This window comes from Bradyrhizobium sp. HKCCYLRH2047 (assembly GCF_051168175.1).
Lineage (GTDB): Bacteria > Pseudomonadota > Alphaproteobacteria > Rhizobiales > Xanthobacteraceae > Bradyrhizobium.
Genome location: NZ_JBNPUM010000003.1, coordinates 277,923 through 335,024, shown reverse-complemented (window position 1 = coordinate 335,024; position 57,102 = coordinate 277,923). Strand labels below are relative to the sequence as shown.

At 66.1% G+C, this 57,102-nt stretch carries 50 protein-coding genes (2 of these 50 running past the window's edge); 32 read left to right on the top strand and 18 right to left on the bottom strand.

The features are described from left to right. On the bottom strand, positions 1-811 hold the start of the coding sequence (locus tag ACQR1D_RS08870; protein ID WP_316218685.1) for a TIGR04372 family glycosyltransferase. 1,238 nt of this gene lie to the left of the window's left edge; 811 of the gene's 2,049 nt are visible here — the first part of the coding sequence; it begins with the start codon at positions 809-811; its stop codon lies off the left edge, out of view. 153 nt (positions 812-964) lie between these two features. Further along, positions 965-1,234, bottom strand: coding sequence for a hypothetical protein (locus ACQR1D_RS08865; RefSeq protein ID WP_244440752.1), 270 nt, complete (start codon positions 1,232-1,234; stop codon positions 965-967). A gap of 379 nt (positions 1,235-1,613) precedes the next feature. Between ACQR1D_RS08865 and ACQR1D_RS08860 the strand changes: the two genes are divergently transcribed. The 11 genes from ACQR1D_RS08860 (at position 1,614) to ACQR1D_RS08810 (ending at position 15,794) form a co-directional block, all read left to right on the top strand. Further along, positions 1,614-2,819, top strand: a complete 1,206-nt coding sequence (locus ACQR1D_RS08860) for a methyltransferase domain-containing protein (protein WP_316218684.1) — start codon at positions 1,614-1,616, stop codon at positions 2,817-2,819. Beyond that, positions 2,816-3,352, top strand: coding sequence for a WbuC family cupin fold metalloprotein (locus ACQR1D_RS08855; protein ID WP_315805281.1), 537 nt, complete (start codon positions 2,816-2,818; stop codon positions 3,350-3,352). The genes ACQR1D_RS08860 and ACQR1D_RS08855 overlap by 4 nt, the downstream gene beginning before the upstream one ends. Then, positions 3,349-4,089: an SDR family NAD(P)-dependent oxidoreductase gene (locus ACQR1D_RS08850; protein ID WP_316183373.1), complete on the top strand. Its 741-nt coding sequence runs from the start codon at positions 3,349-3,351 to the stop codon at positions 4,087-4,089. The genes ACQR1D_RS08855 and ACQR1D_RS08850 overlap by 4 nt, the downstream gene beginning before the upstream one ends. 69 nt (positions 4,090-4,158) lie before the next feature. Beyond that, entirely contained in the window at positions 4,159-5,424 is a 1,266-nt protein-coding gene (locus tag ACQR1D_RS08845; protein ID WP_434837815.1) for a methyltransferase domain-containing protein, read from the top strand. A 148-nt stretch (positions 5,425-5,572) separates the two neighbouring features. Then, a complete protein-coding gene (locus ACQR1D_RS08840; RefSeq protein ID WP_315805278.1) occupies positions 5,573-6,415 on the top strand; it encodes an ABC transporter permease in 843 nt (280 codons plus the stop codon). Positions 6,416-6,448: 33 nt separating this feature from the next. After that, positions 6,449-7,198: an ABC transporter ATP-binding protein gene (locus tag ACQR1D_RS08835; protein WP_315805277.1), complete on the top strand. Its 750-nt coding sequence runs from the start codon at positions 6,449-6,451 to the stop codon at positions 7,196-7,198. A 43-nt stretch (positions 7,199-7,241) separates the two neighbouring features. Next, entirely contained in the window at positions 7,242-8,324 is a 1,083-nt protein-coding gene (locus tag ACQR1D_RS08830) for a glycosyltransferase family 2 protein (RefSeq protein WP_434837814.1), read from the top strand. Continuing rightward, the gene (locus ACQR1D_RS08825) at positions 8,321-10,429 is read left to right on the top strand and encodes a TIGR04372 family glycosyltransferase (protein WP_434837813.1); all 2,109 of its coding nucleotides are present in this window, start codon (positions 8,321-8,323) and stop codon (positions 10,427-10,429) included. The genes ACQR1D_RS08830 and ACQR1D_RS08825 overlap by 4 nt, the downstream gene beginning before the upstream one ends. Positions 10,430-10,620: 191 nt before the next feature. After that, entirely contained in the window at positions 10,621-13,494 is a 2,874-nt protein-coding gene (locus ACQR1D_RS08820; RefSeq protein ID WP_434893837.1) for an NF038122 family metalloprotease, read from the top strand. Between the two features lie 144 nt (positions 13,495-13,638). After that, entirely contained in the window at positions 13,639-14,796 is a 1,158-nt protein-coding gene (locus ACQR1D_RS08815) for a glycosyltransferase family 4 protein (protein ID WP_316180153.1), read from the top strand. Continuing rightward, the gene (locus ACQR1D_RS08810) at positions 14,793-15,794 is read left to right on the top strand and encodes a glycosyl transferase (RefSeq protein WP_316180151.1); all 1,002 of its coding nucleotides are present in this window, start codon (positions 14,793-14,795) and stop codon (positions 15,792-15,794) included. The genes ACQR1D_RS08815 and ACQR1D_RS08810 overlap by 4 nt, the downstream gene beginning before the upstream one ends. A 4-nt stretch (positions 15,795-15,798) precedes the next feature. Here the strand turns inward: ACQR1D_RS08810 and ACQR1D_RS08805 are convergent, their stop codons facing one another. The 4 genes from ACQR1D_RS08805 to rfaD are packed head-to-tail and all read right to left on the bottom strand — an operon-like array spanning position 15,799 to position 21,480. Then, positions 15,799-17,712: a polysaccharide biosynthesis protein gene (locus ACQR1D_RS08805; RefSeq protein WP_315803507.1), complete on the bottom strand. Its 1,914-nt coding sequence runs from the start codon at positions 17,710-17,712 to the stop codon at positions 15,799-15,801. Beyond that, complete coding sequence (locus ACQR1D_RS08800; protein ID WP_434837811.1) at positions 17,709-18,992, bottom strand: O-antigen ligase family protein; 1,284 nt, start codon at positions 18,990-18,992, stop codon at positions 17,709-17,711. Before ACQR1D_RS08800 ends, ACQR1D_RS08805 begins: the two co-directional genes overlap by 4 nt. Further along, positions 18,989-20,461, bottom strand: a complete 1,473-nt coding sequence (gene rfaE1 / locus ACQR1D_RS08795; protein ID WP_434837810.1) for a D-glycero-beta-D-manno-heptose-7-phosphate kinase — start codon at positions 20,459-20,461, stop codon at positions 18,989-18,991. The genes ACQR1D_RS08800 and rfaE1 overlap by 4 nt, the downstream gene beginning before the upstream one ends. Before the next feature lie 38 nt (positions 20,462-20,499). Then, entirely contained in the window at positions 20,500-21,480 is a 981-nt protein-coding gene (gene rfaD / locus ACQR1D_RS08790) for an ADP-glyceromanno-heptose 6-epimerase (RefSeq protein WP_315803510.1), read from the bottom strand. Positions 21,481-21,628: 148 nt separating this feature from the next. Here rfaD and waaF point away from each other — a divergent pair, with 148 nt between their 5' ends. From waaF to ACQR1D_RS08775, 3 genes are read left to right on the top strand one after another with little or no spacing between them, the layout of a single operon-like run. Then, positions 21,629-22,693 carry a lipopolysaccharide heptosyltransferase II gene (waaF, locus tag ACQR1D_RS08785; protein ID WP_434837809.1) on the top strand — a complete coding sequence of 355 codons (1,065 nt, stop codon included), beginning with the start codon at positions 21,629-21,631 and terminating at the stop codon, positions 22,691-22,693. Between the two features lie 57 nt (positions 22,694-22,750). Continuing rightward, positions 22,751-23,344, top strand: a complete 594-nt coding sequence (locus ACQR1D_RS08780; RefSeq protein WP_434837808.1) for a D-sedoheptulose 7-phosphate isomerase — start codon at positions 22,751-22,753, stop codon at positions 23,342-23,344. Then, positions 23,345-23,872: a D-glycero-alpha-D-manno-heptose-1,7-bisphosphate 7-phosphatase gene (locus ACQR1D_RS08775; RefSeq protein WP_315803513.1), complete on the top strand. Its 528-nt coding sequence runs from the start codon at positions 23,345-23,347 to the stop codon at positions 23,870-23,872. It abuts the gene before it with no gap. On the opposite strand, the gene ACQR1D_RS08770 is transcribed toward ACQR1D_RS08775, so the two are convergent. After that, positions 23,854-24,900, bottom strand: coding sequence for a glycosyltransferase family 4 protein (locus ACQR1D_RS08770; RefSeq protein ID WP_315803514.1), 1,047 nt, complete (start codon positions 24,898-24,900; stop codon positions 23,854-23,856). The genes ACQR1D_RS08775 and ACQR1D_RS08770 overlap by 19 nt on opposite strands. 130 nt (positions 24,901-25,030) lie before the next feature. Between ACQR1D_RS08770 and galE the strand changes: the two genes are divergently transcribed. The 4 genes from galE to ACQR1D_RS08750 all read left to right on the top strand — a co-directional run bounded on the left by galE (position 25,031) and on the right by ACQR1D_RS08750 (position 30,132). Further along, on the top strand, positions 25,031-26,044 hold the full coding sequence (gene galE, locus ACQR1D_RS08765; protein WP_434837807.1) for a UDP-glucose 4-epimerase GalE: 1,014 nt from the start codon (positions 25,031-25,033) through the stop codon (positions 26,042-26,044). Positions 26,045-26,146: 102 nt separating this feature from the next. Beyond that, the gene (locus tag ACQR1D_RS08760) at positions 26,147-27,952 is read left to right on the top strand and encodes an ABC transporter ATP-binding protein (RefSeq protein WP_434837806.1); all 1,806 of its coding nucleotides are present in this window, start codon (positions 26,147-26,149) and stop codon (positions 27,950-27,952) included. Positions 27,953-27,996: 44 nt separating this feature from the next. Next, on the top strand, positions 27,997-28,698 hold the full coding sequence (locus ACQR1D_RS08755; RefSeq protein ID WP_434837805.1) for a fumarylacetoacetate hydrolase family protein: 702 nt from the start codon (positions 27,997-27,999) through the stop codon (positions 28,696-28,698). Positions 28,699-29,877: 1,179 nt separating this feature from the next. Further along, the gene (locus ACQR1D_RS08750; protein WP_434893838.1) at positions 29,878-30,132 is read left to right on the top strand and encodes a DUF7660 family protein; all 255 of its coding nucleotides are present in this window, start codon (positions 29,878-29,880) and stop codon (positions 30,130-30,132) included. A gap of 104 nt (positions 30,133-30,236) precedes the next feature. Here the strand turns inward: ACQR1D_RS08750 and ACQR1D_RS08745 are convergent, their stop codons facing one another. The 3 genes from ACQR1D_RS08745 to ACQR1D_RS08735 all read right to left on the bottom strand — a co-directional run bounded on the left by ACQR1D_RS08745 (position 30,237) and on the right by ACQR1D_RS08735 (position 32,411). Then, positions 30,237-31,166, bottom strand: coding sequence for an aspartyl/asparaginyl beta-hydroxylase domain-containing protein (locus tag ACQR1D_RS08745; RefSeq protein WP_434893839.1), 930 nt, complete (start codon positions 31,164-31,166; stop codon positions 30,237-30,239). Positions 31,167-31,385: 219 nt separating this feature from the next. After that, positions 31,386-31,541, bottom strand: a complete 156-nt coding sequence (locus ACQR1D_RS08740; RefSeq protein ID WP_316180128.1) for a hypothetical protein — start codon at positions 31,539-31,541, stop codon at positions 31,386-31,388. 177 nt (positions 31,542-31,718) lie between these two features. Beyond that, entirely contained in the window at positions 31,719-32,411 is a 693-nt protein-coding gene (locus ACQR1D_RS08735; RefSeq protein ID WP_434893840.1) for a PilZ domain-containing protein, read from the bottom strand. Between the two features lie 718 nt (positions 32,412-33,129). Between ACQR1D_RS08735 and cpaB the strand changes: the two genes are divergently transcribed. The 4 genes from cpaB to ACQR1D_RS08715 are packed head-to-tail and all read left to right on the top strand — an operon-like array spanning position 33,130 to position 37,468. Beyond that, complete coding sequence (gene cpaB / locus ACQR1D_RS08730) at positions 33,130-33,945, top strand: Flp pilus assembly protein CpaB (protein WP_315712864.1); 816 nt, start codon at positions 33,130-33,132, stop codon at positions 33,943-33,945. Positions 33,946-33,962: 17 nt separating this feature from the next. After that, entirely contained in the window at positions 33,963-35,432 is a 1,470-nt protein-coding gene (locus ACQR1D_RS08725) for a type II and III secretion system protein family protein (protein ID WP_315803524.1), read from the top strand. A gap of 33 nt (positions 35,433-35,465) precedes the next feature. After that, positions 35,466-36,203 (top strand): CpaD family pilus assembly protein, encoded by a 738-nt coding sequence (locus tag ACQR1D_RS08720; protein WP_434893841.1) that lies wholly within the window; start codon positions 35,466-35,468, stop codon positions 36,201-36,203. Next, complete coding sequence (locus tag ACQR1D_RS08715) at positions 36,200-37,468, top strand: AAA family ATPase (protein WP_315803526.1); 1,269 nt, start codon at positions 36,200-36,202, stop codon at positions 37,466-37,468. Before ACQR1D_RS08720 ends, ACQR1D_RS08715 begins: the two co-directional genes overlap by 4 nt. A gap of 4 nt (positions 37,469-37,472) precedes the next feature. On the opposite strand, the gene ACQR1D_RS08710 is transcribed toward ACQR1D_RS08715, so the two are convergent. From ACQR1D_RS08710 to ACQR1D_RS08700, 3 genes are all read right to left on the bottom strand, one after another. Further along, entirely contained in the window at positions 37,473-38,342 is an 870-nt protein-coding gene (locus ACQR1D_RS08710; protein WP_315803527.1) for a tetratricopeptide repeat protein, read from the bottom strand. Between the two features lie 85 nt (positions 38,343-38,427). Next, the gene (locus ACQR1D_RS08705; RefSeq protein WP_315712872.1) at positions 38,428-38,673 is read right to left on the bottom strand and encodes a PilZ domain-containing protein; all 246 of its coding nucleotides are present in this window, start codon (positions 38,671-38,673) and stop codon (positions 38,428-38,430) included. Positions 38,674-38,809: 136 nt separating this feature from the next. Continuing rightward, on the bottom strand, positions 38,810-40,732 hold the full coding sequence (locus ACQR1D_RS08700) for an FAD-binding monooxygenase (RefSeq protein ID WP_434837803.1): 1,923 nt from the start codon (positions 40,730-40,732) through the stop codon (positions 38,810-38,812). A 101-nt stretch (positions 40,733-40,833) separates the two neighbouring features. Between ACQR1D_RS08700 and ACQR1D_RS08695 the strand changes: the two genes are divergently transcribed. Then, positions 40,834-41,289: a MarR family winged helix-turn-helix transcriptional regulator gene (locus ACQR1D_RS08695; RefSeq protein WP_315803789.1), complete on the top strand. Its 456-nt coding sequence runs from the start codon at positions 40,834-40,836 to the stop codon at positions 41,287-41,289. Positions 41,290-41,533: 244 nt separating this feature from the next. Here the strand turns inward: ACQR1D_RS08695 and ACQR1D_RS08690 are convergent, their stop codons facing one another. Then, positions 41,534-42,994: a flavin-containing monooxygenase gene (locus ACQR1D_RS08690; RefSeq protein WP_434837802.1), complete on the bottom strand. Its 1,461-nt coding sequence runs from the start codon at positions 42,992-42,994 to the stop codon at positions 41,534-41,536. Positions 42,995-43,144: 150 nt separating this feature from the next. Between ACQR1D_RS08690 and ACQR1D_RS08685 the strand changes: the two genes are divergently transcribed. The 3 genes from ACQR1D_RS08685 (at position 43,145) to ACQR1D_RS08675 (ending at position 45,674) form a co-directional block, all read left to right on the top strand. After that, on the top strand, positions 43,145-43,870 hold the full coding sequence (locus tag ACQR1D_RS08685) for a hypothetical protein (protein ID WP_434837801.1): 726 nt from the start codon (positions 43,145-43,147) through the stop codon (positions 43,868-43,870). 175 nt (positions 43,871-44,045) lie between these two features. After that, a complete protein-coding gene (locus ACQR1D_RS08680) occupies positions 44,046-44,777 on the top strand; it encodes an alanyl-tRNA editing protein (protein ID WP_434837800.1) in 732 nt (243 codons plus the stop codon). Positions 44,778-44,957: 180 nt separating this feature from the next. After that, positions 44,958-45,674, top strand: coding sequence for a DUF6881 domain-containing protein (locus ACQR1D_RS08675; RefSeq protein WP_434837799.1), 717 nt, complete (start codon positions 44,958-44,960; stop codon positions 45,672-45,674). 112 nt (positions 45,675-45,786) lie between these two features. Here ACQR1D_RS08675 and ACQR1D_RS08670 read toward each other — a convergent pair whose 3' ends face one another. Then, on the bottom strand, positions 45,787-46,272 hold the full coding sequence (locus ACQR1D_RS08670; protein WP_434837798.1) for an AAA family ATPase: 486 nt from the start codon (positions 46,270-46,272) through the stop codon (positions 45,787-45,789). A gap of 464 nt (positions 46,273-46,736) precedes the next feature. Between ACQR1D_RS08670 and ACQR1D_RS08665 the strand changes: the two genes are divergently transcribed. From ACQR1D_RS08665 to ACQR1D_RS08645, 5 genes are all read left to right on the top strand, one after another. Continuing rightward, positions 46,737-47,117 (top strand): hypothetical protein, encoded by a 381-nt coding sequence (locus ACQR1D_RS08665; protein ID WP_316216897.1) that lies wholly within the window; start codon positions 46,737-46,739, stop codon positions 47,115-47,117. 178 nt (positions 47,118-47,295) lie between these two features. Further along, positions 47,296-49,797, top strand: a complete 2,502-nt coding sequence (locus tag ACQR1D_RS08660; RefSeq protein ID WP_434837797.1) for a TonB-dependent receptor — start codon at positions 47,296-47,298, stop codon at positions 49,795-49,797. 270 nt (positions 49,798-50,067) lie between these two features. Further along, positions 50,068-50,346: a PepSY domain-containing protein gene (locus tag ACQR1D_RS08655; protein ID WP_316180108.1), complete on the top strand. Its 279-nt coding sequence runs from the start codon at positions 50,068-50,070 to the stop codon at positions 50,344-50,346. Between the two features lie 47 nt (positions 50,347-50,393). Beyond that, positions 50,394-51,002, top strand: a complete 609-nt coding sequence (locus ACQR1D_RS08650) for a cytochrome b/b6 domain-containing protein (RefSeq protein WP_316180106.1) — start codon at positions 50,394-50,396, stop codon at positions 51,000-51,002. Between the two features lie 173 nt (positions 51,003-51,175). Next, positions 51,176-52,198 (top strand): hypothetical protein, encoded by a 1,023-nt coding sequence (locus ACQR1D_RS08645; protein WP_434837796.1) that lies wholly within the window; start codon positions 51,176-51,178, stop codon positions 52,196-52,198. 223 nt (positions 52,199-52,421) lie between these two features. On the opposite strand, the gene ahcY is transcribed toward ACQR1D_RS08645, so the two are convergent. From ahcY to ACQR1D_RS08630, 3 genes are all read right to left on the bottom strand, one after another. Next, positions 52,422-53,834 carry an adenosylhomocysteinase gene (gene ahcY, locus ACQR1D_RS08640; RefSeq protein ID WP_434837795.1) on the bottom strand — a complete coding sequence of 471 codons (1,413 nt, stop codon included), beginning with the start codon at positions 53,832-53,834 and terminating at the stop codon, positions 52,422-52,424. Positions 53,835-54,061: 227 nt separating this feature from the next. Further along, positions 54,062-55,258, bottom strand: coding sequence for a methionine adenosyltransferase (gene metK / locus ACQR1D_RS08635; protein WP_315803538.1), 1,197 nt, complete (start codon positions 55,256-55,258; stop codon positions 54,062-54,064). Between the two features lie 99 nt (positions 55,259-55,357). Continuing rightward, on the bottom strand, positions 55,358-56,707 hold the full coding sequence (locus ACQR1D_RS08630; protein ID WP_172112675.1) for a hypothetical protein: 1,350 nt from the start codon (positions 56,705-56,707) through the stop codon (positions 55,358-55,360). Between the two features lie 154 nt (positions 56,708-56,861). On the opposite strand from ACQR1D_RS08630, the gene ACQR1D_RS08625 reads away from it, so the two are divergent. Next, positions 56,862-57,102 carry the start of a caspase family protein gene (locus ACQR1D_RS08625; RefSeq protein ID WP_434837794.1) on the top strand. Its footprint extends 1,427 nt past the window's final position, so 241 of the gene's 1,668 nt are visible here — the first part of the coding sequence; the start codon lies at positions 56,862-56,864; the stop codon falls past the right edge of the window.

The window sequence follows — 57,102 nt, the reverse complement described above, 5'->3', positions numbered from 1 at the left end:
GCGCGCGCGTGAACAATCCAATCCCGAGATCGCCCCGACCCACGTGAGTGACTCGCTGGCCGGCGAAATTGCAGAGATCATGGAGCCTGCCCGCCGCACCGCAGGCGAAGTCGAGCGGGTTGGGCTCATAACTCAGCGCCGGGCGCGAAGCCATGTTTTGATGCGGACGCAAGTAGCCGGGGAAGCCGCGGCATGCAATCGACATGCTTTCGATCGCGCCGGCCTCATCTCCCGCGATGATATCGAGCAGCCCCTTGAAGAAAGCGAGATGACACTCCGCTTCCGATCCCGCTCGCAGAGGCCGCTGCGATGCCAGCCAATGCGCCTTGTCGAACTCGCCGAGTTCGAACAGCGACCGGATCATCATGTTGGTCAGCGCGGGCGAATATTGAACGAGCCCATCCTGAACGATGAGATCATAGGCTTCGCGATCAGCACCGATCCGAAGCAGAAGTTCCGCGACCTCGATCGGAAAGTACCACCTGAGCTGTCCGGAGAATTGCTGGCCCGGATTCTTCGCCAGCAATGCAGCCGCATGGACCTGATAGGCCCTTTCGAGCAGACGCCGCCCGCGAAGTTGTCCAATCTCCGAAAACAGCAGGATCAGAAAGGCTAGGCGAGGCGGCAGCCAACCCAGAATCCGGCCTGCTGCTGCGATGAGGGCGCGCGCCGCACGCTGCGGCTGGAGCAAGGTCAATTCTCGAAGGCGTGCAATTCCGGCCAGCAGGTCGCGTTGCCTGGGCGGCGGCTGGAACATACCGGATCTGCGCATCGGACTCAGCACACCTAGTGACGCCTTGAAACGCTGCATCGGCCAACCGCCCTCCGCCCCCTTGAACCCCTCAAACCCGTTCGCGGTTCCGCGGATGCATGGGAACAATCAAGATCGAGGAAGGTCATCGCGTAGGACGTCCAAGACGACCGAATCATAGCTACACGCGTAGGCAACATCTCAGCCGGACCGTCAAGTCAACCCGCGACTGATGATCGCAATGACCCCATGCAGCCATTGGGTGATCGGCAACAACCCCGATTTGTCAACAACGAACAGAATCGTGGACCACAGCGCCAGCTGCTCGAGCACAACCCGTCCCAGTCCGACCGCGAGGAAAACGAAAGCCGTCAGCCCCGCCAGCAAGGAGTAGAGGAATCCGGCGCCGAGCGCGAGAAAAATACAGAAGTAGACCGTGCTCACACAGACGATCCGCAGGATCGTCCGGAGCGTCAGAAACATGTTTTTCACGCACGTGCCCCTTTTTCCAATCCCAAATCGTATGGCGGAAGAACAGCCGCCAAGAGCCCCTGAGCATCGGATGTAGCATCTCGCCGTGACGACCAGGCAAATTGATCAGGAAGGTTCGCAGCTTTCTGACCAGTTCGACGATGAGTACATCCGGGCGCGATTCCGAATCTGGTATCCAGAAAACGACCGCAATAGCAAGCTCCGGCATGGAGTTTGCCAATAGCTAAGCATCCGCGAGCCAGGCATCCGCGACCGTTGGCCCCTCGCGCATCTGTTGCAAGCTGAACATTTTACGTTGTATTGTTCGCAACTGCACTGCTATTGCGGCTCCTTCCGAATGGCAATATCCCTTCGCGGTCCAGCCGAACCAATGCCCACCAGATCCTCGTCCGGCTGCCGGTTATGCGGCCAGCCGATCACGACGCAGCCTCTCACGCTCGGCGTCCTCCCAGTCTGCAACCGCTTCACGCGTGACGGCCGCGTCGATCACTCATGGGCGCTCGACATCGTCGAATGCGAAGCTTGCCGACTTGTTCAGCTCCGTGAGGCTCCGCCTCCCGAGATCGTTGCTCCGGCCGTGCCGTGGATCAGGTACCGCGAACCGGAAGGTCACCTCGATGCGCTGGTCGAACGACTCGTCTCGTTCAGACCGCTTGCGGGGCGCGCGCTGGGCACAGGCCCCTTCGAGCAGCCGCTTCTCACCCGCCTGGCTGGGCGAGGTCTGCAGATCGAGTCGCTCGATCTGCAGGAGAAGGGTTGCGGGGGGCGCCATCCCTATCTTGAAACCTGGCAGGCCCGCCTCAACGCGGCGGATCTCGCGGCCCCTGCCGCCTCGCTCGGAACGTTCGACATCGTCTCCTGCCGCTATCTCATCGAGCACACGTCAGCACCTGTCGACGCCTTGCAAGCTCTCAAGACCCTGCTTTCGCCCCAAGGCCTTCTGCTGATCGAGGTCCCCGACAGCAGCAAATTCCTTGCGGCGCGCGACTACTGTTTCCTATGGGAAGAGCACAGCTGCTATTTCGTCGAGGAAACACTGCGTCGTCTGGCCGAGGAGAGCGGCTATCGCGTTCTGGCCCTGCTGCGCTATCCGGGGGCCCTGGAGGATGCGCTGGCGACCGTCCTGACGCCCGCGGACGGCTCTCCGGCAGCGGCCTCACCGCGGGGATCTTCCAGCCTGTTCCAAGCCTATCGTGACGATTTTGCTCCCACCCGGGCGCGGTTACGCGGGAAGCTGGCGACGCTCGCCGGGCCGGACGGGGATCGAATCGCTCTGTTCGGCATCGGACATCACGCCATCATGTTCGCCAACGCCTTCGGCGTGGCCGACATGTTCGCGCTTGCCGTCGATGACGACCGCGACAAAGCGGGCTTTTTTCCACCGGGTTTCGCCGTCCCCGTGGTAGGGTCGGATCGCCTGCTGGCTGGCGGGCAGATCACCACCTGCCTGTTTGCCGTGGCACCTCACATCGAAGGCAAGGTGCGCGAGAAGCTGGCTCCGCTCGCCGCCAGGGGCGTGGAATTCCGCTCGATCTACGCCGCGCTCGACAATTCGATCATGAGGGATCACGCATGACGCTCGTCCAGAAATCCCCCGAGGTCTTCCTGGCCGAGGGCCCCATTTCATCGGTGGGCGCTGCCGAGATCAACACCCTGAAAGCCGCGGTGAAGGCCAGCCCGAAGCGGCGGGCCCGCATCAACGCCCATCCGGACGGCGATGACAGCCTGCATGAAATGATCATCGCGATCGATTCCAGCTCCTACATCCGTCCGCACAAGCACCCGGGCAAGAGCGAGGCCTTCCACATCATCGAGGGCGAGGTCGATATCGTGGTGTTCGACGACGACGGCCAGATCGAGCGTGTCGTCGAATTGGGGCCGCCGGGCGGTGCGCGGCCGTTCTACTACCGGATGTCGAACGCGTTCTTCCACACCCTGATCATCCGCAGCGACCTCCTGATCGTGCACGAGATCACCAACGGCCCGTTCCGCCCCGGCGCCAGCGTGTTCGCCGACTTCGCGCCCGAGGACAGCGACACCGCCAAGGCCGCAGCCTACCAGGCTGATCTCGTCCGGCGTGTCGCCGCACGGCAAGGCGTCGCGGCATGACCGACCATGCGGTCGTGGTCGGCGGCACCCGCGGCCTCGGCCGCGTGGTCGTCGAACGCTTCCTGGCGCGCGGCTGCGCCGTCAGCGTCGTGTCACGGCAGCGCCCGGCCGATTTTCCCGATCAGCCCGGCCTGAAGCATTTTTCCGCCGATCTCGAGCGCAGCGAGAGCTTTGCCGGGCTCTGGCGCGAGATCGCCGAGGCCTCCGGCCCGGTCCGCTACCTCGTCCTGAGCCAGCGCTTTCGCGGCCAGGGCGATCCCTGGGCCGGCGAGATCCAGGTCGGCCTGACCGCCTCGCGCGACCTGATCGAGGGCTTTTCCGGCCATTTTGCTGGCGATGGCGACCGCGCCATCGGCGTGGTCAGCTCGGTCTACGCCGAATTCGTCGGCAGTTCGCAGCCGGTCGGCTACCACGCCGTGAAGGGCGGCCTCAATGCGATGGTCCGGCATTACGCCGCAACGCTCGGCCGGCGCGGCATCCGCGTGAACGCGATCATGCCGCTGACCTACCTGAAGCGCGAATCGCGCATCTTCTATGAACAGAACGAGAAGCTGATGGAGACCTACCGGAAGCTGGTCCCGCTGGGCCGGCTCGGGACGGCCGAGGAATGCGCCGACGCCCTCGACTTCCTCTGCAGCCCGCGCGCGTCGTTCATCAACGGGCAGAGCCTGTTCCTGGATGGCGGAGTGTCCACAGTCTGGCAAGAAGAGGTCGCCAAGAGCTTCGCCGGCCTGTAAAACCCGCCGCAAATTCCTCTTCGGCCGACCATCCCGCCTGCGGGATCGCCAACCCAGGATCGACACCTCATGCAGCACGTCAAGCACAAGACCGATTGCCGCCTGTGCGGCTCGACCTCGCTCGATCACGTGCTGCCGATCAGGCCTTCGGCGATCGGCGACGCATTCGTGACGGCCGACCGGCTGAGCGAGAAGCAGGATCTCTACCCGCTCGACTGCTATCTCTGCCTCGACTGCGGCCATCTGCAGAATCTCGACGTCGTCGATCCCGACATCCTGTTTCGCGACTACACCTATCGCACCTCGGTCTCGCTCGGCCTCGTCGAGCACTTCAAGCGCTATGCGCAATCGGTGGTGTCCTCGCTCGGCATCCCCAAGGGCAGTCTGATCGCCGAGATGGGCAGCAACGACGGCTCGCTGCTCAAGGCATTCAAGAACGAGGGCATGCGCGTGCAGGGCATCGACCCAGCCCGCGACATCGCGGCGACCGCCACCAAGGAAGGCGTGCCGACGATCCCGGATTTCTTCACCAGCGCGCTGGCGGCCCGCATCAAGGCTGAACAGGGCGAGGCCAAGCTGTTCTGCGCCAACAACGTGTTCGCGCATATCGACAACATGTCCGACGTCGTGAAGGGCATCCGTCTGCTGCTCGCCGACGACGGCGCCTTTGTGTTCGAGGTCTCCTACATCGTCGACATGATCGACAACATGGTGTTCGACACGATCTACCATGAGCACGTCTCGCATCACGCGCTGATCCCGCTCGAGACCTTCCTGAACCGGCACGACATGACGCTGTTCCACGTCGAACGCACCGGCACCAAGGGCGGCTCGATCCGAGCTTTTGCGCAGCCGAAATCGACCGGCAAGCGGCCGCGCTCGGCGGAGCTGTCGAAACTGATCGCCGAGGAGGAGCGACGCGGGGTGACCAAGCCGCAGATCTACCGCGACTGGTTCGTCGCCATCGAAGACTGCAAGCGCCGGGTGCTCGCCACGCTCGATCAGGCCATCGCCGCGGGCAAGCTGGTCGCGGCCTACGGCGCCTCGACCACCACCACCACCCTGCTCTACCATTTCGAGTTGGAGAGCCGGATCAAGTTCATCGTCGACGACAACCAGCTCAAGCACGGCCGCTTCAGCCCGGGCGCCCACATCCCGGTGCTGCCGTCCAGCGAGCTCGCGACGCGCAAGCCCGACATTGTCGTCATCCTCGCCTGGATCTATGCGGAGCCGATCCTGAAGCGCAACCAGGCTTACCTGGACGCCGGCGGCCGCTTCCTGGTGCCGCTGCCGGAGCCGCGGATCGTCGACGCCTCGGGCTCGGTCGCGATCTGAGCCCGCGGCGGCGGCCTCAAGCTGACCGGTTGACAGTGCCCGCGTAACATGGTCCAGCAAGCCCCGGCGATTGGCCCCCGGGCGTGACGGACGTCCAACCGCTTTCGGCTGGTAAGCCAAATACTTACGGCTCTCGCGAGGTAGAAGGATGACCACCCTGACCGATGGACAGGTCGAGCGGTTCGTGGTTGCGGATCGGCGCCGCATCTCCTGGGCGCGCTGCCGCGAGGACATCGCGCCGTTCATCACCCGTCACGTCACCTGGCGTGCGCTCGCGGCCGGTGACATCCGATCGAAATACCGCCGCACCATGCTGGGCCCGTGGTGGATCACGGCCACCAATGCGATCACCGCACTGATCATGGGCACGGTGGCCGGCCGCTTCCTTGGCGCCGACATGAAGACCTACCTGCCCCACTTCATGGTCAGCATGACCATCTGGAGCTTCATCTCGTCCTCGCTCAGCGAAGCCTGCTACACGATGATCAATGCAGGCGGCATGATCAAGGCCGTCGACATGCCGATCCTGATCCATGTCATGCGCATGGTTCAGCGCAACCTGATCATCTTCCTGCACAACATCGCGGTGATCCCGTTCATCTGGCTCGTCTATCCATGGTCGGTCGGATTCGGAATGGTGCTCGCCATCCTCGGCCTGATGATCGTCTACGTCTTCGTCGTCAGCGCCTCGGTGATCGTCTCGATGATCTGCGTGCGCTATCGCGACGTGCCGCCCGTCATGGCGGCGGTGCTGCAGCTCCTGTTCTTCATCTCTCCGATCATCTGGGAGCCGTCGAGCATCCGCGGCGGCGAGTTGATCGTCACGCTCAATCCGATCGCCTATCTGCTGGCGGTCACGCGTGGTCCGCTGATGGGCGACGTTCCCGGCCTTGCGACCTGGGCCGGCGCCATTGGATCGGTCGCGGTCCTGACCGCGGCCATGATCTATATCTACACGCGCTATCGGTCGCGCGTCGTGTATTGGGCCTGACATCATGGCCGGAGACCTCTGGATCCGCCTCGAATGACTCTCATTGAAGCCAAGCAAATCGGTATCGAATTTCCCGTCGCACCCCCGAACGCACGATCATTCCGGCATCTGGCGATCAAGGCGGCCTCACGCGTCGGCGGCCGGGTCTCGAAGAGCGACGGCTCGTTCCAGTTCGTCCAGGCGCTCGATGACATCAGCTTCACCCTGAAGCAGGGCGACCGGCTCGGCCTGCTCGGCCACAACGGCGCCGGCAAGACCACGCTGATCCGCGTGCTCGCCGGCATCTACGAGCCGACGAGCGGATCGCTGCGGACCGTGGGGCGGAACGTTCCGATGTTCGACATCGGTCTCGGCATGGACGAAGAGGCTTCGGGCTACGAGAACATCCGCACCCGCGGCCTCATCCTCGGGCTCTCGCCCGAGGAGATCGAGCAGCGCGTGCCGGAGATCGCCGAATTCGCCGAGCTCGGCGACTATCTGGAGCTGCCGATCCGGACCTATTCCTCCGGCATGCTGCTGCGCCTGGTGTTCTCGATCGCCGCCTCGATTCACGGCGACATCATCCTGATGGACGAGTGGATCGCGGTCGGTGACGCGCAGTTCCGCAAGAAGACCCACGGCCGGCTGCAGGAGATCACGAACCGCTCGGGAATCGTCGTGCTCGCCTCGCATGATCACGGCCTGCTGCGCGACACCTGCAATCTCGGGCTCTATCTTGATGGCGGCCGCGTGAGGGCCTTCGGCGCCCTGGACGACGTTGTCAAGGAACTCCCGAAGCCGTGAGAGACAGGCATCGGGGATGATGTGCCATGACGTTCGCTGAGCCATGACTACGACGACCCGCCCAGCAACCTTGCCGACCGTCACGCTGGTCGTCCCGAACTTCAACCATGCCCGCTACCTGCCCGAGTCGCTCGGCAGCATCGCCAACCAAACCCGCCCGCCAGACCGCGTCGTCATCATCGACGACTGCTCCACGGATGACAGCATCGCGGTCATTTCGCGCTTCGTGGTGGACCGGCCGAACTGGCGCCTGATCCGCCACGAGACCAACCAGGGCGTCGTGCGCGGTCAGAACGAGGCGCTGGCGATCGCGGACACCGAATGGATCGGCTTTCTCGGGGCCGACGACGCGCTGCATCCGACCTATCTCGAAAAGGCGATGGCACAGGCGGCCAGCCACCCCGAAGCCGGTCTGGTCTTCGCCTGCTGCGAGATCATCGGCCCTCGGGGGCCGTCCGCAAGACGGATGCTGCGGCCGATCATGCTGCCCGCATTGGCATCGACGATGCTTGCACCGACCGACCTTCGCCAGGCGCTGCGCTTTGGCGACAACTACTTTTCCGGCACCACCTCGCTCTATCGCCGGACAGCCCTGCAGGCGCTCGGCGGATTCGACGTCAAGCTCGGCTCGTTCTCCGATGCCTTTCTCGCCCGGCGGCTGGCCTTGACCTATGGCTGCTGCTTCATCGCCGAGGCGCTCGGCTACTGGCGCATCCACGGCCAGAACTATTCGACGGCGACGGCGACCGATCCGGCTTCGCTCAACGCCAAGCTCGCCGACATCGGCGCGCTGATTGCGCAGAGCAAACTGTTCCCCGAAGGCTATGGCGATCTATTCGCCCGGCGCAATCGCTTCGGCGCGGCGCGGATGGTGCTCGGCGGTGAAACGATGCCGTCGGCCAAGGCTGCGCGCGTCAAGGCTGAGCGCGTATCCGCCTTGCTGGACGGCAACGCGCTCGACACGCACCTGCTTCGGGTGATGCTGAGCTTCGGGGCCGTCGGCCGCCTGGCCGCGCTGGCCTGGGTCACGCTCCGGACTCGGCCGATGTCGCTGACGCGCCTGCTTGCCCAGACCGCCGCACGACGGGCGATCTTGTCCGCCACCCCTGGCTATCGCGCGCCATGACGGCCCGCGCTCCCTTCGGCTCTCTCCGGCGCCGCCTCGGTGCCAAGACTGTTCCTGCGCCGATTCTCACCGTGCCGGCCGAGCAACCGTCGCCGCAGACGCCGCGAAGCCGCTGGTCGCCGCGGACGTGGCTGACGGCATCCGCGTTTCGCCTCTATGCGTTTCTGAGTGCGCGGCGCCGGCAATTGCTGCCGCTGACCACCCGCGCCGCGAACATCGTCGACAGCAGGCTCATCGTCGCGCCGGCCGGTGCGGCGCTGCTCCTGCTGATGGACCGGCAATTGGCAAAGGGATCGCGCCTCGGCCGTTTGCTGGCGCTGACGGCCTCGACCACGCTGGCCGCGGCAGCGCAGATTCACCTCGCCGCCAGCCGCAAGCCGAGCGCGCTGCGTGCGGTGCGGATCTTGAACCTGATCTTCCGCAGCAATGTGCGCGCCAGAGCCGGTGTGGGCGCGCAGGCCTATTTCACCACCATGGCGCTATGCAGCGCCTATGACCGGATCGTGCGCGAGGTGCCGCGGCCGGAGACGATCGACAGCTTCGCGATCAATTTCGCGGCCGGCGTCGCCCACATGTATCGCGGCAATCTTCCAGTCGCGGCGCATTTCCTGACGGCGGCCGCGGCCTCGGGCGACGGAAACGCGCTGCGCAAGCTCGGCGCCGTCCATGCCCTGGCCGGCGACCACGTCCAGGCCGCCGCGTGCTTCAAGGCGTCGGTCGCGCGCGATCCCCGCTCGGTGATGGCGCACCAGAACTATGCCGGCGGCTACGATCCATCGACCTATACGCCGAGCACCTGGGAGCTGGAGCATGCCGGCGAGCTCCTGATCTACGACAATCTGATCCAGCTCGGCGAGAACTTCTATCACCAGGGGCGCTACGAGGACACGTTCCGCAGCTATCAGGCCGCACTCGACCACCAGGATTCCTTGGCGGCCAAATGGTCGATTCCCGACGCGCTGATCGCGCGCATTGCCGGCGCCGGCAGCATCTTCGATCCCGCGCTCCCGGTCCGGCTGCTCGGCTACGAATGGGTGACGCTGATCGGCCACGTCGGCTTCATCGACTGCCATTTGCGCATGGCCGCGCTCGGCATGCTGCCGCGCGCCAACTACGTGCTGCTTGCCCCGGCAAGCAAGGTTGTCAACCAGCCATTCCTCAGGCTGTTCGATCAGCATGTCACGATCATCGAAGACCCCGCTCTCGTCGACGATCTGCTGCCCTATCAGCGGCTGGTCGGCGACCAGTTCATCGCCGTCCGGGGCAAGGACGGCATCGCCGAGCCATGGGCTCACGCGGCGTCGCGCGCGCAGGTCGCCTGGGCCGAACAGCAGCGGCAGCCGATCGTGAAGGTCCCGCCGGAGCTGATGGACACCGGGGCTGCCCGGCTGCGCGCCGCGGGTGTCACCGCCGACTGGTTCGTCGCGATGCACATCCGCGAGGGCGGCTATCACGGCGACGGACCCGGCACCACGCGCCAGCATCGCTCTGCCAATGTCGGCGACTACCTCGACGCCATCGCCGCGATCACCGCGCGCGGCGGCGCCGTGGTCAGGCTCGGCGATCGCAGCATGACGCCGCTGCGCGGCATGAAAGGCGTCTTCGACTACGCCCACAGCGACATCAAATCGGCGGAGATGGACCTCTATCTTTGCGCCGCCGCCCGCCTGTTCGTCGGCACGACATCGGGCCTGACCACCGCCGTGCAGGCGCTGGGAACGCCGATGCTGCTGGTCAACTGCATCTCCAACGACTGCCAGTTCTGGCATGAGCGCACCGACTTCACCGTGCGCCCGGTCTATGACCGGCGCGCGCGGCGCTACCTCTCGCTGCGCGAGACCTATCGCCAGCCGCTGCAGGCACTGCTGATCGACACCGCCGTGCTGGCGCGCCACGGGCTCGAAATCCACCCGAATACCGCGCAGGACATCACGGCAGCCGTCCGCTACAAGCTCGATTGCCTGGACGGGATCGGCCGGCCCCTGCGTGAGGGCGGGCCACAGCTCGATCGCTATCGCGCCGCGCTCAGCGGCAACCCCTATAATTTCGGTGCTGCACTACCGGTCCCTGCGTTCCTGGACCGCCTGCCTGAGCTGCTGGATTGAACGCGTAAGCGAACCTCGGTTCGATGAACGCCCGCGACAGCCATCGCCGGTCGTTTTCCGGGGCTTCGGAACGCCCATTAACCTCCGAGCAAGATCGTTGCCCTGTAACTTGGGACGGTCACGATTCGACTCGGCAGCGTGTCGATACGGTCGAGCCATGCGCCCTCACGCGATGAGCCGGAACTGAGGCAATGCCTGGAGCATCCAACTTACAGTCGGTCACGACTTCACCTCCATACGACGCGGGGGTACCCCCGCCGTCGAATCCCGTGGAGCTGCCCGACGAGGCGGTCGAGGCACAGCTTGCGCAGGGCGACTTCGGCGGGATTGGCGCAGTCACCGCGGTGAGCGCCGGCGGACTGACGATCAATCTGCTGTTCGACACCGCGGCGATGAATGCCCCCGCGAGCTTCCGGGCCGGCATTCAGCAGGCCGCCGCGATCCTCACCTCGATGATCTCGGACCGCATCACCGTCAACATCAAGATCGACTATAGCGGCGTCGGCGGCGGCGCGGCAGCCGGTCCTGACGGCGGCCAGTGGATGGGCTATTCGAGCGTCAGGTCCAACCTGATCAACTATGCCAGCCCAGGCGACACCACCTTCAATGCCCTGCCGGCGGGATCCAGCATCCAGGGGCAGTCCTACGTCGCGGTGTGGAATTCGCAGCTCAAGCTGTGGGGCGGCCTCGGCGCCAACGATGCGACCACCGACGACGGCAGCGCGACCTTCGCCACCGATATCAATTCAAACCTGCTGGTCGGCGTGGCGCTGCACGAGCTGACGCACGCCTTCGGCCGCGTGCCCTACGGACCGCAGCCCGACATCTTCGATCTTTTCCGCTTCTCCAGCCCCGGCGTGCGGCTGATGACCGGCGGTGCGACGGCGGGGACCGCCTATTTCTCCCTCGATGGCGGCTATACCAAGCTCGCCGATTACGGCCAATCCTCGGACCCCAGCGACTTCCTGAACAGCGGCGTGCAGGGCGGCAACGATCCGTTCAACGAGTTCTACACCTACAGCACGCTGCAGACGCTGACGGCCGTGGACCTCAAGCAGCTCGATGCACTCGGGTTTCACCTGACCGGCTCGTCCGGCACGGTGATCCAGACGAACGGCGACACCAGCCTGACGTTGGTGGGAAACCGCTATTATCTCATCAGCAGGACGACCGGAACCGGCCCTGAAATGAAGTACGGGGGCACGCCCGTCACGGTCGGTGAATTCGGCAGCGTCGCGCCGGTAGGCGCCATCAAGACAGGCTCCGGATACAACATCGCTTGGCAGGTTGCAGGTACTAATCAGTTCACCTTCACGACCGCCGACAATAACGGGAACTATACGTCGAACATTTCCGGCATCGTTTCGGGAAATAGTTTGACTTCTGAACTCCAAGAAGCAACCTTCGGCCAGGATTTCAACCACGACGGGTCCGTCGGGGTTACTGCGTCACTTGTCCACGCCAACGGCGACACGAGTCTGCTCCAGATCGCCGACCAATATTTCATGTACGTGAACGGCTCGGGTCCATCGATCAAGATTGGCGGTGCCCCCGTCGTTGTTGGCCAGTTGGGAAATGCAGCCCCGATCGGCGCGATTCACACCTCGTACGGCTACGACATCGTCTGGAAGGACTCGACCACCGGTCAGTTCACCTTCACTGCTGCTGACGGCAACGGCAACTACACGTCCAATATCAGCGGGTGGGTGTCCGGGAGTAGCGCGACGGCGATGTCGGAAGAAATCATCTTCGGTCAGGATTTCAGCGGCGACGGCACGATCGGGCCGGTCGCGACGGTCATCCAGGTCGACGGATCGACCAGCTTGGTCCAGGTCGGCAACAACTACGGACTCTATACCGCCGGCTCTGGCCCGACGATCAAGATCGGCGGCGCGCCGGTGGTCGTCGGCCAGCTCGGCAACACCACGCCGATCGGCGCGATCCAGGTCGGATCCGGTTACGATATTGCCTGGAAGGATCCGACCACCGGCCAGCTCACCTTCACCGCTGCCGACAGCAACGGCAACTACACATCCAACCTCAGCGGATGGGTCTCCGGAACGAGCGTGACGGCCAAAACATTCGAAACGACCTTTCATCAAGACTTCAACGGCGACGGTGTGATCGGCATATCCGCACCAATCGTCATTCAGACCGATGGATCGACCAGCTTGGTCCAGATCGACAACAACTATGGTCTCTACACCGGTGGGTCCGGCCCGACGATCAAGATCGGCGGCGCGCCGGTGGTCGTCGGCCAATTGGGCAATACGATTCCGATCGGCGCTATTCAGATCGGATCCGACTACGACATTGCCTGGAAAGATCCGACCACAGGTCAGTTCACCTTCACAACCGCGGATAGCAATGGCAACTACAAGGCGAATCTCAGCGGGTGGGTGTCAGGGACTAGTACGACGGCTGAGAGCCTCGAAACGTTGTTCCATCAGGACTTCAACAGCGACGGCACGATCGGTGTCCCGTCCTCCAGCAGCCCGCTGCTGGCAGTTCCACAATCGGCAACGCCTGCCGACGGTCAGAACCTAACGGCGTCGGCGGATTTCACCGGCAATCTCATCGGATTCGGCGGCACGGCCGCTCAGATCGATCTCAAGAGCATCGCCTTCACGTCGCTTCAGATGCATTTCGACGAGACCAGCGGGCTGCTGTCGCTGAGCGACGGGTCCAACAGCGCGTCGCTGCACTTCGTCGGCCCATTGTCGCAGGACAGCTTTCACTTCGCAGCCGACGGCCAGGGCGGCACGCTGATCTCCGGGACCTCGATCTCCGGCGCGGCGTCCTCATCGGTGTCGCTGCAGGGACATGACACCTTCGTGTTCGCCGAGCATTTCGGTCAGGTGACGGTCTCTGACTTCAATCCCGGCACCGACCAGATCGTGTTCAGCCAGAGCATCTTCGCGGAGCAGTCCGCACTGCAGGCCGCCATCCATGACGACGCGGCGGGCAACGCCGTCATCACCGATGCGGCACTCGACACCATCACCATCCAGCACGTTTCGGCGGCCGAGCTGCTGTCCCACCTGTCGAGCTTTCATCTGGTCTGAGACCGGGGCGGCATTCCGAGGGCCGCCCCTCATCGTCGTCGGCACCGGCGGGCGGTTTTCCGCCCGTCGCAGGACAGATAACGGCTCGCGCGAGGGCCGCTCTTGGCCTATACGGCGCTTCGACCGCCCAAGACCGTGAGTTCGATGTCCCTGCCCCGCTCCGCTTCGCCGCGCCGCCTGCTGTACGTGGCCAACGAGGACTACGCCTTCCTGATGCATCGCCTGCCGATGGCGCGCGCGGCGCGCGAGGCCGGCTACGAGGTGCATGTCGCGACCAACGTCAACGCCGGCGCCGCCGCGATCGCCGCCGAGCGGTTCGTGCTGCATCCGATCCCGTTCCGGCGCGGCGGGCTGTCGCCGTCATCAGCCCTGCCCACGATCCGCGCGATCCGCGCCGTCGAGGCTGCGATCAGGCCCGACGTGGTGCATCATTCCGGGCTGCAATCGAGCGTGCTCGGCTCGCTCGCCACGCTCGGACGCACCACGCCCGTCGTCAACGCCATGACCGGGCTCGGCTATGTCTTCACCTCGGCGAGCTGGCGCTCGCGCCTGCTCAAGCAGAGCCTGCTGTGGCTGCTGCCGCGGCTCATGAACCGGACACCGAGCTGCGTGCTGGTGCAGAATCCGGACGATCGCCAGGCACTTCAAGCCATGGGCGTCCGCGGCGACAAGATCACGCTGATCCCGGGGTCAGGCGTCGACACCGACCGCTTCCAGCCGCTGCCGGAACCGGACGGGCCGATCACCTTCGGTTTTGCAGGACGGCTGCTCACCGACAAGGGCGTGCGCGCCCTGGTCACTGCCCACCGCATGCTGCGCCAGCAGGGCCGCAGCGACCAGTTGCTGATCGCCGGCTCCCCCGATCCGGCCAATCCCGCCTCGGTCTCGGCCGAGGAGGTCGAGGCCTGGCGGAACGAACCCGGCATCACCCTGCTCGGCCAGATCAAGGACATCACCGAGCTCTGGCGGCGCTGCCACATCGCCGTGCTGCCATCGCATCGCGAAGGTCTTCCGGTGAGCCTGCTGGAGGCTGCCGCCTGTGGCCGGCCGCTGATCTCCACCGATGCGCCGGGCTGCCGCGAGATCGCGATCCATGGCCAGACCGGGCTCTCGGTGCCGGTCGAGGACGCGGCCGCGCTGGCGCAGGCCATGGCGCAACTGGCGACATCGCCGGAGTTGCGCGCGCGCTACGGCACGGCGGCCCGTCAACTGGTCGAGGACAAGCTCTCGGCCAGGATCATCGGCCGCTCGGTGGTGGCGCTCTATGACCGCCTCACCGCGGCGCCGGACGCGCGCGGATGATCGCCCATCCCACCGCAGTCCTCGCCGCCATCGCCGTGCTCGCGGCCGCGATGTGCGGTGTGCTGATCGTGCTGCTGCGCCCGGTGCTGCAGCGCTACGCACTGGCGCGGCCCAACGCGCGCTCGTCGCACAAGATCCCCACGCCGCAGGGCGCCGGCATAGCCGTGGTCGGCGCAACGCTCGTGGTCGGCGGCGCCTTTGCCTCCGCGATGGGCTTTGCACCGCTGCTGATGCTGTTCATCGCGGTGCCGATGCTGGCGCTGGTCGGCCTGGTCGACGACATCAGGCCAATCCCGGTGCTGCCGCGGTTGCTCCTGCAGGGATTGGCCGTTGGCCTCGTCGTATTCACCGCGCCTGACGATCTCAGGCTGTTTCCGATCCCGCTGGCGGTCGAGCGCACGCTGCTGCTGATCGCGGGCCTGTGGTTCGTCAACCTCGTCAACTTCATGGACGGGCTCGATTTGATGACCGTGGCTGAGGCGGTGCCGATCACGGCGACGCTCGTCCTGTTCGGCCTCTCCGGTGAACTGCCCTGGCCGGCGACCGCCATCGCTGCGGCGCTGGGTGGCGCCATGCTCGGCTTTGCGCCCTTCAACCGTCCCGTCGCAAAGGTCTTTCTCGGCGATGTCGGCAGCCTGCCGATCGGGCTGCTGCTCGGCTGGGGCCTGCTCCATCTGGCCTGGCAGGGCTCCATCGCCGCGGCGCTGCTGCTGCCGCTGTATTATCTGATCGACGCCACCTTCACCCTGTTGCGGCGGATGGCGCGGCGCGAGCCGTTCTGGGCGGCGCACCGCACGCATTTCTATCAACAGGCCACCGATAACGGCTTCACCGTCTCGCGCGTCGTCAGCGAGGTGTTCATCCTCAATGTCGTGCTTGCGACCCTCGCAGCCATCTCGGTCGCGCAGCGTTCCATGACGGTCGACGCCATCCTGCTCGTCTTCGGGCTCGGCGCCGTCACCTGGGTGCTGAGCCGCTTCTCGCGGCGGCGCCACTGAAGACTCAGGCCGCGCTCGAGCCGAATTCCGGCACCGCATCCTTCAGCACCGATTTGATCGTCACCGGATCATTGCGCGCGATCGCCTGATCGAGCGCCGCGATCCAGGCCTTCAGCGTCGGCATCGGCGGCTCGTTCGGGTTGGCGGCCATGATGCCGGCGACGCCGATCTCGACCGGCGGCTCCTCGCTCGCAAACAGGATCTCGTTCAGGCGCTCGCCCGGCCGGATGCCCGTGAACACGATCTCGACGTCGTACCCCGGCTGCAGGCCGGACAGGCGGATCATGCGCTCGGCGAGCTCGACGATGCGGACCGGCTGCCCCATGTTGAGCACGTAGACCGAGACATCCGGACGCTGCGGCGCCAGCGCATGCGAGGCTGCCGTGATCACCAGATCGCAGGCCTCGCGAATGGTCATGAAGTAGCGCACCATGTCCGGGTGCGTCACGGTCACCGGGCCGCCCGCCTCGATCTGCGCCTTGAACTTCGGCACCACCGAGCCGTTCGACGCCAGCACGTTGCCGAACCGCACCGAGATCAGCCGCATCGGCGGCCGTCCCGCCGGCCGGTCGGCGAGCTGGCGGTCCAGCGCCTGGCAGTACATTTCGGCGAAACGCTTGGTGAGACCGAGCATCGACACCGGCTCGATCGCCTTGTCGGTCGAGATCATCACCATCGCCTCGGCGCCCGAGGCCACCGCGGCATCGGCGACGTTGATCGAGCCGAAGATGTTGGTCTTGACGCCCTCGCTCCAGTCGCGCTCGAGGATCGGCACGTGCTTCAAGGCGGCGGCATGGAAGACCAGATCCGGCTTGAAATCGCCGATCAGCGCGAACACCCGGTCGCGATCGCGGATGTCGGCGATGCGCCCCTCGACGGCGACGGCAGCCTCGGGATCGGCCGCGAGCGCCTCGGTGATCGCGTAGAGCGCCGGCTCGGAATTCTCCAGAATGAGCAGCCGCGCCGCGCCGAATGCCACGACGCGCTGGCAGATCTCGGCGCCGATCGAGCCGCCACCGCCGGTCACCACGACGGCTTTGCCGCGCACCAGCGCTTCCAGCCGGCCGTAATCGATCTTCTCACTCGGCCGCAGCAGGAGGTCCTCGACCGCGACCGGCGCGAGCCGTGGCGCATCGCCGCTCTCCAGCGACGGCAGGCGGCTCACGATCAGGCGCAACCGGCGCGCCCGCATCAGGAAGGTCTCCGGATGGCAGTCCGGATCGAACGCCGTCGGCATCATCAGGGCGCGCGCGATCGGCCGGTCCCGCCGGGCAAAGTCGGCCGCGACATCCTCGACGTCGTCGATGCCGCCCAGCACCGGCACGCCGCGAATCAATTGGCCGCGGTCGGCGGCCGACGGCGAGAGAATGCCGATCGGCCAGATCCGCTTGACCGCGCCGCTCTCGATGCCGCGCAGGACGACCTCGGCGTCGGCCGCACGGCCGATCAGGAGCGCGGGCGCCGCGTCCTCCGACCGCGCGTGCCGCCGGACCCGCGTGTAGCGGAAATAGCGATAGGCGAACCGCAGCGCGCTCAGCGCAAAGATCTCAAGGAACCAATAGAGAATGATCGTGAGCTTGCCGAAGAAGAAGGTCCCGCGGACGTTGGGCGCGACGATGATGTAGTCCAGCACCAGCAGCGCCAGCGTCAGCACCGTCGCGACGCGGACGATGTTCAGCGCGTCCGGCAACGAGATGAACCGCCATTTCGTCGTCAGCAGGTTCGAGAAGTAGAAGACGACGAAGCTGAAGGCGATGAAATATGGCAGGATCTGAAAGAGCAGCGGCACCCGCTCCCAGAAGGTGCTGGCGCCCTCGAAGCGGATGTAGAACGCGGCGAACAGCGCGACGACGCTGACCAGGAGGTCATGCGCGGCAATCAGCATATTCCGATAGGTCAGTTGAGACGGACGCGTCATGGTTCGAGCGTCCCTTGCACCGTGTCAGCAGACGTCCGCAATTGCAGCACCATTCCGCCGGCCACGCCGACGCCGATGACATACATCCACCCCTCGTGGAAATCGAAGATGTGGGAGTTGAACAGCGAGGTGAAGATGTTCTGCACCACCACGAGCAGCCCGATCCAGGCCACGAGCCCGTCACCGCGGAACAGCAGGAGATGCGCCGCCCACATCGCGTAGAGAATCACGATCCCCAGCGCGCCCCATTGGACCGCGACGTAGAGCGTCTGGTTGTGCGGGTTGCCGACGACCTGGCTCGAGGAGAGGTCGCGCGACCCGCTCGCGGCCAGCTCGAACAGGTGACGCGTCGAGCCCGAGCCGTGTCCGATCAGCGGCGCGTCGGCCAGGAACCGCAACGACTTGCGCCAGAACTCGAGCCGCTCGCCGATCGACGTCACGGCGCGATCGTTCCTGTAGTCCTGATATTGGCTCGTGAACGTCGCCACCTTGCCCTGCAATTGCGGGGACACGGTCCATGCCGCGAGGCCCAGCGCAAGGGCAACGGCCGCGATCAGCAGGTTGGCGCGCCATTTCAAGTGGATCAGCCCGAACACCGCGAGCAGGATCGGGATCGTCACCAGCGCGGTGCGCGACACCACGATGAAGATCATGTTGGCGAGGAACGCGACCATGATCGCGGTGAGCAGGCCCGCCGGCACGAAGCGGCGTGCGCGCAGCAATTGGGCGATCGGATAGGCCAGCGCCACGGCGCAGAGCGAGAACTCCTGGCCCTGGTCGATGTAGTTCTTCACGAAGATGCCGCGATCGGCGTTGGCCTTGAGCGCAAGCGCCGGATTGAACGCGACCGCGGTCGACATCGCGACCATCAGCACGCAGGAGGCGAGAAACGCGGTGAAAACCCACAGCCCGCGCTCCGACCGCTGGAAGTGATAGAGCAGCGCCGGCAGCACCAGGAGCTTCGCCGCCGGTCCCACCGCGTAGAACCGCGCGCCCCACGCCACGTCCGACCACAGCGTTCCGACCAGCGCCAGCAGGAACAGCGCGATCGGCGCCAGCGCGATCGGCCGCTTCAGGACCTGCAGCAGACGTTCGACGTCGAGAAACGGCAGCATCGTGATCAGCATGACGACGCCCAGGATCGACACCAGCGAGGTCGACCACGGCAGCGAGGCGGCCAGCAGAATCGCCACGACATCGACCGTCGTCCGCCACGCCGCCGGATCGCGCCAGCGGCGCGCCAGCAGCGCCGGGCCGGGATGACCTGCCAGCGTCGTCATCGCGCCTCGCTCCGGGCGCGATCGACGAGTGCGGTCGTGCTGTGCCCTTTCAGGATGTCGATCAGGATCACCTCGCCGCCGGAGGCCTCGACGACCTCGTGCCCCACCACCTGCTCGCGCGTGTAGTCGCCGCCCTTGACCAGGACGCTCGGCCGGACCAGCTCGATCAGGCGGAGCGGCGTGTCCTCCGCGAAGATGGCGACGAGATCCACCGCCTCGAGCGCGGCCAGCACCTCGGCGCGCGCGCGCTCGTCCTGCACGGGACGGCTCTCGCCCTTCAGCCGCTTGACGGAAGCATCGCTGTTCAGACCGACCACGAGACGGTCGCAGGCGGCGCGCGCCGCGGTCAGCACCTTGACGTGGCCGGGATGCAGAATGTCGAAGCAGCCGTTGGTGAAGCCGACGCGCAGGCCCTCTCCCCGCCATCCCTCGACACGGGCGGCGAGTTCGTCGTCGCTCTCGATGATCTTCTCCTCGGCCGCGCGATAGGCATGCGGCAGGATCTTTCGGCGCAGTTCGGCCGACGTCACGCTGGCGGTGCCCTGCTTGCTGACAGCCACAGCCGCCGCGGCGCTCGCCATCCGCAACGAATCCTCCCAGGCGGCGCCCGCCGCGAGCGTCGCGGCAAGCACGGCGACGACCGTGTCGCCGGCGCCGGAGACGTCGCGCACCTTCACGGGATAGGCCGGCACGTGAATCGGATCGCCCTCGCGCGGGACCAGCGTCATGCCGCGCTCGCTCTGCGTCACCAGGATCGCCTCGCAGTCGGCGAGATAGATCGCATCCTGCGCGGCCGCGGCGATCTCGTGATCGGTCTCGGCCCGGCTGCGGGTCGCTTCCGAAAACTCCTTGCGGTTCGGCGTCAGCACGCTCGCGCCGCGATAGATCGCGAGATTGGCGCTCTTGGGATCGACGATGACGCGCTTGCCGGCCCTGCGCGTCGCGTCGATGACGTTGCGCAGCACGCGCGCCGTCAGCACGCCCTTGGCGTAGTCCGACAGCAGCACGATGTCGGCCCGCGCGATCAGCGGCAGGATGGCCTCGATCAGCTTCTGCTCGATCTCGCCGGACGCCGGTGCGGCGCGCTCCCAGTCGGCGCGCAGCATGTGGGTGGAGAAATGTTCGGAGACGAAGCGCACCTTGCGCGTCGTCGGGCGCGAAGGATCGCGCACCAGCACGCTCTCGATGCCAGCCTCCCTGGCGAGCTCGGCCTCGAGCTGGTCGCCAGCCGCATCCTGCCCGACAAGGCCGACGAAGATGCAGCGGGCACCGAGCGCGGCGATGTTGCGCGCGACGTTGCCGGCGCCGCCGATATTGATCTCGCTGCGCTGGACCGCGATCACCGGCGCAGGCGCCTCGGGGGATATGCGCGACACCTCGCCATAGACGAACTCGTCCAGCATGAGGTCGCCGATGCACAGCACCGTCTGGCGGGCGATCGCTTGCGAGAGATCGTCAAAGTCGAACATCAGCGGCAGTCTCGGTGCAATGGTCGGAACCAGATCGTCTAGCGGAAGCGGTCGGAGGAATCGAGATAATCTCGGACATAACCGGCGACCGCATCCTCGAGCGACGTGAAGCCGCCGTTGTAGCCGGCGGCCACCAGCCGGTCGACGTTGCTCTGGGTGAAGTACTGGTAGCTGCCGCGAATCGCTTCGGGCATGTCGATGTACTCGATCCGCGGCGTCGCACCGAGCGTGGCATAGGCCGCGAGCATCATGTCCTTGAAGCTGCGCGCCCGGCCCGTGCCGACGTTGAACAGGCCCGATACGGAGGGAGAAGCCAACAGCCACAGCATCACGCGAACGACGTCGTCGACATGGATGAAGTCGCGGCGCTGGTCGCCATCGGCGATGCCTTCGCGGTGCGACTTGAACAGCTGCAAGGTGTGCCCGGCCTTGATGTCGTCGAAGCGGCGGGTCAGCACGCTCATCATCGATCCCTTGTGGTACTCGTTGGGACCGAAGACGTTGAAGAACTTCAGCCCAACATATTGCGGCGGCAGCCGCTCGCCGCGCTCGGCGCGCGCTGCGACCGCCATGTCGAACAGATGCTTGCTCCAGCCGTAAAGATTCATCGGCCGCAGCGTCCTCAGCGCGGTGAGCGACGGATCATCGACGAAGCCCTGCGCGCCGTCGCCATAGGTCGCCGCCGACGAGGCGTAGATGAACGGCGTGGTGTTCGCCGTACACCAATCGAGCAGCCGCAGCGAACTGCGGAAGTTGCGCTCCATCACCAGGTCGCCGTCGACCACCGTGGTCGCGGAGATCGCGCCCATGTGCAGGACGGCCTCGAGCCTGCGACCCTTCAGCCAGGCGTCCAGATCGGATGGCGGCACGACGTCCGCCAGTTGCCGCTTGGCGAGGTTGCGCCACTTGCCCTCGCTGCCGAGCGTGTCGCAGACGACGACATCGGTGCGGCCCGCATCGTTCAGCGCCGCAACCAGATTCGATCCGATAAACCCGGCGCCGCCGGTCACCAGCAACATTCAGCAACCCGTCCTGATCCCGAAAACCCCGGCCCTCGCGTAGCGCATGCGACGGCAAAGTGTAAGCGCTTTGGTGACGGCCCGCTCGGCCCACTTTACGTGCGGCGGCCGAGCGGCTACCAGCGCGCCTGAGCCAGGCAGACAAAGAATGAATTCGAATTCGACCAAGGTGGAGGTGGACACCGCGGACACCAGCCCTATCCTGATCATTCCCTATATGTGGATCGGCGATTTCGTGCGCGGCCATACCGTGGTGCGGGTGCTCAAGGAGCGCTGGCCGAACCGGCCGGTCGACCTGCTGGTGACCTCGCTCTGCGCCCCGCTGGTGGATTACATGCCCGGCGTCCGCTCCGGCATCGTCTGGGACCTGCCGCGCAGCCGGCTGGCGCTCGGCCGGCAATGGCAGCTCGCTGCGATGTTGCGCGAACGCCACTATCGGACCGCCCTGGTGATGCCGCGGACCTGGAAATCGGCGCTGGCGCCCGCGCTCGCCGGCATCCCCGAGCGCGTGGGCTTCGTCGGCGAGGTCCGCTTCGGCCTTCTCAACCGCTGGCGCTGGGGCGAGAAAGCGCTCCCCCGCTTCATCGACAAGAATGCCGCGCTGGCGCTGCCCGACCGGGCGCCGCTGCCGCCGGAATGGCCCGTCCCGCAGCTGCGGGTGCCTCGGGACGACGTCGCACGCTGGCGCGAGGCCCATGGCCTGGGCAACCGCCCGGCCGTAGCACTGGCTCCGGGGTCGGTGGGCGCCGCCAAGCGCTGGCCTTTTTACGGCGAGGCGGCCCGGCTGCTGCGCGAGGCCGGCCTCGACGTCTGGGTGGTCGGCGGCCCAGGCGAGAAGGCGCTGGCCGCCGAGATCGTCGCCACCGGCGGCCCTGCCGTCCGGGACCTGACCGGAACCGACCTGCGCAACGGCATCCTGGCCATGGCCGCGGCCGGCGTCGCCATCTCCAATGATTCGGGGCTCATGCACATCGCCGCGGCGCTGGGGACGCCGACCATGGGCATCTTCGGCCCGACCAGCCCGTACCATTGGGCGCCGCTGAACGGCCTCGCGGCGACGGTCCAGACCAGGACCCAGCTCCCATGCCAGCCCTGCCACCGGCCAGTCTGCAGGATGAACGACCACCGCTGCATGCGCGACATTCCGGCAACCGACGTCGCCGCCATCGCCCAGCGGGTCCTTGCCGATGCGGCGATACCGGTCGCGCCCTAGCTTGCGGAGCGGCACCGCGCCCCATACACCGGCCCTGACGTAACCCGAGCCGCCACCGTGACCCGCGCATCCGACCCGATCGCCAGCCATCTCGCCCGCTCCCGTGCCGCCATGGAGCGCGCGGCCGACGATGCCGCGATGCTCGCCTGCGCCGGGCGGATCGCCGCGACGATCATCGCGGCGCTGCGCGGCGGCCACAAGCTGCTGATCGTCGGCAACGGCGGCAGCGCGGCGGATGCCCAGCACATCGCGGCCGAGATCGTCGGCCGCTACAAACAGGAACGGCGGGCCTACGCGGCGATCGCACTGACCACCGACACCTCGGCGCTGACCGCGATCGGCAATGACTACGGCTTCGATCACGTCTTCGCCCGCCAGGTCGAAGGGCTCGGCGCGCCCGGCGACGTGCTGCTGGCGATCTCGACCTCCGGCCGGTCGCCGAGCATCCTCAACGCGCTGCGAAAGGCGCGCGAGCGCGGACTGAGCACCGTCGGCTTCACCGGTGCCAAGGGCCTCGCGATGGGCGAATTGTGCGACGAGCTGCTGGTCGCGCCGAGCGACGACACACCGCTGATCCAGCAGATCCACCTCGCCACCGCGCATGGCATCTGCGAGGTGATCGAGGCGACGCTGATGCAGGACGAGGGCTAGATGACGACCGATCAGCTCAAGCCGGCGGCGTTTCTCGACCGCGACGGCGTGATCAATCACGACGACAACTACATCGGCTCGCCCGAGCGCATCCGCTGGATGCCGAATGTGGCGCAGGCGATCCGGCGACTCAACGACTCCGGCTATCACGTCTTCCTGTTCACCAACCAGTCGGGCGTTGCGCGCGGGCTGTTCTCGGAGGACGACGTGCTTAGCCTGCACGATTGGATGCGGGCCGAGCTCGCGGCGCAGGGGGCCGTCATCGACGACATCCGCTACTGCCCCTACCATACCGAAGGCTCCGTCGAGCAATATCTGCGCGAGCATCCCTGGCGCAAGCCGGCGCCGGGCATGATCCTCGACCTGATGCAGCACTGGCCGATCCGGCGCGAGGGCAGCTTCGTGATCGGCGACCGGGCCTCCGACATGGCCGCGGCCGAAGCCGCCGGCCTGCCTGGCTTCCTGTTCGCCGGCGGCGACCTCGACGCGTTCGTCGCCGACATCATCGCTCAGACCAGTCCGCGATAGACGGCGGCGATCTTGTCGGCCTCGGCCTCGAGGCTGAATTTTTCCACCACGCGCGCTCGCGCCTTCTCGCCCATCACACGTGCCGCCGCCGGATCCTGCATCAGCGGTTCGAGCGCTGAGACCAGCGCATCGACATCCCCCGGCGGCACCAGCACGCCTGTGACGCCCTCCTTGACCACGATCTCCGCCGCGCCCGCGCGCGCTGCGACCAGCGCGGCGCCTGCCGCCATCGCCTCGATCAAGGTCAGGCCAAAACCTTCGTTGCGGGAGGTGAAGGCATAGATCGTCAACCGCTGGTACCAGCGCTGGACGTCGGCGATGTCGAGCTCGCCGGTGATGACGATGCGCTGCTCCAGGCCGGCGGCGGCGATCTGTTTCTTCAGCTCGCTCGCGAACGGCATCTGCTCGGGCGTCACGGCGCCGACCAGCACCGCGGAAAAATCCGGAAAACGCGGCAGCAGCCGGCACATCGCGGCGACGAACACGTCGCTGCCCTTCTGCGCGCGGACGCGGCCGAAGCAGCCGATGGCATATTTGCCCGGCAGGCCGCTCTCGGCGAAGGCCGCGGCGCGATCCACCGGCGGCGCATAGATCTCGGTGTCGACGCCGTGCGTCACCACCGTCGCCTCGCGCTTCAGATAGGACGCCGAGATGTCGCTGGTGGCGATGATGGCGTCCATGCGGCGGATCAGCCAGCGCGTGATCCAGCTGTGATGGCGCTGCGCGGCCGAGGTGAACACCAGCTTCAACGGCCAGCCCAGCGCCCGCAACACCACGCCGACGATCATCTCGTCGTTGCGGCGCGCGTGCCAGATCAGCGACCGCCGCCGGCCCCACAGCTTGAACAGATCGCTCGCGCCGATCCGCGCGATCCCCTCCGGCGCGTAGGAGCCGAGCCACGCCGCGCGCACCAGCCTCGCCAGCTTCGGCGCCACCATCCGGTTGGTCGCGGTCACGCCGGAATAGCGCCGGTGCAGGTTGGGCACGATGACGTCGAGATCGGCGGCAGAAACAGGCTCGGCTTGCACTACTCACTCCAATTGCAGCGGTTCCCTATACGCAACATTAAGCATCGCCGCCAGTTCGCTATGCACGCAACAGGTCCTTCATTTCGCGGGCGTTAGTCTGCGGCAAAACAAACAGGGATCGCGTCAAACAATGACCGTGCTCGTGACCGGCGGCGCCGGCTATATCGGCAGCCACATGGTGCTCGCGCTGGCGGAAGCCGGCGAAAGCGTCGTGGTGATCGACAACCTCTCGACCGGCTTCTCCGCCTTCGTGCCCGACGGCGTGCCGCTGTTCATCGGCGATGCCGGCGACGAAAATCTCGTGGACGGCGTCATCAGCCAGCACGGCGTCGACAGCATCATCCATCTGGCGGGCTCGGTCGTGGTGCCGGAATCGGTGCGCGATCCGCTGCGCTACTACCGCAACAACACCATGACCACGCGCAGCCTGTTGAATGCGGCAGTCGCGCGCGGCGTCAGCCGCTTCGTGTTCTCCTCGACCGCGGCGGTCTACGGCAATCCGGACGAGGTTCCGGTGCCCGAGAGCGCGCCGACCCGTCCGACCTCGCCCTACGGCACCTCTAAGCTGATGGCCGAGATCATCCTGCACGACGTGGCGTCGGCGCATGACCTCAACTACGTGGTGCTGCGCTACTTCAACGTCGCCGGCGCCGATCCGTTCGGACGCAGCGGGCTTGCGACCGTCGGCGCGACGCATCTGATGAAGATCGCGATGGAGGTCGCCACCGGCCAGCGCGCCAAGATCGACGTCTTCGGCACCGACTATCCGACCCCCGACGGCACCTGCATCCGCGATTTCATCCATGTCTGCGATCTCGCCCAGGTGCACCGCTCCGCGCTGGCCTATCTGCGCACCGGCGGCGGCTCGGTCACGCTGAATTGCGGGTACGGCCGCGGCTATTCCGTGCTCGAGACCATCGAGGCCGTCCGGCGCGTCTCCGGCCGCGCCATTCCCGTCCAATACGCGCCCCGCCGCCCCGGCGACATCATGAGCATGGTCGCCGACACCAGCCGTTTGAAGGCGCTGCTCGACTGGACCCCGGTCTATGACGATCTGGAAACGATCGCCGCCCATGCGCTGGCCTGGGAGGAGAAACTGTTCCTGGAACGCCACAGCGGCGCGCTGCAGCGGGCCTCGGCCTAGAATCAAGCACTTAGCCGGAGGCCGGGGGGCTTGAAAAAGCCGCCCCGAGCGGGCAAGCACACTTGGCCGCCCGGCGATTTGCCCCGGCGGCCAGGGACCAGAATGGCCGACTTTCCGAAGAAGATCACCGACGATCCCTATGGCGCCGCGATCCTGATCCGCCGCCTCGTGATGGAACAGGGCCTCGCCTACTGGCGCCGCTATCTCACCGCCTTCGCGCTGATGGCGGTGGCGGCCGGAGCGAGCGCCGCGGCGACCTACGTGCTCGGCCAGGTCATCAACAAGGCCTATGTCGAGAAGAGCATCCCGGGCATCGTCGTGCTCTCCGGCGTCACGGTGCTGCTGCTGTTCGTCAAGGGCGTGACCACCTACGGCTACGCCGTCATCCTGTCGAAGATCTCCAACGCCATCCTCGCCAACAATCAGCGGCAGCTGTTCGCCAAGCTGATGAACGAGAGCGTCGGCTTCTTCTCCGAGCGCCATTCGTCGGAGTTCCTGGCGCGGCTCACGTCCGGGGCCAAGTCGATCACCGACATCCTCAACATGCTCATCAACGCCATCGGGCGCGATCTCGTGACCCTGATCGCCATGATCGGCGTGATGGTCATGCAGGATCCCTGGATGTCGCTGCTCGGCCTGCTCGTGGTGCCGCCGGCGATGCTGGTGCTGCGCAAGCTGGTCAAGCGCATCAAGGGCCTCGCCTACAACCAGTTCACCGGCACCGCCGACATCCTCGAGACGATGCAGGAATCGCTGCAGGGCATCCGCACCGTCAAGGCGTTCACGCTCGAAGACACGATGCGCGCGCGCATCGACGAGAACATTGCCGTCGTCGAGCGCAACGCCAACAAGATGGCGCGGGTGTCGAACCGCTCCAATCCGCTGATGGAGATGCTCGGCGGCTTCGCGGTCGCCGGCTGCCTGATGTATGCCGGCTACTCGGTGGTCGCGCTCAACGCCACGCCGGGCCAGTTCTTCTCGTTCATGATCGCCTTCCTGATGGCGACCGAGCCGGCGAAGCGGCTGGCGCGGCTCAACATCGACCTCAACAGCCAGCTCGTCGGCGCCCGCATGCTGCTCGAGGTGGTCGACAGCCCCGCCAGCGAGCAGCCCGATGACGACAAGCCGGCGCTGAAGCTCAGCGACGCCAAGATCGAGCTGCGCGACGTCTCCTTCGCCTATCGCGGCAACGAGCCGGTGCTCAACCGCATGAGTTTTGTCGCCGAGCCCGGCAAGGTCACCGCGCTGGTCGGCCCGTCCGGCGGCGGCAAGTCGACGGTGCTGGCGCTGCTGCTGCGGTTCTACGAGGCGACCGCGGGCGACATCCTGATCGACGGCCAGCCGATCGCGCAGGTGTCGCGCCGCAGCCTGCGCGAGCAGGTCGCCTATGTCGGCCAGGACGTCTATCTGTTCCGCGACTCGATCCGCGCCAACATCGCCTTCGGCAAGCCCGGCGCCACCGAGGCCGAGATCATCGAGGCGGCGAAGGCGGCCTGCGCGCACGATTTCATCATGGGCTTCCCGCTCGGCTACGACACGCCGGTCGGCGAGCACGGCACCCAGCTCTCCGGCGGCCAGCGCCAGCGCATCGCGGTCGCCCGCGCGCTGATCCGCAACGCGCCGATCATCCTGCTCGACGAGGCCACCGCGGCACTGGATTCCGAATCCGAGCGCCAGGTGCAGGAGGCGATCGAGCATCTCTGCCAGAACCGCACCACCATCGTCATCGCGCATCGCCTGCACACCATCATGAACGCCGACGCCATCCTGGTGGTCGAGGCCGGCGACATCGTCGAGCGGGGCCGGCACGACGATCTGTTGCGCCGTGGCGGCCGCTATGCTTCGTTCTTCCGCCTGCAACAGCGCGACATGGGGCCGAACGTCATCCCCATGACCGCGACTTCGTGACCGCGACATCCTGAAAAGCCCATTTCACCGCATCGAGACCTTTCATGAGCGCCTCCACCGTCATCCCGGCCTTTCCGCAGCCCTCTCTTCCTGTCGTCGGCGAAGCCGGTGTCTTCCCGGTCCGCCGCATCTGGTGCGTCGGCCGCAACTATCTCGAGCACATCCGCGAGATGGGCAATGACGAGCGCGACCCGCCGTTCTTCTTCGCCAAGCACGCCGACATGCTGGCGCCCGAGGGCGCCGTCATCCCCTACCCGCCGCTGACCACGGACATGCATCACGAGGTCGAGCTGGTGGTGGCGCTGAAGAGCGGCGGCCTGAACATCCCGACCGACAAGGCGCTCGACCACGTCTACGGCTACGCCGTCGGCATCGACCTCACCCGCCGCGACCTGCAGCTCGCCTCGCGCAAGATGCAGCGCCCCTGGGAGGTCGGCAAATCGTTCGACCATTCCGCGCCCTGCTCGGCCGTGGTGCCCGCGGCCAAGATCGGCCACCCCGCCAAGGGCAAGATCTGGCTGTCGGTCAACGGCACCGAGCGCCAGACCGGCGACCTCTCCGAGCTGATCTGGAACGTGCCGGAGATCATCTGGAAGCTGTCCCAGCAGGTCGAGCTCGCCGCTGGCGACATTATCATGACGGGCACCCCCGCCGGCGTCGCGGCCGTGGTGGCCGGCGACAAGATCGAATGCGGCGTCGACGGCGTCGGCACGCTGAAGGTGAGCATCGGGCCAGCGGCGAAGTAAGCCGCCAACGCCTCCAAGCTTCGAACGACAAAAAGGCCGCGCCCCGCGCGGCCTTTTTCATTGGGGGCAAGTCGCCGAGAGCACGAACACGCCCACCGCTCTGGCGGCCCAGTCCCCTCGCGGCGGGCAATCCGAACTGACGATCGGCGTGCTGCGCTCGCCTCTTTCCAGGTCGTCATGGCCGGGCTTGTCCCGGCCATCCACGTCGCTCGGCATGCGCAGGACGACGTGGATGCCCGGGACAAGCCCGGGCATGACGGAGTCACAAACTGCCCCGGTCCATCGTCGCGGCAGCCCCACGTACTCGTAGCGGCGCACCACGCCGCGCAAGCATTATCATCTCCACATTCTCAAACAGCATCGCGTCGATCCGGGGCGAGCATCGACGGCCTCGCGACGCATCCCGCGCCCGAGTGATGCTCCAATTCCCGCCCTCTCCGAATGGAGGGCGCAGGGAAGGCCGGGCGCTGGCCGCGCCCGTGGCCCGCCTGCGAAAAAAATGCAGGCGGCAGGTACCACAGGTCTGGCCGAACACACCCGGCCCTCCCCGCGCGATGGTTTTAACAGGCTATAGCGCGCTCTTCCTGGTGCACCGGGCTTTCTGGCCACCATCCCCAGCGGGACGCGTCAGCGTCGCCACCGAGTTGATACTAGCGTCGGAGTATCAGAACCACGCGCCTTCACCGTCCGCGAGACAAACGTTCGTCCGTGCTCATCACACGCCGCCGCCCGCGTCCACCGCTCCCCGCTGCCAACGTCCGTGACGACCGCGAACCGTCCCCTACCGTGCAACGGGATGGCCGGACTATAATGCTGATTTGGCGAAGCCGCAAAGCAGTTTATATTTTTCGGAAACGCTTGACGCAATCCGTAAGAACGAAGTGATTTGCCCGTCGGGTTGTCGTGACCGCCGTCATTCCGGGGCGCGCGAGGAGCCACAGCGAAGCGGTGGCGCCGACCGCGAGCCCGGAATCCATACTCACGATGGTGGTACGGGACGCTGTTCGAACGGCGACACACCACCGCCTCATGACCGTTCGTGGCTATAGATTCCGGGCTCATTCGCGCCAACATCGTTTAGCCATGCCGGCGCGAATGCCCCGGAATGACGTCTGGGAGAGACGATGTTACAATTTCCAACATCTTTCGAATGCGACGTCATCCGGCAGGGACGGCCAAATGGACCTGACACAGCAAGTTGAAACCATCAATTCGCGCGAGGACCTCGTCAGGTTTATCGAAGCGCTCCGAAACGATCTGGCAGAGAACCGAGAAGATTGGGAAAATCCGACGCTCGACAGCTTCCTCGAAGCGATGGCGGCTTGGGTTCATTCCATGAATGGCTACTACAAAAATCTGCAGCTACCGGTGCCGGATTCGCCGAGTTGGAAGACAGTCGCAGAGATTCTGATCGCGGCCAAAATCTACGAATAGACGCCTCCCGCAGCAAGCGTAGGGCGGATTAGCCGAAGGCGTAATCCGCCGCGTTTCATGGCGTAGAACGGCGGATTACGCTTCGCTAATCCGCCCTACTCTTGTCACCGAAACGCCGACACTACGATCGCGCCGACGATCGCCACCGTCAGCGTATACTTCGCCGCGTAGTACACCGTCCGGTTCCACGCCTTCACCTTGCGCGTCGCCAGGTGAAGCTCGTACAGCTTGCCGAACACCTTGTTCAGCACGCCGACGTGCTCGCCCTCGACGTTCTGCGTGGCGGAGGCCTTGACGATGTGGTGGCTGACCCAGCGGTTGATCGCGGTCATGAACCCGAGCTTCATCGGGCGCTCGACGTCGCAGAACAGGATGATGCGGTTGACGTCCGTGGCGTTCTCGGCGCTGTGAATAAAAGTCTCGTCGAACATGAAGGCCTCGCCGTCGCGCCAGACGCAGGGCACGCCGTCGACCAGGATGCGGCACTTGTCGGAGTTCGGGGTGACGAGGCCGAGGTGATAGCGCAGCGAGCCGGCGAAGGGATCGCGGTGGGCGCCGAGCTTGCCGCCGGGCGGCAGCATCGCGAACATCGCGCCGTGGACGTTCGGGATGGAGTCGAGCAGCTCCACCGTCTTCGGGCACAGCGTGCGCGCCGACGGCAGGAAGTCGTCGTACCATTTCAGATAGAAGCGCTTCCAGCCGCTCTTGAAGAACGAATAGAAACCCCAGTCGTTGTTGGCGGCGGCGGCGCGGATGAAGCCCTCGTCGAACAGGCGCACGGCCTCCTCGCGGATCTCCTGCCAGTTGTCGGTGAGCCTCGCGAGCTCCGGAAACTGCTCCACCGGGATGACCGGCGTGTTCGGCACGGCCGAGCCGGCATACATCAGCACGTTGTAGGGGGCGAGATAGGTCGAGTGGTCGCCGAGCTGGCGGGCGAAGCGCAGCCGCTGCTTGCCGCGGAAGTGGACGTAGATGGTGGCCCCGATCAGGATGTAGAGGCCGATGAGCTGAGGCGCGAAGAGCTGTCTGAGCATGTCCGGTACCCATGATCCGGCCGCTCTGAGCGTGTTGCGCAGATATGTCGCCTTTTTGGCGATCGAAATGGTGCTCTGATGCCAGCCGCTAGAGCCCCAATTTAGCCGCAAGTGCGGCGGGCCGCATCATTCGCACGTCGGTTGCAGGCGGACATCCGGGTTGAAAGTTCTGCGCCGTGGCCCCGTTGCAACAGCCCCCGGCACCGGCTCGCGATCACGCTAGACCCGCGTCAGCTCCTGCAGGCCCTTGAAGGTCAGCCGCTTGGGGTCCCGGACGCCGGCCAGATACATGCGGCGGATGAAGGCGGCCACCGCATCGCGGTCGCAGCCGGTCAGGACGACGATGGCATCCACCGCGGTCTTCTGGGCCTCCATGGGACTGGTCCTCCTGGCAATGCACCCGGCACGCGCAGGCTGTCACGATGCCGATTAACATCGCGTTAACCGTGCAGACGCCGGCCCGTTCCCATGCCGCGATTCCTGCCGCCGCTCCATACGCGAAACCGCGCAGGCCGGAGCGGCCGCCTGTCGCGCGCCGCGGCAGCGCCGCCGTCACACCATGAAGAAGTCCTCGGGCGCCCCGATCAGGCGGTCATCGCCGTGGGCCACAAGCCCCCGCCGCATCGGGCGGACCGGCGGCGTGATGACCCGCCGCTCCAGCTCATTGGCGCCGGGCAACTGATCGACGAAGCGGACGGCGAAGCCGCTGGGGAAATGCCGGATGACGCGACCGATGCAACTGCCCACCGCCAGCGGCGTGCCGATCTCCGGCTGGATCTCCGCCGAGACCGCCGCGCCCGACATCGAGGCATCGATCACGAAGCACGGGATGATGCTGCCGTCGGCGAGCGTCAGCGCCGAATGCGGCGAGTTGGGCACGAAGCGCGCGTCGCGGCGGGAATCGCGGATCGACGGATCCCTCTGTTTCTTCTCCAGCCAGACCAGCTTCTCGGCGAGCTTGGCGCGCTCGGCGCGCGTCATCTCCAGCTCGAGCAGGAAGCCGCCATGCACGGTGTCGCTGATCTCGCCTTCGAACTTGCCGAAATCGCGGAAATACGAGGTCAGGCGATCGCCGACCTTGCCGACGACGGGCACCTCGAGCAGCGCGCGAAACGGCGACACCCGCGTGGTGCGGCAGGCAAAGGATCGCAGCCGTCCTTCCGGGGAATACCAGTTCGGCAGCGTGTAGGACCCGACCGTCTGAATCCTGACCGCGCGCTGCTTCAGGAATCGAGCAACCGACATTGCACGTCTCCCCTCGCCCCCATGATGTCCCCGACGATGGCCCGGCCGCCGCCGCGGCACGATGCGCTAGTTACAATTTCTGCGTGCATTTTAGGTCGTACTAAATCGAATTGGGCATAGCCGCCGTGCCCGGACCGTGCGCGCAAATTGTTGAGGAAATCTGAATGTCGAGACGGAAATCCCGCTCAACGGAATCGTATGTCCAACCCGTTTCGGCTTTCTGAAGATGCGACCCCGTCTGATTACGGTGCAGCATGGCATGCAGTGTCGGCATCGTTCGCCCCCATGGAGAGTTCAGCGCGGACGTTTCGCGTGGCGCAGAGGCAAGTCGTGATCGGCCGATCCGCGCTGCCTCGCGCGACGGCACAACCTCGTCGACGGGGTCGCGTTCCTACGCTCGTGTTGTTAGCAAACGATTCAGCTTAACGAGATTCCCACTGAGGCGCGGCTGCAACTCATGATCTCATTCTGTCGCGCGCGCGCCGACGGATGCGTGCAGGCGCGCCGTGCGCAAATAGCTAACACATTCGCGTCGTTTAACTATTTGCACGCTAACAACCTGTTCACCACTTGCGCAATCGTTGCTTGAGGCAGGTGCCGCGGACCGCCGCGTTCAAGTCTGCTTATACCATTGGCGCTTAGTCGTTAGTGAGGGAGAACGGCTGTCAGTCGTCAGCGTGTTTGCTCCCGGTGTATGAGTAAGAGAGTAGTCACGCGTATGATGACCGCACGCATCGTGGTGTTAACCATCGCTCTCGGCGCGGGCGGCGTTGCGGCCTATCTGGTCAGCAATTCCGACGGCCAGCGGCAGGCGCCGGTGGCGCCGGTCGTGCAGTTGCCGACGGTCGAGGTGCTGGTCGCCAAGACCGACATCGGACTCGGACAGGCGATCAAGCCCGGCGACCTGATCTGGCAGACATGGCCGGAGGCCGCGAGCAACATCTTCATCCGGCGCGGCGACCGTCCCGAGGCAGCCAATCAGCTGGTCGGCACCATCGCCCGCTCGCCGTTCGTCATCGGCGAGCCGATCCGCGAGCAGAAGCTGGTGAAGGCGGACGGCTCCGGCTTCATGGCGGCGATCCTGCCCGCGGGCATGCGCGCGATCTCCACCGAGATCTCGCCCGAGACCGGCGCCGGCGGCTTCATCCTGCCGAACGACCGCGTCGACGTCATCCTGTCGAAGCGCGACAAGAACCCTGACAAGCCCGGCGCCGCCGACTTCGTCAGCTCCGAGATCATTCTCTCCAACGTCCGCGTGCTCGCGATCGATCAGGCACCGAAGGAGAAGGAAGGCCAGAACACCGTCGTCGGCAAGACGGTGACGCTCGAGCTCAGGCCCGAGCAGGCCGAGACCCTGGCGCGCGCGCGCCAGGCCGGCTCGCTGGCGCTGGCGCTGCGCAGCATCGCCGACGTGAACGCAGCCGACGGCAACAAGACCGAGGCACAGCAACAGCAGCAGCAGATGGCGCGACGGGGCAGCGCCATCGAGATCATTCGCTATGGGATCACGAGCTCGCTCACGGCGCAGAAGTGATCGAAAGGACGTGGAAGATGATGGGTGGGCATCAACGCGCAACGTTCGGGACGTGGGTCGTCCGCGCGCTATCGACATCGGCCGTGATCGGGCTTGCGCTCAATCCGGCGCTGACGCCGGTGAAGGCGGCTGACGACAGGCTCGAGACACCCGTGGTGTCGGTCGGCTCGTCGAAGATGCGCTTCCTCTCCCTCGGCATCGGCAAGTCCGTGGTCGTCGACTTCCCGCAGGACGTCAAGGACGTGCTGGTCGCCGATCCCAAGGTCGCCAACGCCGTCGTTCGTTCGGCCCGGCGCGCCTACATCATCGGCGCGGCGGTCGGCCAGACCAACGTGGTGTTCTTCGACGGCGAGGGACAGCAGGTCGCGGCCTACGACATCGCGATCAAGCGCGACCTCAACGGCGTGCGCCAGGCGCTGAGCCAGAGCATTCCCGGCGTGAAGATCGACGGCGTCGGCGAGGGCGTGATCTTGACCGGATCGGTGTCGAGCCCAGTCGAGGCGCAGCAGGCCGGGGAAATCGCCGCACGGCTGGTCGGCGGCGCCGACAAGGTGGTCAACTCGATCGTCGTGCGCGGCCGCGACCAGGTGATGCTGAAGGTCAACGTGTCGGAGGTCCGGCGCGAGATCGTCAAGCAGCTCGGCATCGATCTGAGCGCCAGCCTGAACTACGGCACCGCAGTGGTGAACTTCAACAACACCAATCCGTTCACCGCCTATGGCAAGTCGCTGGTCGGGACCAATGGCCTGTCCGCCACAGGCGGCGGCTTGTCGTCGGTCTCGGCGACGCTGCGCGCGATGGAGACGGCCGGTGTCGTCAAGACGCTGGCCGAGCCCAACCTGACCGCGATCTCCGGCGAATCCGCGACCTTCATCGCGGGCGGCGAATTCCCGATTCCCGGCGGCTATTCGTGCGATCCGACGACGCGGGTCTGCAGCACGTCGATCACCTACAAGAAGTTCGGCATCTCGCTCAACTTCACGCCCGTCGTGCTCGGCGAAGGCCGCATCAGCCTGCGGGTGATGACGGAGGTGTCGGAGCTGTCGAACGACAATGCGATCACGGTGTCCTACGCGCTGACCTCGGCCTCGACCTCGTCGGTGACGATCCCCGCCATCCGCACCCGCCGCGCCGAGACCACGGTCGAGATTCCTTCCGGCGGCTCGATGGCGATGGCCGGCCTGATCCAGAACCAGACCAAGCAGGCGATCAACGGCCTGCCCGGGCTCAATCAGCTGCCGGTGCTCGGCCAGCTGTTCCGCAGCCAGGACTACGTCAACAACGAGACCGAGCTGATGGTGATGGTGACGCCCTATGTGGTGCGCGCCGTCGCCCAGAAGGAGCTGTCGCGTCCGGACGACGGCTTTGCGCCGGCCACCGACTCGGAGTCGGCGCTGCTCGGCCGCATGAACCGGCTGTACGGCATCGCCGCCAAGGTCGACGCGGCCACGGGGCAGCCGGCCGGCTTCGGCTTCATCATCGACTGAGGTTGCGGGACGACGGGGCACGGGGGAACGATCATGTCGGCAACATCCACACGAGACGGCGGACGCACGCTGCGCCGGATCGGCGCCATCGCGGGGCTGGCGCTCACGCTCGGCGCCTGCAACGCCACCACCGGTGAGGTCGTCGCGACGATCCCGGACGACTACAGGATTCGCCATCCGATCGCGATCGAGGAAGGCCGGCAGTCGACCGTCGTCTTCGTCGGCAGCGGCCGCGGCGGCCTGACCTACCAGCAGCGCGTCGACGTCGCGGGGCTTGCGCGCTCATGGCTGCGCGAAGGCACCGGTGGAATCATGGCGGAGGTGCCGACGGGCACGTCGAACGCGCGCGCCGCGGCCGACGCCTATCGCGAGATTCGCGCCGTGCTGACCGCCGGCGGCGTTCCCTCGCACGCGATCACCCTGCGCAACACCATGCCGGACGATCCGCGGCAGCTCGCCGTCATCCGGCTGAGCTATCCGAAGATCGCCGCCGTCGCCGGCCCCTGCGGGCTGTGGCCGGACGATCTCGGGCCGAACATCGACAATCGCGGCTACAGCAGCAACCAGCACTATCAGAATTTCGGCTGCGCCACGCAGCGCAACCTCGCCGCGATGATCGACAACCCGGCCGATCTCGAGCAGCCGCGCTCGGAGATCGCCGCCTACACGCCGCGCCGCTCCGCTTTGTTCGAGAAGTACCGCAAGGGCGAGTCGACCGCGGTGGCGTATCCGGAGTCCGAGAAGGCCAAGCTCAGCGATACAGGCAAATGATCAACGCGTCCCGTCAAAGCCAGGACGAGCCGGCCGCCCCCAGCGGCCCCGTGCTCGACGACCACATCGCGCCGGTGCCGCGCGTCTCCGTGCAGGCGTTCTGCGAGACCGACCAGACCTCGGCCGCGATCCTCGCAGCCAGCCAGGACCGCCGGCTCGGCAAGGCGCACATCACGATCAAGGCGGGCGGCATGGCGCGCGCCATCGAGACCTATCATTCGCAGCCGACGCCGAACGTCATCGTGATCGAGACCAGGCCCGGCGGCGACATTCTCGGCGGCCTCGACGATCTCGCCAGCGTCTGCGATCCGGGCACCCGCGTGGTGCTGATCGGCAGCCCGGCCGACGGCGTCGCCTATCGCGAGCTGGTCCGGCGCGGCGTCAACGACTACGTGATCGGCCCGGTCGAGACCATCGACGTCATCCGCTCGGTCTGCAGCCTGTTCTCAGCCTCGGAGGCCGTGATCACCGGCCGCATCATCGCCGTGGTCGGCGCCAAGGGCGGCGTCGGCGCCTCCACCGTCGCCCACAACGTCGCCTGGAGCATGGCGCGCGACCTGACGCTGGATTCCGTCGTCATCGATCTCGACATGGCGTTCGGCACCGCGGGACTGGACTACAACCAGGATCCGCTGCAGGGCATCGCCAACGCCGTGTTCCAGCCCGACAGGCCGGATACGGCGCTGATGGAGCGCCTGCTCGCCAAATGCACCGAAAATCTCAACCTGCTCGCCGCGCCCGCGACCCTCGACCGCGTCTATGATTTCGGCGCCGACGCGTTCGACGCCATCTTCGACACCCTGCGCATGACCCAGCAATGCATCGTGCTCGACGTGCCGCACCAATGGTCGGCCTGGACGCGGCACGCGCTGATCAATGCCGACGACATCCTCGTGGTCGCCGAGCCCGATCTGGCGAACCTGCGCAACGCCAAGAACCTGCTCGGCGTGCTCAAGGCCTCGCGTCCCAACGACCGGCCGCCGCTGTACTGCCTGAACCAGGTCGGCATGCCCAAGCGGCCGGAGATCGACCTGAAGCGCTTCGCCAAGACGGTCGAGGCCGAGCCGGTCGCGATCATCCCGTTCGACTGCAAGCTGTTCGGCACCGCCGCCAACAACGGCCAGATGATCGCGGAGATCGCGGCGCTGAGCCGCACGCCAAAACTGTTCCAGGACATCGCCAACCGGCTGACGGGGCGGATCGACCACAAGCCGCAGCGCAGCTCGCTGCTGGCGCCGATCGCAAAGCTGCTCGGCGCGAAATAGCGCTTCAGTCGTCGGATCGGCTGAGCGCCCGCGCCAGCGCCTTGTCGGGCTCGCCGGCCACCGGACGGTCACGGCGCGGCGACAGCTCGCGCTGCGCGATCTTGCGGCGCTCCAGGATGCGCTTGACATAGGCGACGCTGGCGCTGGCCTGCTCCGGCGGCAGTCCTGATCGCGCGATGCTCTCGGCCTCGCTCATCCGGCCCTCCAGCCCGACGATGACGGCGAGGTTGGTCCTGACCCGCGGGCTGGCATCGGGATGCGCGCTCGCCTTGCGCAACTGCTCCTCGGCCTTCGGCAGCTCGTTCGTGAGCGCGTAGGAGAGACCGAGATTGGACAGCACGGACGGGTCGTCAGGGGCGATCTTCAGCGCCGTCATGTAGTATTGCCGGGCCTCCTCGTTGCGCCCCATCTGGTCGAGCGTGGCGCCCTGCGCCGACAGGATGCGCCAGTCGGGATCCTCGGGCGAATGCGCGCGGCTGAGCACGTCGAACGCCTGCTGGAAATTGCCGTTGTCGGCGAGCGCACGGCCATAGGCCGCAAGCAGCGTCCTGTTGCCGGGGCTTGCGATGCTCGCCTGCTCCAGCACGGCGACGGCCTGCGAGCGCTGGCCGGTGGCGCGCAGGGCGCTGCCATAGCGCAGCGCCACCTCGGGATCGTCGGGACTGGCGCGGAAGCGCTCGCGAAGCTGGTCGATCTCGGCGCGCGGGTCGGCGGCGGCAGCGCGGCTCTTTTCGGGATTGCCGCCCAGTGCCCCCGTGACCTCGCTGAGATCGGTGGTCTGGCAGGCGCCGAGACCGAGCAGCACGGCCGTGAACGACAGCGCGAACGCGGCCGGCCGGAGCAGAGGGAGAGAGCGGAGGGGCCGCGTACGCATGCAACTGAACTACTTCGGGACCAGATGATCTGCACGCTGGCAGATTAACCCTAAGGTCCCGTTAAGCGGCCGCGGCCGGCCCGCCTCAATCGATGAATTCGGCGCCGAACTCGCAGCCGATGCGCCAGGCCAGCCGGCACTTGCGCTGGTGGTCGGGCGCGAAGACGATGGTGAACTGCGGGGGAATCTCGACGAATTCGGCGATCACCTTGACGCCGCCGTCGGAAATATCCGTGACCGTGCAGTCGCGCGGCAGGCTGCCGTTGCCGTAGTGAATCTTCGCGATCCTCCTGCACAGCCGACGTTCACTCTTGCGACGGTTCGCCAACATCAACATTTCGACGTCTCACCCACTCGATCGTCCATTCCGGAGACCTCGTTTGTAGCGAGGAAACCTTGGGATCTGACTAGCGCCAAGCCCTGAAATCCAGGGGCCGGATTTGGATTTCGTTTACCCTCTGCGTCCCTCAGCGGACCGGCAGCAGCACACGATCGAAATACGCCGACAGCCTCCTGACGTCGTCGAGTGGCAGGACGTCGGCGACATACTGATCGGGCCGCACGATCACGATGCAGCCCGCCGCGCGATCGACGCCGCGCATCGCAAAGATGTCCTGGCCGCTCTTCAGATCGGCACAGAACATCTTCTCGTAGTCGATGAGGCCGTAACGGCCCTTGCGCGGCAGCAGCAGCTCCGGCATTCGTTCGAGCGCGAGCTCGCGATGCCCCTGCTGGAACACCGCGCGCAGATCGATCACGGAGTCGATGTCGGCGCCCGCCGGGGTGTAGCGGCGCAGGGGTGAGGCGGAATCCTCGCTGAGGAATGTGCACAGGCTGCGGATCGCGGACCCCGGCGCGGCCGGATCCTCTGCCGCCGCGAAGGCGAAGATGCGGAAGCGGCCGTCGGCCTGGACGACGTGGCCGAGCTGCACCGGCTTGGCGTCGCCGAGCCGGATGACCGGCGCCGAGTGAAAGCGCTTGCCGATGACGAAGCCTGTGGCGAGCGGCTGGAAGGTGTCGTCGCCGGTGAGGACGGAGGGCCGATAGTGCGTGGCGGTGCCCGCCGTGTAGCGGCCGTGGCGCACGAAATAGTCCTGCGTCTTGGCCGCATCGGCGCCGCCCTGCTTGGCGGCGGAAGCGAGAATTCCTGCCCATTCGCGATCGAAATCGATCAGCTCCTGGGCGATGGCCCGCCGCTCGGCCGAATAGCTGTGCAGGATCTCCGGCGCGCAGCGCTTGCCCAGCACGGCGGCGAGCTTCCAGCCGAGATTGAACGTGTCCTGCATCGAGACGTTCATGCCCTGCCCCGCCTTCGGGCTGTGGGTGTGGCAGGCGTCGCCGGCGATAAAGACGCGCGGCAGCCGCGTTGCGACCTCCGCCTCCGGCACGTCGTCGAACTTGTCGGTGATGCGCTGGCCAATCTCATAGACCGACCACCACGCGACCTCCTTCACTTGAAGCGTATATGGCGCGAGAATGCGCTGCGCCTTGGCGATCACTTCGTCGACGGTGATGTTGCGGCCCGCCACGCGCTCGCCGACCTCGAGCTTGGCAAGCTCGACATAGAGCCGGACGAGATAGCCGCCCTCGCGCGGGATCACCAGGAGGCTGCCGTCCTTGGCGGACTGGATCAGCGACTTGAAGCGGATGTCGGGAAAATCGGTGACGGCGAGCACGTCCATCACGCCCCAGGCGTGATTGGCGGAATCGCCGTGCAGCTCGCGGCCGATCGCCTTGCGCACGATGCTGCGTGCACCGTCACAGCCGACCACGTAGCGCGCCTTGATGGTCTCGACCTGGCCTTCATGCTCCGGATCGATGCGGTCGAAGCTGACGGTCACGCCGTGTGCGTCATTGCCTGCGGACGGATCGATATGAAGGTCCCGCAGTCGCCGGGCGTAGTGCGGCTCGAGCTTCGCGGCCGAACGGCGCATCACGTCCAGGAAGAAGTCGTGCACGCGGGCCTGGTTGAGCACGACATGCGGCATCTCCGACAGGCCATCCTCCACGTCCTGCACGCGGCCGCTGCGCGCAATATGCGCGCGGTTGGCGTCATCGGGCTTCCAGAACGTGGTCTCGTTGATCCAGCAGGCTTCCCTCAGCACTTTCTCGGCGAAGCCATAGGCCTGGAACATCTCCATGGTGCGGCAAGCGATGCCGTCGGCCTGGCCGAGCAGCAGCCGGCCGGGCTTCTGCTCGACGATGCAGGTCTTGATGTCGGGGAAGGCAGAGAGCTGGGCGGCGAGATTGAGGCCCGCCGGGCCGCAGCCGACGATGAGGACGTCGGCCTCGGCCGGCAGCGGGCTGCTCGCGCCGGCGCTCGCGACACGTTCGGCCGTGTCGAAGATTTCGGGATCGCCCGGCTGGAAGCCATTGAGATGAAACTGCACGTGACCACCCTCCCTCGCTGTTCCTTATTGATCAGTATGCTGATCATCAGTATGCTTGTCAAGCTGGTGACAGGAGATTCGAATTGACCGAGATGCGGGACATGCCGGGGCACCTGGCGCGCCGGTTTCAGCAGATCGCCGTGGCGGTGTTTCTGGCGGAGGTGGAAGCGGCCGGCTTCGACCTGACGCCGGTGCAATATGCGGCGCTGGCGGCGATCGCGGCCAACCCGGCGATCGACCAGATCACGCTCGCTGGCCTGATCGCCTATGACCGCACCACGATCACCGGCGTGATCGACCGGCTCGCACAGAAAGGCCTCGTTGTCCGCCGAGCGAGCGCGCGCGACCGCCGGTCACGGGAGCTGTTGATCACCGATGAGGGGAAAAGGACGCTGGAGGCGATCACGCCGGCGGTCGAGGCCGCGCAGCGGCTGATGGTGCGCGGCCTCAGCGCGGCCGAGGCGAACGAGCTGGTGCGCCTGATGCGCAAGGCGATCGCCGCCGCCAACGACCTCAGCCGCGCGCCGCTGCGGGAGGGGGCGGCGGAGGAGCGGTGAAGGTTGCTCCAGCTCCACCCCACCATGCGCACGGTCGCGCCCGATAAAAACTGACGCTGACACCGTCGTTGCGGCCATCCTTCGAGACGCCCGCCTGCGGCGGGCTCCTCAGGATGAGGATCGAGTGCGTGGCGAAATCCTCTGCGGTGGCGAGATGTTTCCCCTCATGGTGAGGAGGCGCGAAGCGCCGTGTCGAACCATGAGGCCCGAGATCGCGCCGACGATCCGACGGAGCGCCCTGCCCTCACGAATACCGCATCACGCCATCGTCGACCTTGCCGAAGCGCAGGGAGACGATATCGAGGGCGTAGTTCTGGTACAGCCGCCACGGCCGCTTCGAGCCTTGTTTCGGCAGCTCGGCGACCGAGCGCTGCACATAGCCGGAGCTGAAGCTCAGCGACGGCAGCGGCGTGACGGTGGCGTCGTCATTGTGCGGCACGCATTGGCGGTAGCCGTGCCGGTCCATGTAGTTGAGGAGCCGGCAGACATATTCGCAGGTGAGGTCGCATTTCAGCGTCCACGACGCGTTGGTGTAGCCGAGCGTCGCCGCCAGGTTCGGCACGTCGGAATACATCATGCCCTTGTAGTTGAGCGTCTTGGCGAAATCGACGGTGCGCCCGTCCACGACGACCTCGAGGCCGCCGAGCACCTGCAGCACCAGGCCGGTCGCGGTGACCACGACATCGGCCTCGATCTCGCGGCCGTCGGCGAGGCGCAGGCCGCGCTCGGTGAAGGTCTCGATCCCGGCCGTCACCACCGAGGCACGCTGCTCGCGAATGGTCTTGAACAGGTCGCCGTCCGGCACCAGGCACAACCGCTGGTCCCACGGGTTGTAGCGCGGCGTGAAATGGGTGGCGACGTCGTAATCGGGACCCAGCGCGGCGCGCACCCCGCCCAGGATCAGCTGCTTGACCCGCTGCGGCTTGCGCCGGCTGAGCTGGAAGAAATACATCCCGAACAGCACGTTGCGCCAGCGGATCAGGTGATAGGCGAGAGCGGCGGGCAGATGCCGGCGGAGCTTGTTGGCGAGCGCGTCCTGCGCCGGGCGCGACACCACATAGGTCGGCGAGCGCTGCAGCATCGTCACATGCGCGGCGGACTTGGCCATCGCCGGCACCAATGTGACCGCGGTCGCGCCGGAGCCGATCACGACGACGCGCTTGCCGGCATAGTCGAGGTCCTCAGGCCAGGCCTGCGGATGCACGATGCGGCCCTTGAAATCGGCCATGCCCTTGAAGTCCGGCAGGTAGCCCTTTTCGTAGCGGTAGTAGCCGGAGCACATGAACAGAAAGCCTGAGGTCATCCGCACGGTCTCGACCGTGCCCTGCTCCGTCCGGCGCTCGGCCTCGACGGTCCAGCATGCGTCCGCGCTCGACCACGACGCACGCCGGACCCGATGGTTGAACCGGATGTGGCGGTCGATGCCGTTCTCGGTCGCGGTGTCCTGGACATATTTCAGGATCTGCGGCCCGTCGGCGATCGCCTTCGGATCTGTCCACGGCTTGAACGAATAGCCAAGCGTGTACATGTCGCTGTCGGAGCGGATGCCGGGATAGCGGAACAGGTCCCATGTGCCGCCGATCGCGCCCCGCCCCTCCAGGATCGCGAAGCGCTTGCCCGGGCACTTGTGCTGCAGATGATAGGCGGCGGCGATGCCGGACAGCCCGGCGCCGACGATCAGCACGTCGACATGCTCTGTTGACATACGGTGTTCCTGGCGTTTCCTGGTGCAGCTTTCTTGCTCTGGCTGCGGACAGTCGCAACCCGGCCCGTCGCTGTCAAATCGCCGGCGCATTCGTCGTCGGTCAACCCTCCTCCGCTATCAGCGGGAAACACCCTCGATACGGATCTGGCGATGAACGCTCCCCACCCGCGCGACGACAGGCCCGGCGACAATGACGGCCCCGGCGGCAGTGGCGCGCCGTCACAGCGCATCGCCCTGGGCTTCTCGCTGTTCGCAATCGGGCTCGCAGCCTGGTCGCTCTTCCCGAGCTTTCCGGCCGGCCAGCTGATCGCGGTCGTCACCGTCATTCCGCTGCTGGCGCTCGTCCTCACCTTGCGCTTTCCCGGGCGGTTCCGCATCGGCCTCGGCTCCGGCTACGGCGCCAATCTCGGCACCGGTTGCATCGTGGCGGCCGGCACGCTCGCCGCGCGCACGCTGTCGGACGTCAATCTCGTCAGCTGGCTGCCGCTGACGGCCTTCGCAGCCGCGGTCGCGATCATTTTCCTCATCGTCGCCGCGCGGTTCGAAACCCAGCTCCGCCGGCGCGGCTGGCGGCTGCTGCTCGCTGCCGTCTTCGTTGCCGCCTATGCGTTCGGAGCGCTCGGCCAGTTCAACACCGCGCTCGACCGCTCGGCGCCGGCGCTGCTGCGCAGCCGCGTGCTGTCAAAGCATCTCGGCCACAGCCGGCTCGCCACACATCAGGTGACGCTCGAGCCGTGGGGCCCGTTCGCGAGAGCCACCGATGCACATGTTGCGCAGGCGCTGTACGAAAGGTTGCAGCCGGGCGACACCGTGTGCCTGCGCCTGGGCGATGGCGCGTTTCGCATGGCGTGGTTCACGGTGGCCGCATGCCGTTGAGACCCGGCGCTGCGGCCGAGACAGGAAGGGCCATTTGCGCAGCGCGGCGATACTGCGTATCGTCGTAGTTTCGTGGCCCGCATGAGCGCAGCCATATGCGGGGCCTCACGCGCCGTCTCGATGAACCCGGACGTCGCTCCGCTCATCCGAGCTATGCGATTGCGAGCCGTTCTGCATGACCGACTTCCTGCCCCGCCCTTTCGCTGTCGATCGTCCCGACGTGCTGGAGCTCGACATCACCGCGCTCGACGCGCGCCCCGGCGCGGTGCTGGTGGCGCGCTCGCCATTCTATCCCGGCGGCGGCGGCCAGTTGCCGGACCGCGGCACGATCGCGTGGAACGGGATCGTCCGCGTCGTCACCGGGTTCGAGCCGACCGCCGACGGCATCTGGCACCTGATCGGTGATGACGCCATCCCGGACGGGGCGATCGAGCTGCGCGTCGATCCGGCGTTCCGGCAGCGCATGAGCGAGCAGCACACGGTGGCGCATCTCGTCAACAGCGCCGTCTACACCCAGTTCGACGGCGCGCTGCTGACCGGCGTCCGCATGACCGAGACCGACGAATTCAGCGTCGACTTCGACCTGCCCAAGGTGGCGCCGGAGCAGCTCCGTGCGGTGGAAGACGCGGTGAATGCCGCGATCTCGGACGATCGTCCGGTGCGTGCTTTCGACATGCCCTATGACGACGCGCAGGCGACCGCGGGACTGTTCCGTGCCAAATCGGTCGCACCGCCGCGCCAGGCCGACGGCCTGATCCGCATCGTCGACATCGACGGCCTCGACCGCCAGGCCTGCGGCGGCACGCATCTCACCTCGACGGCGCGGGCGCGGCGCATCCGCATCCTCAAGGTAGATAACAAGGGACGGCAGAACCGAAGGTTCAGGATTGGGCTCGGCCAAGCATAGCAGCCCGCAGCCCGGATGGTCAGCTCCGCTTCGCCGCGATTCGTCCCGATCATCAGCGCCATTCGATGTCGAGGAAGTACGCTGACGCTTGGGACGGAGCCAGCATGACGGGTACACGTTGACAGAAGCCCGTTAGATCTCTTGTGAGCGTAAGCAGCTGCGTAGGGACCGGATCAGCCAATGCCGCGCGTTGAACAGATCTTCGACTATCGCTTCCCGAACGTCGACATGGCCATCGTGACAGTGAGACGGCCGCTGACCGAGCTCGCGGCAAGCCATGGCTGGACGGCGGAGACTTGGCAGGAGGACGGACTCGGCGACGCCTCAGGCGTGCTCCTCAGGCTCGGGTCGGGGCGCACTGTTCTTCTGATGGAGCTGCGCCATGCGGTCGAGCATCTCGGCGAGACGGGACCGACGGCCTTCATCGATGGCGCTGAGCTCGCCACACATGGGGTCGCAATCTTGCTCGCCGAACTCCTCGCGGCGCTGAGCTTGACGGAACAGGACACGAGCTGGATCGCGCCGCCCGAAAGCCAGCAAGCCGCGCTCGACTTCATAAACCATCTCCGCACCCTACCACCACCGCCGTCCGTCGGGCCGCCCGATAGCTACATGCACACAATCAATCCCCCGGACGGCGATATCGAAATCGAGTGCTATGGCGAGCTCGATCGGGATCGTTATCCGATCAGATGGATCAGGAAGTATCCCGGCGGCCGGTTTGAGACTTGCAGCTACGCCCAGGCGAACTGGCGCGACATGATGCCGGAAGGCGCGATTCCGTCCATTTCCGAGATCAATGATCTCAGCGGATTTTCCGCGCGCAATATCTCGGCTTCCGAATTTGAAGCGGCCTGGCGGGTCGCTCTGGGCTTCCAAGTGACGAGCGAGACGTAACGTCGCGGACGTCGCGCGTGTCGCCAAAGCCCCTGATTTGCAGGCCCGCCGTAGCCCGTAGCCCGGATGTCGCTGTGCTCATCCGGGCCACGCAACTGTCTCAGGTTTCCAGCTAATGTACGATCACGTTGAACCCTTCGTCCGCCGTCGGCGCCACGAAGTAGCTCGTGAACAGGTCGAACTCCTCGTCGGTCACCGTGAAGGCGTGGCGGCCTTCCGCGTTGCGCGCGCGCAGCCGCGCCTTGCAGACCTCGTCGGGCACGTCGAGATGATGCAGCTGGTGCGGCGCGCCGGCTGCTTCGAACAGGCCGCGCATCCAGGCGCGGCTCGCCGGCGTGTTGGCGGGAAAGTCGAGCACGACGGAAACGCCGGCCCGCAGTAGCGCGACGACGTGCGGCCCCATCACGCTGCGCAGCCGTGACGAATTGCGCACGTAGTCGGCCAGGGTGCTCTGCTCGCCGGGATAGAGCCGCGCCAGCCAGTCGTCCTCGGCGATCACGATGGTGCCTGAACGGCGGCCGAGCTCCGCGGTGAGAGTCGATTTGCCGGCAGCGATCTTGCCGCACACGAGGTGCAGCGTCGGTTGGTTGGGAGACATGGATACAGACCTCGCGTGCGGCGCCGCTTGGAACGCCAGAGATTTTCACAAAGAATTTCGCAGGCAAACGCCCGGCCCGACGGATCAGGCCGGGTCGGTAATTCGGCTGCCCAGTGCAGCGCCTGCGACGTGAATGCGGTAGGTCATGAGGATGTATCTGACAGTTGTTGGCGACGGCGTCCAGACCCGGCCTCATCCGTTGCTCGAAACCGCGCCGCGATTGAGTTTGACTCGCAGGACGCAGGACGCCAGCATGTCACTCACGCCGCGGCTCACGACAGAGTTGAAGCCACTTCACTGTGGCCGAATTGATCCACCGTGACGGGAGTCGACGACGGCGCAGATACTCCATTGCCAATGCGACGTTCGCTCCTGTAGTTCATTCCAAGGGGTGGGAGCGTCAGCCGGTGGCTCGTCAGGGGCGTCAACGACAAGGCATCGCATCAGGACGACGTGAGGCGCGCATGCGCTCAGCGCGGCGGCGCGCAGCGCTGTCGCGGCTCGGCGGCGCTCTCGTCTGGTTTGCGGCATGGGCCCTGATCTTCCAGTCCGCGCTGGCGCTCTCCGCGATGAGCGCTGCGGTTGCGGCTCCCGACGCCGTCGCCATCATCTGTCAGAGCTCCACCGACGGTCCGACGTCGGACGACATCGGCACTGCGGCCAAGCAATGCGCGAGCTGTCCGTTCTGTGCGCTCGGGCGCGGCGTCACCGTCCCGCACGTACCCGCCGTGGCGCGGCCGATGCAGATGGTCGTGGCGATCCTGATCGAGCGGACCGACCTCGTTGCGGCACCCCGGCCTGCGCTCGAACTGCCGGTCGCTCGCGGACCACCGGCGGCCGTCTAGGCCGACACTCCAGACATCTCATCCCGTCACGATGCGGCCGGTCTCGTCGGCGCGCGCTGTAGGCTGCCGTCCGGCGGCCGCCGCAGCGTGCCCGCAGCCGCCTCGTCGCAACGTGTTCACGAGGCCACGGCGCGCTCGCCGCCAGGCGCCTCTCCCATTCCTATTCCGAGATCCCATCATGGACCATTGTTCGACACCCGTCCGGCGGGCGTTGCTCCGCTCAACCACCGTGCTGACATCGCCGGCGCTGCTGGCATTCGCCGTTTCGAGCCCCGTGCTCGCACAGGACCCATCGCACGCTCGCTCCGGCACCACGTTGCCGCAGGTGACGGTCACTGTCCCGCAGCCCCGCCCGGCCGCCCGAACGGCAGTCCGCCGCAGGGGGGCACATGCGGCGACGACCAATCCGGCAGTTGCGCCAGCGCCGCAGGCGGCCTCATCCGACGGCATCGCCGCGCCTCCGGGCGCCACTTCGGTTGCGCCGGGTGACATCCTGGCGAAGCGGGCCGCCACGAGCGACACGGCTGCGCTGTTTGCCGATGTGCCCGGCGTCAGCCTCTATTCGGCCGGCGGAGTCTCGAGCCTGCCAGCGATCCATGGCCTCGCCGACGACCGCCTGCGCATCAAGGTCGACGGCATGGACACCATCGCCTCGTGTCCCAATCACATGAACCCGGCGCTGTCCTACATCGATCCGGCCCAGGTCGCCGCGGCCAAGGTCTGGGCGGGCATCACGCCCGTGAGCGTCGGCGGCGACTCGATCGGCGGCACCGTCGCGGTCAACTCGCCGGCGGCCCTGTTCGCGGCGCCGGGGCAGAGCCTGCTGACCAAAGGCAGCATCGGCACGTTCTACCGCAGCAACGGCAACGTGCGCGGCGTCAACCTGTCGGCCACCATGGCCACCGAGAACTACAGCGTCAGCTACAGCGGCGCTGCGGTCAAGGCAGACAACTATACGGCCGGCGGCAACTTCAAGAACTTCACCCTGAGGAGCTCGATCACGCCGGTGCTCCCCCTCGATCAGGTCGGCTCATCCGCCTACGAGACCAGGAATCATCTGATGGGCGTCGCCTGGAGCAAGGACGGCCAGCTCATCGAGCTGAAGGCGGGGGTGCAGGAGGTCCCCTATCAGCTCTACCCGAACCAGCGCATGGACATGCTGGCCAACGATGCCTACAGCGTCAACCTGCACCATCTTGGCCGGTTCGACTGGGGCGATCTGGACACCCGCCTCTACCATCAGTCCGTCGATCACTACATGAACTTCGGCGGTGATCGGCTGTTCTCGTATGGCACGCTGAAGCCGCCGAACACGACGGGAGCAAGCTATCCGGTCAACGGCATGCCGATGTATACGCGCACCAAAACCAACGGCCTGACCTCCAAGGCCGACATCACGCTGTCGCCCCGCGACGTGGTCCGCGTCGGCGTCGATCTGCAGACCTACCGTCTCGACGACTGGTGGCCGCCGGCCCCCGATTGCGGCGTCGGCAACTGCATCGGCGGCATGGCGCCGCTGACGTTCTGGAACATCAACGGCGGCAAGCGCGACCGGGCCGGCGTGTTCAGCGAGTGGGAGGCGAAGTGGAGCCCGTCCTGGCTGTCGCTGCTGGGCGTGCGGTTCGAGCGCGTCGAGACCGACACCGGACCGGTCGTCGGCTACAACACCAGCACCACGCCGCTGACATCGGGATTCATGTCGGGCATGTACGAGACGAGCTCGGTCGGCTCCCGCGCGGCGTTCAACGCCATGGATCGCTCGCGAAAGGACAACAATATCGACCTGACGGCGCTGTTCCGGAACACGCCGAGCGCTCATCTCACCTTCGAGTTCGGCGCGATGCAGAAGACCCGGTCGCCAAATCTGTACGAACGCTATTCCTGGTCGCGCAACACCATGGCGCTGGAGATGAACAACTTCGTCGGCGACGGCAACGGCTATCTCGGAAACCCCGATCTGAGACCCGAGGTCGCCCATACCGTGAGCTTCACCGGCGCCTGGCACAGCGCCGACCATGAGGCCGAGCTTCGGCTCACCACCTACTACACCCATGTGCGCGACTACATCGATGCGGTGCAGTGGAAGGCCGCCACCAACACCGCTGCCGTGCCTGCCGTCGCCAATCAGTTCGTGATCATGAAGTACATGAACCAGCAGGCACGGCTGTACGGCTTCGATCTGTCCGGCAAGGTGCCGCTGGGCAGCACGCCGGTCGGCGATTTCGGCCTGAAGGGAGTCCTGAGCTACACCAACGGCAGGAACCTCGACACCGGAAGCGGCCTCTACAACATCATGCCGATCAACGGCAGGCTGACGCTCACGCACCGGCTCGACGGCTGGGACAGCGGCCTCGAGCTGGTGATGGTGGGCCGCAAGTCCGACGTCTCCGTCGCGCGCAACGAGCTGAAGACCCCGGGCTACAGCCTGGTCAACCTGCGCAGCAACTACACCTGGCAGAAGCTGCGCATCAGCTTCGGCGTCGAGAACCTGTTCAACAAGCTCTACTACCTGCCGCTCGGCGGCGCCTATGTCGGCGAGGGCGCATCGATGTCGTTCAACAAGGAGGCCGGGACCGTCGCTGCCACCGGCGGCGGCGTATCGGGCACTGCGACGATGTGGGGCACCGCCGTTCCCGGTCCCGGACGTTCGTTCTATCTGGGTGCGAACCTGGAATTCTGACGCCCGGCATTCGCAGCACTGCCCTGTCCCGCAAGCGGGACAGGGCGAGAGCGGGCGCCAGACGACGACGGCGTCGCGACCAGCTGCACGAGCGAGACGTAACGTCGCGCATCGCGCCATCTGCGATTCTCGGCCGAAATCGCGACCCTCACGAACTTGGAAAAGCTCTAAGAGCGATTCCAGCCGCCGCTCCGTTGACACATCGGGGCGGTTGCCGTCTCCACTGATCCCACGATGCATCGTATTTGAATTTGCTCATTGGAGGGATTGATGAGACTGACCATCGCCGCCGTGCTCGGTGCCGCACTCGCCGGCTTCGCCATCTCGCCGGCTCTGGCCGACGGCTACAAGGACTGCACCAAGCTCGACAAGGCCCAGTGGAAGCCGACGGCCGAGGCGGAAGCCAAGGCCAAGGAAGCGGGCTACGAGGTGCGCCGCTCGAAGGTCGAGGGCTCCTGCTACGAGGTCTACGGCGTCAAGGGCGGCAAGCTGTATGAGCTGTTCTACAGCCCCGAGGATCTCAGCCTGAAGCACACGATCGCCAAGTAGTTGGCGCAAGCGTCGTCCAGCGTGCTGGACGACGTGACGTGAGAGCCATGCACGGCACAGCCCCCAGAGCCAGCCTGAAACGCCAGGACACCGCCGACACCGTGCAGGTCTGGGACCTGCCGCTGCGGCTGTGGCATTGGATGCTCGCCGTGCTGGTGCTCATCGCCTGGGTGACGCCGAACGTCCATGACGGGCTGCACCGGATTGCGGGCTACGCGATCCTCGGCCTGCTCGCCTTTCGCCTGATCTGGGGCATCATCGGCACCCGCCATTCGCGCTTCCGCAGTCTCCGTGCCCGGCTGCGCGCGACGCCGGCCTACCTGTGGAATCTGCGGCGCGGCAGGACCGGGCGCTATCTCGGGCTGAATCCCGCCGGCACGGCGATGCAGCTCGCATTGCTGCTTCTGCTGATCGTCTCCGCGGTGACCGGCGCGATGCAGGTGACCGTACGGTTCTTCGGCGTCTGGTGGGTCGAGGACACCCACGAGGTGACGTCCTATCTGCTGATCCCGCTGGTGGTGCTGCATGTCGCCGGCGTCGTGCTGGTGAGCCGCCTGCAGCACGAGAATCTCGCATGCGCCATGCTGACCGGACGCAAGCTGCTGCGGCGAACGATGCAACGTGGGCAGCAGTCCAGCGCAAGAGTGGACTCATAAGCGACACACGGAACTCACAATCGCGCACCGTTGCGCTGATGTCACAGTTCCCGCAAAAGCTGCCCGCCACGGGCGTCGTGTTATTGCACCTCGCCGCCAAGCGCCGAACAATCGCAGGTATCGGATACCTGACCGCCCCTCACCAGCAGGGGCTCGGATTTTGGGGAGACCGGATGATGAGCTCGCAGCAGCTTCTGACGCGTGCGTTGTGTCGGTCCGTTGTCCTGGCAGCTTGTGCGGCGGCTTGGCCCGCGGCCGCCGCCGAGATCGAGGCGGCGACGCCGCCCATCGTCGCGGAGCCGATCGCGACGTCGCCGCAGCCGACCGCAGCCGAGCCTGCGCTGACGACCGCGTCGATCACCCCATCGGCCGTCCTGCCCGCGGACGAACAGGCCGCGCCCGACGCGGCAACCGAACCGCCCCGGCCCACCGTCGCCAGCGCCGACCGCATCGAGATACTCGACGAGTGCCCCGACATCGATGCCTGCATCGACCGCTATCTATTCGCGCTCTATGAGCGCGCGCCGAAGCTCGACAAGATCCGCGAAACCGAGCGCCGCGTCGTCACGGTCAAGCGCAAGGGGCGCATGGTCAAGGTGACGCGCAGCTTCACCAAGCTCGTCGACAATGACTTTACCTGGAAGGATCCGAAGGCGGCCGAGCGCGTCGGCCGCAGCATGGCCGAATACGTGATCGGCGGCATGGACCGCGGCTTCAAGCTGAAGCTGTTTCACACCCTGCACGCCGCCGAGGCCGCGGGTCTCGCGCCGGGCATCACCAGCGGATTCCGCGACGACTATCGCCAGGAGATCGCGAGCGGGCTGAAGGCGGCCAGCAATCGCTCCTATCACGGCGGCAGCCTGCGCGGCGGCTACGGCCATGGCCTCGCGGCTGACATCGTCAGCGTCAACGGCGCGACGCGCGCGCAGCGCTGGGTCGCGACCGAGGCGCTGTGGAAATGGGTCGACGCCAACGGCAAGACGTTCGGCATCGGCCGGCCCTATCTCGACCGCGACCCGCCGCATGTCGGCCCGGTCGACGGCGAGGAATATGCCAAGCATCGCGCGCCGGCCGTGAAGGTGGCAGCGGCGGAGACGAACAAGCGCAAGCGGATCGCCGCGCGACCGGAGCATCACGCGGCCAAGCGCGCGAAGGCGGTCCGCGCGTCGGCGCTGGCGTCGCGGCGGACGGGGTGATCGTCTCGTTCGCTACAGGTGGTAGCCGGTCATCGATGTCGTAGAGCGCGCCACTACCTCCGTCATTGCGAGGAGTGAAGCAATCCAGAGTCCCGCCCACGACTCTGGATTGCTTCGCTTCGCTCGCAATGACGGCGCCCCACTGCCGCACCGTCAATGACTCAGGCAAAAGGCCGGGGCAATGCCCCGGCCTTCGTCGTTTCGCCGCGCGTCGTGCCGGAACTCAGTAGCGGTAGTGGTCCGACTTGAACGGCCCTTCCTGCTTGACGCCGATATAGGAAGCTTGGTCGGGACGCAGCTTGGTGAGATTTACGCCGATCTTGGCGAGGTGCAGCATCGCCACCTTCTCGTCGAGCGACTTCGGCAGCACGTAGACTTCCTTCTTGTACTTGCCGTCCTTGTTGTTGGCGTAAAGCTCGATCTGCGCCAGGGTCTGGTTGGTGAAGGACGCCGACATCACGAAGGACGGGTGGCCCATCGCATTGCCGAGGTTCACGAGGCGGCCTTCGGACAGCAGGATCATGCGCTTGCCGTCGGGGAAGGTGATCTCGTCGACCTGCGGCTTGATGTTGGTCCACTTCAGGTTCTTCAGCGAGGCGACCTGGATCTCGTTGTCGAAATGGCCGATGTTGCAGACGATGGCGCGATCCTTCATCGCGCGCATGTGCTCGATGGTGATGATGTCCTTGTTGCCGGTGGCGGTCACGAAGATGTCGGCGCGCGGCGCGGCGTCCTCCATCGTGACGACCTCATAGCCCTCCATCGCCGCCTGCAGAGCGCAGATCGGGTCGATCTCGGAGACCATGACGCGGCAGCCGGCCTGGCGCAGCGAGGCGGCCGAGCCCTTGCCGACGTCGCCGAAGCCCGCGACCATCGCGACCTTGCCCGACATCATCACGTCGGTGCCGCGGCGGATGCCGTCGACCAGCGACTCGCGGCAGCCATAGAGGTTGTCGAACTTCGACTTGGTGACGCTGTCGTTGACGTTGATCGCGGGCCACAGCAAGGTGCCGGCCTTCTGCATGTCGTACAGGCGATGCACGCCCGTGGTGGTCTCCTCCGAGACGCCCTTGATCGACTTGGCGATCTCGGCGAAGTAGCCCTTCGGCTTCTCCTTGAGCTGCTTCTTCAGAAGCGCGAAGAACACCTCCTCTTCCTCGGAGGCCGGCTTGTCGAGGAACGCCGCATCGCCGTTCTCGGCGCGCAGGCCGAGATGGACGTACATGGTCGCGTCGCCGCCGTCATCGAGGATCATGTTGGGATGGCCGCCGCCATGCCAGTCGAACAGTTTTGCGGTGTAGTCCCAGTAGTCGACCAGCGTCTCGCCCTTGACGGCGAACACCGGAATGCCGGCGGCGGCGATCGCGGCGGCCGCGTGGTCCTGGGTCGAATAGATGTTGCAGGAGACCCAGCGGATGTCGGCGCCGAGCGCCTTCAGCGTCTCGATCAGGACCGCGGTCTGGATGGTCATGTGCAGCGAGCCTGCGATGCGCGCGCCCTTCAGCGGCTGCTTCGGGCCATACTCCTCGCGCGTCGCCATCAGGCCGGGCATCTCGGTCTCAGCGAGCGAGATCTCCTTGCGGCCGAACTCGGCGAGCGAAATGTCCTTGACGATGTAGTCGTTGAAGGCGGTCATGAGATCATCCTCTGTCTTCGCGCGAACGCGACATTCAGCAAATCGAACAGCAATGGTTCGTCATGCCCGGCCTCGTGCCGGGCATCCACGTCGTCAGTCGTATCAGTCACCTCAACTCAAGACGTGGATGGCCGGGCCTCCGCCTCGCCGAAGCGGCTTCGGCCGCGCAGGCGGGACAAGCCCGGCCATGACGCCTCGAACATTCAGGCGGCAAGCGCCGGCAATGCTTACACCGCGCGCTTGAACGCCTCGGCGAGGTCGGTCTTCTCCCAGGAGAAGCCGCCCTCGTTGTCCGGCGTGCGGCCGAAATGACCGTAGGCCGCGGTGCGCGCGTAGATCGGACGGTTGAGGTCGAGATGCGAGCGGATGCCGCGCGGGGTGAGGTTCATCACCTCGGCCGCCGCCTTCTCGAGCTTGTCCTCGGAGACCTTACCCGTGCCGTGGGTGTCGATGTAGATCGACAGCGGCCGCGCCACGCCGATCGCGTAGGCGAGCTGCAGCGTGCAGCGATCAGCCAGACCAGCGGCCACGATGTTCTTGGCGAGGTAGCGCGCAGCATAGGCCGCCGAGCGGTCGACCTTGGTCGGATCCTTGCCGGAGAACGCGCCGCCGCCATGCGGAGCCGCGCCGCCATAGGTGTCGACGATGATCTTGCGGCCGGTCAGGCCGGTGTCGCCATCGGGGCCGCCGATGAAGAACTTGCCGGTCGGGTTGATGTGCCAGATCGTGTCCTTGGTGATCCAGTCCTTCGGAAGCGCCTCGCGGACGTAGGGCTCGACGCGCTCGCGCACCTGCGCCGAGGTCATGTCCTCGACCAGATGCTGATGCGAGACGACGATCTCGCGCACGCCGACCGGCTTGCCGTTCTCATAGCGCACGGTGACCTGGCTCTTGGAGTCCGGGCCGAGCACCTTCTCGACGCCGGAGTGGCGGGCTTCGGAAATCAGGCGCAGGATCTTGTGGGCGTAGAAGATCGGCGCCGGCATCAGATCGGGCGTTTCGTTGCAGGCGTAGCCGAACATGATGCCCTGGTCGCCGGCGCCCTCTTCCTTGACTTCGCCGGGCTGCAGCGCGTCGACGCCCTGGGCGATGTCGGCCGACTGCGGATGCAGCAGGATCTCGATGTCGCAGGTCTTCCAGTGAAAACCTTCCTGCTCGTAGCCGATGTCCTTGATGGCTTCGCGCACGACGTGCTCGATGTGCTCGTTGGTGACCGAGGCCGGGCCGCGGGTCTCGCCGGCGATCACGACCTTGTTGGTGGTGGCAAGCGTCTCGCAGGCGGCGCGGATCTGCCAGGGGTCGATGCCGGCCTTCGGCCCTTCACGGTAGAACAGGTCGACGATCTCGTCGGAAATACGGTCGCAGACCTTGTCCGGATGGCCCTCGGACACCGACTCCGAGGTGAACAGATAAGACGCGCGCATCAAGCAACCCCTTCTTTGCCGCCCACGGCGGTCATTTGTATTGATCCCAAGTCTCTCGATCCCAAGTCTCTTGATCCCAACTGTCCTGATCCCAGGATGTCAGTCGCGACGCCGCGAGATGACGTAGGACTCGTCGTAGAACCACAGCCCGTTGTGCTTTCGCAGAACCTCTCTGGCGGCGTCGAGCGCACGAGACGAGTGGGCCACCTCGGTCAGGCGGTCTTCCTCGATCTGCGCGACATACACCGCCGCGTTCCAGGCTGCAAAGGCCGTCGAGGTTCCGATCGCACCGGTGACCTCGTTGGGCAGAGCCTCCATCTCATACCTGAAAATCGAGCGATTGTCCGCATAGGCGTTAAAATTTAAGTCTCGCCCACTGGAGCCCAGCTCGTATTTCACGGCGCGCAATAGCTCATGGCGGCTGACCGAGAAAGGATTTTCTCCGGGCCAGACCGCCTGGATGATGTCCAGGCCGGGATCCTGGCCGTGGGAGTGGATTCCGATCAGCCGGCCGCCCGGCTTTAAGGCACGCGCCAGCGGTGCGATGATGCGCTTGGCGCGAAAATTGACCGAGGACCGGGCACGGTAGGGCTGGGAGGCGATGATCAGGTCGAAATTGGCCTCGACCCGTCCGGCCCGCGGGATGATGCCGTCGAGCAGAAAGCGGTGGTCCTCGCGGTACAGCACCAGCGCGATCGGCCGTTCATAGACCGGCATGCCGGTGCGCTGGGAGACGTTGGCGCGCCAGTTCTGCTCCAGAAACGGCTTCAGCGCGGTGATCTGGGCCTCGAAATCCCCGGACGAATCGCCCTGCAGCACGACCTCGTGCCAGATCATCGACGCCGCGACCGAAGGCGACGCCGGCGTCAGCCAGGGCGCCTCGGCATAGTTCATGTTGGTGAACACGAACACGCTGGCCGGATGCTCGAACAGCCGGTCCGGCACCTTCTCCAGTGTCAGCCGAACGTCCTCGAGGCTCAGCTCCTTGCCGGCGACATAGAACGGAATGTGCGGAAAACGGCCGTGCATGGTGCGCAGCACCTTCGACAGCACGGTGCCGTCGCCGACGCCGGCGTCGAACAGCCGCAGCGCCGGCGGCCGCGGATGGATGCTGGCGAGCTCGAGGCCGACACGCTCGGCCACCACCCGCTTCTCGCTGCAGGTGTGCACGAACAGCAGGTATTTCTGGCGGTTCTCGAAGAAGCGGAAATTGCTCTTGGGATCGCGCTTCTCCGGCACGACGTCGAGCCGCGGCGGCGGCAGCGTGCCGGTGGAAGCCGCGATATAGGCCTGGATGCGGTCCAGCGTATCGATGGTGATGCGCTTGCCCTCGCGCAGCCGCTGCACGAGCTTGCCGTCGTTCACGGCCCGCCGGCCGAACGTCGATTCCGCCATGTCCGACTGGCGGCAGAACTCCGTGATCTGGGCGAGCAGCTGGTCGTTCTTCATTCGGTCCGACGGGTGGGAAATGCAAGTGGGCAGCGCGCCCTTGGCCCAACCTCCTAGCACCATCTGCCCACCATTGGAAAGAGCCTGAACCCGGACCCTTCCGGACGCAACAAACCGGATAGGTTCCTGCCTCTCGTCCCCACGGTCCGTGCCGATGCGCCGCTCCCTCCTGCTGCCGATACCGCTGCTGGCTGCCCTCTGGACGTCTCCCGGCCTCGCCCAGTCGAAGTCCCAGCTCGGCCCGCTCTGCACCACCGAGACGACGCCTGCGGACCAGATGATCGCCGCCTGCAACAAGATCATCGCGCTGAAGGTGTTTTCCGGCAGCCAGCTGGCGACGATCTATTTCTGGCGCGCGGTCGGCTGGAACAAGAAGGGCGACTACACCCACGTGA

Coding starts and splice junctions, on each gene's coding strand:
- ACQR1D_RS08865 (WP_244440752.1), bottom strand. CDS start 1,234: ATGTTTCTGACGCTCCGGACGATCCTGCGGATCGTCTGTGTGAGCACG.
- ACQR1D_RS08860 (WP_316218684.1), top strand. CDS start 1,614: ATGCCCACCAGATCCTCGTCCGGCTGCCGGTTATGCGGCCAGCCGATC.
- ACQR1D_RS08855 (WP_315805281.1), top strand. CDS start 2,816: ATGACGCTCGTCCAGAAATCCCCCGAGGTCTTCCTGGCCGAGGGCCCC.
- ACQR1D_RS08850 (WP_316183373.1), top strand. CDS start 3,349: ATGACCGACCATGCGGTCGTGGTCGGCGGCACCCGCGGCCTCGGCCGC.
- ACQR1D_RS08845 (WP_434837815.1), top strand. CDS start 4,159: ATGCAGCACGTCAAGCACAAGACCGATTGCCGCCTGTGCGGCTCGACC.
- ACQR1D_RS08840 (WP_315805278.1), top strand. CDS start 5,573: ATGACCACCCTGACCGATGGACAGGTCGAGCGGTTCGTGGTTGCGGAT.
- ACQR1D_RS08835 (WP_315805277.1), top strand. CDS start 6,449: ATGACTCTCATTGAAGCCAAGCAAATCGGTATCGAATTTCCCGTCGCA.
- ACQR1D_RS08830 (WP_434837814.1), top strand. CDS start 7,242: ATGACTACGACGACCCGCCCAGCAACCTTGCCGACCGTCACGCTGGTC.
- ACQR1D_RS08825 (WP_434837813.1), top strand. CDS start 8,321: ATGACGGCCCGCGCTCCCTTCGGCTCTCTCCGGCGCCGCCTCGGTGCC.
- ACQR1D_RS08820 (WP_434893837.1), top strand. CDS start 10,621: ATGCCTGGAGCATCCAACTTACAGTCGGTCACGACTTCACCTCCATAC.
- ACQR1D_RS08815 (WP_316180153.1), top strand. CDS start 13,639: ATGTCCCTGCCCCGCTCCGCTTCGCCGCGCCGCCTGCTGTACGTGGCC.
- ACQR1D_RS08810 (WP_316180151.1), top strand. CDS start 14,793: ATGATCGCCCATCCCACCGCAGTCCTCGCCGCCATCGCCGTGCTCGCG.
- ACQR1D_RS08805 (WP_315803507.1), bottom strand. CDS start 17,712: ATGACGCGTCCGTCTCAACTGACCTATCGGAATATGCTGATTGCCGCG.
- ACQR1D_RS08800 (WP_434837811.1), bottom strand. CDS start 18,992: ATGACGACGCTGGCAGGTCATCCCGGCCCGGCGCTGCTGGCGCGCCGC.
- rfaE1 (WP_434837810.1), bottom strand. CDS start 20,461: ATGTTCGACTTTGACGATCTCTCGCAAGCGATCGCCCGCCAGACGGTG.
- rfaD (WP_315803510.1), bottom strand. CDS start 21,480: ATGTTGCTGGTGACCGGCGGCGCCGGGTTTATCGGATCGAATCTGGTT.
- waaF (WP_434837809.1), top strand. CDS start 21,629: ATGAATTCGAATTCGACCAAGGTGGAGGTGGACACCGCGGACACCAGC.
- ACQR1D_RS08775 (WP_315803513.1), top strand. CDS start 23,345: ATGACGACCGATCAGCTCAAGCCGGCGGCGTTTCTCGACCGCGACGGC.
- galE (WP_434837807.1), top strand. CDS start 25,031: ATGACCGTGCTCGTGACCGGCGGCGCCGGCTATATCGGCAGCCACATG.
- ACQR1D_RS08760 (WP_434837806.1), top strand. CDS start 26,147: ATGGCCGACTTTCCGAAGAAGATCACCGACGATCCCTATGGCGCCGCG.
- ACQR1D_RS08755 (WP_434837805.1), top strand. CDS start 27,997: ATGAGCGCCTCCACCGTCATCCCGGCCTTTCCGCAGCCCTCTCTTCCT.
- ACQR1D_RS08750 (WP_434893838.1), top strand. CDS start 29,878: ATGGACCTGACACAGCAAGTTGAAACCATCAATTCGCGCGAGGACCTC.
- ACQR1D_RS08745 (WP_434893839.1), bottom strand. CDS start 31,166: ATGCTCAGACAGCTCTTCGCGCCTCAGCTCATCGGCCTCTACATCCTG.
- ACQR1D_RS08740 (WP_316180128.1), bottom strand. CDS start 31,541: ATGGAGGCCCAGAAGACCGCGGTGGATGCCATCGTCGTCCTGACCGGC.
- ACQR1D_RS08735 (WP_434893840.1), bottom strand. CDS start 32,411: ATGTCGGTTGCTCGATTCCTGAAGCAGCGCGCGGTCAGGATTCAGACG.
- cpaB (WP_315712864.1), top strand. CDS start 33,130: ATGATGACCGCACGCATCGTGGTGTTAACCATCGCTCTCGGCGCGGGC.
- ACQR1D_RS08725 (WP_315803524.1), top strand. CDS start 33,963: ATGATGGGTGGGCATCAACGCGCAACGTTCGGGACGTGGGTCGTCCGC.
- ACQR1D_RS08720 (WP_434893841.1), top strand. CDS start 35,466: ATGTCGGCAACATCCACACGAGACGGCGGACGCACGCTGCGCCGGATC.
- ACQR1D_RS08715 (WP_315803526.1), top strand. CDS start 36,200: ATGATCAACGCGTCCCGTCAAAGCCAGGACGAGCCGGCCGCCCCCAGC.
- ACQR1D_RS08710 (WP_315803527.1), bottom strand. CDS start 38,342: ATGCGTACGCGGCCCCTCCGCTCTCTCCCTCTGCTCCGGCCGGCCGCG.
- ACQR1D_RS08705 (WP_315712872.1), bottom strand. CDS start 38,673: ATGTTGGCGAACCGTCGCAAGAGTGAACGTCGGCTGTGCAGGAGGATC.
- ACQR1D_RS08695 (WP_315803789.1), top strand. CDS start 40,834: ATGCCGGGGCACCTGGCGCGCCGGTTTCAGCAGATCGCCGTGGCGGTG.
- ACQR1D_RS08690 (WP_434837802.1), bottom strand. CDS start 42,994: ATGTCAACAGAGCATGTCGACGTGCTGATCGTCGGCGCCGGGCTGTCC.
- ACQR1D_RS08685 (WP_434837801.1), top strand. CDS start 43,145: ATGAACGCTCCCCACCCGCGCGACGACAGGCCCGGCGACAATGACGGC.
- ACQR1D_RS08680 (WP_434837800.1), top strand. CDS start 44,046: ATGACCGACTTCCTGCCCCGCCCTTTCGCTGTCGATCGTCCCGACGTG.
- ACQR1D_RS08675 (WP_434837799.1), top strand. CDS start 44,958: ATGCCGCGCGTTGAACAGATCTTCGACTATCGCTTCCCGAACGTCGAC.
- ACQR1D_RS08670 (WP_434837798.1), bottom strand. CDS start 46,272: ATGTCTCCCAACCAACCGACGCTGCACCTCGTGTGCGGCAAGATCGCT.
- ACQR1D_RS08665 (WP_316216897.1), top strand. CDS start 46,737: ATGCGCTCAGCGCGGCGGCGCGCAGCGCTGTCGCGGCTCGGCGGCGCT.
- ACQR1D_RS08660 (WP_434837797.1), top strand. CDS start 47,296: ATGGACCATTGTTCGACACCCGTCCGGCGGGCGTTGCTCCGCTCAACC.
- ACQR1D_RS08655 (WP_316180108.1), top strand. CDS start 50,068: ATGAGACTGACCATCGCCGCCGTGCTCGGTGCCGCACTCGCCGGCTTC.
- ACQR1D_RS08650 (WP_316180106.1), top strand. CDS start 50,394: ATGCACGGCACAGCCCCCAGAGCCAGCCTGAAACGCCAGGACACCGCC.
- ACQR1D_RS08645 (WP_434837796.1), top strand. CDS start 51,176: ATGATGAGCTCGCAGCAGCTTCTGACGCGTGCGTTGTGTCGGTCCGTT.
- ahcY (WP_434837795.1), bottom strand. CDS start 53,834: ATGACCGCCTTCAACGACTACATCGTCAAGGACATTTCGCTCGCCGAG.
- metK (WP_315803538.1), bottom strand. CDS start 55,258: ATGCGCGCGTCTTATCTGTTCACCTCGGAGTCGGTGTCCGAGGGCCAT.
- ACQR1D_RS08630 (WP_172112675.1), bottom strand. CDS start 56,707: ATGAAGAACGACCAGCTGCTCGCCCAGATCACGGAGTTCTGCCGCCAG.